Annotated in this window: 42 protein-coding genes, 1 pseudogene, 2 riboswitches and 1 other annotated feature; of the genes and pseudogenes, 35 read left to right on the forward strand and 8 right to left on the reverse strand. The window is 44.5% G+C overall.

The genetic code is table 11. The features are described 5' to 3' along the window. The first annotated feature begins 193 nt into the window (after positions 1-193). The 19 genes from GPK58_RS11275 (at position 194) to putP (ending at position 19,709) form a co-directional block, all read left to right on the forward strand. Positions 194-1,006 carry a GTP pyrophosphokinase gene (locus GPK58_RS11275; RefSeq protein WP_015524915.1) on the forward strand — a complete coding sequence of 271 codons (813 nt, stop codon included), beginning with the start codon at positions 194-196 and terminating at the stop codon, positions 1,004-1,006. Between the two features lie 46 nt (positions 1,007-1,052). Continuing rightward, positions 1,053-2,927: a YgiQ family radical SAM protein gene (locus tag GPK58_RS11280; RefSeq protein ID WP_215638663.1), complete on the forward strand. Its 1,875-nt coding sequence runs from the start codon at positions 1,053-1,055 to the stop codon at positions 2,925-2,927. Beyond that, entirely contained in the window at positions 2,890-3,510 is a 621-nt protein-coding gene (locus tag GPK58_RS11285) for a hypothetical protein (protein ID WP_021651487.1), read from the forward strand. Before GPK58_RS11280 ends, GPK58_RS11285 begins: the two co-directional genes overlap by 38 nt. Positions 3,511-3,522: 12 nt before the next feature. Then, complete coding sequence (locus tag GPK58_RS11290) at positions 3,523-4,491, forward strand: RluA family pseudouridine synthase (RefSeq protein ID WP_215638664.1); 969 nt, start codon at positions 3,523-3,525, stop codon at positions 4,489-4,491. Beyond that, the gene (lepB, locus tag GPK58_RS11295; protein ID WP_022426337.1) at positions 4,475-5,032 is read left to right on the forward strand and encodes a signal peptidase I; all 558 of its coding nucleotides are present in this window, start codon (positions 4,475-4,477) and stop codon (positions 5,030-5,032) included. Before GPK58_RS11290 ends, lepB begins: the two co-directional genes overlap by 17 nt. Before the next feature lie 12 nt (positions 5,033-5,044). Continuing rightward, a complete protein-coding gene (locus GPK58_RS11300; RefSeq protein ID WP_015524919.1) occupies positions 5,045-5,578 on the forward strand; it encodes a Holliday junction resolvase RecU in 534 nt (177 codons plus the stop codon). Between the two features lie 110 nt (positions 5,579-5,688). Further along, a complete protein-coding gene (gene hisZ / locus GPK58_RS11305) occupies positions 5,689-6,810 on the forward strand; it encodes an ATP phosphoribosyltransferase regulatory subunit (protein WP_215638665.1) in 1,122 nt (373 codons plus the stop codon). Beyond that, positions 6,810-7,448: an ATP phosphoribosyltransferase gene (hisG, locus tag GPK58_RS11310; protein ID WP_059085710.1), complete on the forward strand. Its 639-nt coding sequence runs from the start codon at positions 6,810-6,812 to the stop codon at positions 7,446-7,448. Before hisZ ends, hisG begins: the two co-directional genes overlap by 1 nt. 50 nt (positions 7,449-7,498) lie before the next feature. Next, entirely contained in the window at positions 7,499-8,809 is a 1,311-nt protein-coding gene (hisD, locus tag GPK58_RS11315; protein WP_215638666.1) for a histidinol dehydrogenase, read from the forward strand. Beyond that, positions 8,809-9,396, forward strand: a complete 588-nt coding sequence (gene hisB, locus GPK58_RS11320) for an imidazoleglycerol-phosphate dehydratase HisB (protein ID WP_173746172.1) — start codon at positions 8,809-8,811, stop codon at positions 9,394-9,396. The genes hisD and hisB overlap by 1 nt, the downstream gene beginning before the upstream one ends. Positions 9,397-9,414: 18 nt before the next feature. Then, on the forward strand, positions 9,415-10,695 hold the full coding sequence (hisIE, locus tag GPK58_RS11325; protein WP_015524924.1) for a bifunctional phosphoribosyl-AMP cyclohydrolase/phosphoribosyl-ATP diphosphatase HisIE: 1,281 nt from the start codon (positions 9,415-9,417) through the stop codon (positions 10,693-10,695). A gap of 171 nt (positions 10,696-10,866) precedes the next feature. Beyond that, entirely contained in the window at positions 10,867-11,826 is a 960-nt protein-coding gene (locus GPK58_RS11330; protein WP_059085712.1) for a M14 family metallopeptidase, read from the forward strand. A 285-nt stretch (positions 11,827-12,111) separates the two neighbouring features. After that, positions 12,112-12,300: riboswitch (cobalamin riboswitch) on the forward strand. A 184-nt stretch (positions 12,301-12,484) separates the two neighbouring features. After that, on the forward strand, positions 12,485-13,423 hold the full coding sequence (nikB, locus tag GPK58_RS11335; RefSeq protein ID WP_021651480.1) for a nickel ABC transporter permease: 939 nt from the start codon (positions 12,485-12,487) through the stop codon (positions 13,421-13,423). Then, on the forward strand, positions 13,424-14,254 hold the full coding sequence (nikC, locus tag GPK58_RS11340) for a nickel transporter permease (protein WP_215638667.1): 831 nt from the start codon (positions 13,424-13,426) through the stop codon (positions 14,252-14,254). 58 nt (positions 14,255-14,312) lie between these two features. Next, the gene (locus GPK58_RS11345; protein ID WP_215638668.1) at positions 14,313-15,881 is read left to right on the forward strand and encodes an ABC transporter substrate-binding protein; all 1,569 of its coding nucleotides are present in this window, start codon (positions 14,313-14,315) and stop codon (positions 15,879-15,881) included. A 14-nt stretch (positions 15,882-15,895) separates the two neighbouring features. Continuing rightward, positions 15,896-16,681, forward strand: coding sequence for an ABC transporter ATP-binding protein (locus GPK58_RS11350; RefSeq protein ID WP_059085714.1), 786 nt, complete (start codon positions 15,896-15,898; stop codon positions 16,679-16,681). Beyond that, positions 16,674-17,639: an ABC transporter ATP-binding protein gene (locus tag GPK58_RS11355; RefSeq protein WP_215638669.1), complete on the forward strand. Its 966-nt coding sequence runs from the start codon at positions 16,674-16,676 to the stop codon at positions 17,637-17,639. Before GPK58_RS11350 ends, GPK58_RS11355 begins: the two co-directional genes overlap by 8 nt. A gap of 119 nt (positions 17,640-17,758) precedes the next feature. Further along, positions 17,759-17,944, forward strand: a complete 186-nt coding sequence (locus tag GPK58_RS11360; protein WP_215638670.1) for a hypothetical protein — start codon at positions 17,759-17,761, stop codon at positions 17,942-17,944. Positions 17,945-18,176: 232 nt separating this feature from the next. Then, positions 18,177-19,709: a sodium/proline symporter PutP gene (gene putP, locus GPK58_RS11365; RefSeq protein ID WP_110103526.1), complete on the forward strand. Its 1,533-nt coding sequence runs from the start codon at positions 18,177-18,179 to the stop codon at positions 19,707-19,709. Between the two features lie 114 nt (positions 19,710-19,823). Here the strand turns inward: putP and folK are convergent, their stop codons facing one another. The 6 genes from folK to GPK58_RS11395 all read right to left on the reverse strand — a co-directional run bounded on the left by folK (position 19,824) and on the right by GPK58_RS11395 (position 23,604). Further along, the gene (gene folK / locus GPK58_RS11370; RefSeq protein WP_092070551.1) at positions 19,824-20,654 is read right to left on the reverse strand and encodes a 2-amino-4-hydroxy-6-hydroxymethyldihydropteridine diphosphokinase; all 831 of its coding nucleotides are present in this window, start codon (positions 20,652-20,654) and stop codon (positions 19,824-19,826) included. 9 nt (positions 20,655-20,663) lie between these two features. Then, positions 20,664-21,470, reverse strand: a complete 807-nt coding sequence (folP, locus tag GPK58_RS11375; RefSeq protein WP_092070547.1) for a dihydropteroate synthase — start codon at positions 21,468-21,470, stop codon at positions 20,664-20,666. An 11-nt stretch (positions 21,471-21,481) separates the two neighbouring features. Then, the gene (locus tag GPK58_RS11380; RefSeq protein WP_021651470.1) at positions 21,482-21,958 is read right to left on the reverse strand and encodes an HD domain-containing protein; all 477 of its coding nucleotides are present in this window, start codon (positions 21,956-21,958) and stop codon (positions 21,482-21,484) included. Then, complete coding sequence (gene folE, locus GPK58_RS11385) at positions 21,958-22,515, reverse strand: GTP cyclohydrolase I FolE (RefSeq protein WP_015524935.1); 558 nt, start codon at positions 22,513-22,515, stop codon at positions 21,958-21,960. Before folE ends, GPK58_RS11380 begins: the two co-directional genes overlap by 1 nt. 144 nt (positions 22,516-22,659) lie before the next feature. Continuing rightward, a riboswitch (THF riboswitch) is annotated at positions 22,660-22,756 on the reverse strand. A 219-nt stretch (positions 22,757-22,975) separates the two neighbouring features. Beyond that, on the reverse strand, positions 22,976-23,251 hold the full coding sequence (locus tag GPK58_RS11390) for a hypothetical protein (protein WP_215638671.1): 276 nt from the start codon (positions 23,249-23,251) through the stop codon (positions 22,976-22,978). After that, a complete protein-coding gene (locus tag GPK58_RS11395) occupies positions 23,248-23,604 on the reverse strand; it encodes a hypothetical protein (RefSeq protein ID WP_215638672.1) in 357 nt (118 codons plus the stop codon). Before GPK58_RS11395 ends, GPK58_RS11390 begins: the two co-directional genes overlap by 4 nt. Before the next feature lie 106 nt (positions 23,605-23,710). Here GPK58_RS11395 and GPK58_RS13185 point away from each other — a divergent pair, with 106 nt between their 5' ends. After that, positions 23,711-23,845, forward strand: coding sequence for a hypothetical protein (locus GPK58_RS13185; RefSeq protein WP_021651468.1), 135 nt, complete (start codon positions 23,711-23,713; stop codon positions 23,843-23,845). A gap of 19 nt (positions 23,846-23,864) precedes the next feature. Here GPK58_RS13185 and GPK58_RS11400 read toward each other — a convergent pair whose 3' ends face one another. Continuing rightward, positions 23,865-24,164, reverse strand: coding sequence for a hypothetical protein (locus GPK58_RS11400; RefSeq protein ID WP_092070538.1), 300 nt, complete (start codon positions 24,162-24,164; stop codon positions 23,865-23,867). A gap of 174 nt (positions 24,165-24,338) precedes the next feature. Between GPK58_RS11400 and GPK58_RS11405 the strand changes: the two genes are divergently transcribed. The 15 genes from GPK58_RS11405 to GPK58_RS11475 all read left to right on the forward strand — a co-directional run bounded on the left by GPK58_RS11405 (position 24,339) and on the right by GPK58_RS11475 (position 44,292). Beyond that, the gene (locus GPK58_RS11405) at positions 24,339-25,607 is read left to right on the forward strand and encodes a cell wall hydrolase (RefSeq protein WP_195274599.1); all 1,269 of its coding nucleotides are present in this window, start codon (positions 24,339-24,341) and stop codon (positions 25,605-25,607) included. 77 nt (positions 25,608-25,684) lie between these two features. Beyond that, the gene (gene rnhA, locus GPK58_RS11410; protein WP_022426546.1) at positions 25,685-26,173 is read left to right on the forward strand and encodes a ribonuclease HI; all 489 of its coding nucleotides are present in this window, start codon (positions 25,685-25,687) and stop codon (positions 26,171-26,173) included. Positions 26,174-26,367: 194 nt separating this feature from the next. Then, positions 26,368-26,673: a binding site (T-box leader), on the forward strand. 48 nt (positions 26,674-26,721) lie between these two features. Then, a complete protein-coding gene (gene tyrS, locus GPK58_RS11415) occupies positions 26,722-27,948 on the forward strand; it encodes a tyrosine--tRNA ligase (RefSeq protein WP_015524942.1) in 1,227 nt (408 codons plus the stop codon). 86 nt (positions 27,949-28,034) lie between these two features. Beyond that, positions 28,035-30,677 carry an alanine--tRNA ligase gene (gene alaS, locus GPK58_RS11420; protein WP_215638673.1) on the forward strand — a complete coding sequence of 881 codons (2,643 nt, stop codon included), beginning with the start codon at positions 28,035-28,037 and terminating at the stop codon, positions 30,675-30,677. 165 nt (positions 30,678-30,842) lie between these two features. Continuing rightward, positions 30,843-31,019, forward strand: coding sequence for a 30S ribosomal protein S21 (rpsU, locus tag GPK58_RS11425; RefSeq protein ID WP_004222305.1), 177 nt, complete (start codon positions 30,843-30,845; stop codon positions 31,017-31,019). Positions 31,020-31,099: 80 nt separating this feature from the next. Continuing rightward, positions 31,100-32,674, forward strand: a complete 1,575-nt coding sequence (cls, locus tag GPK58_RS11430; protein ID WP_021976940.1) for a cardiolipin synthase — start codon at positions 31,100-31,102, stop codon at positions 32,672-32,674. Between the two features lie 101 nt (positions 32,675-32,775). After that, the gene (miaB, locus tag GPK58_RS11435; protein ID WP_021651459.1) at positions 32,776-34,203 is read left to right on the forward strand and encodes a tRNA (N6-isopentenyl adenosine(37)-C2)-methylthiotransferase MiaB; all 1,428 of its coding nucleotides are present in this window, start codon (positions 32,776-32,778) and stop codon (positions 34,201-34,203) included. A gap of 232 nt (positions 34,204-34,435) precedes the next feature. Then, entirely contained in the window at positions 34,436-34,747 is a 312-nt protein-coding gene (locus GPK58_RS11440; protein ID WP_022427232.1) for a metal-sensing transcriptional repressor, read from the forward strand. Between the two features lie 36 nt (positions 34,748-34,783). Then, on the forward strand, positions 34,784-37,345 hold the full coding sequence (locus GPK58_RS11445; RefSeq protein WP_215638674.1) for a heavy metal translocating P-type ATPase: 2,562 nt from the start codon (positions 34,784-34,786) through the stop codon (positions 37,343-37,345). A gap of 342 nt (positions 37,346-37,687) precedes the next feature. Next, positions 37,688-39,100 (forward strand): amidophosphoribosyltransferase, encoded by a 1,413-nt coding sequence (locus GPK58_RS11450; RefSeq protein ID WP_114002522.1) that lies wholly within the window; start codon positions 37,688-37,690, stop codon positions 39,098-39,100. Between the two features lie 205 nt (positions 39,101-39,305). Then, on the forward strand, positions 39,306-39,986 hold the full coding sequence (locus GPK58_RS11455; RefSeq protein WP_173758320.1) for an HAD family hydrolase: 681 nt from the start codon (positions 39,306-39,308) through the stop codon (positions 39,984-39,986). After that, positions 39,983-40,786, forward strand: a complete 804-nt coding sequence (thiD, locus tag GPK58_RS11460; protein WP_195274594.1) for a bifunctional hydroxymethylpyrimidine kinase/phosphomethylpyrimidine kinase — start codon at positions 39,983-39,985, stop codon at positions 40,784-40,786. Before GPK58_RS11455 ends, thiD begins: the two co-directional genes overlap by 4 nt. Positions 40,787-40,790: 4 nt before the next feature. After that, positions 40,791-42,581: an aminopeptidase P family protein gene (locus tag GPK58_RS11465; protein WP_215638675.1), complete on the forward strand. Its 1,791-nt coding sequence runs from the start codon at positions 40,791-40,793 to the stop codon at positions 42,579-42,581. Positions 42,582-42,682: 101 nt separating this feature from the next. After that, complete coding sequence (gene add / locus GPK58_RS11470) at positions 42,683-43,681, forward strand: adenosine deaminase (RefSeq protein ID WP_215638676.1); 999 nt, start codon at positions 42,683-42,685, stop codon at positions 43,679-43,681. 212 nt (positions 43,682-43,893) lie between these two features. After that, the gene (locus GPK58_RS11475) at positions 43,894-44,292 is read left to right on the forward strand and encodes an IS5 family transposase (RefSeq protein WP_237972393.1); all 399 of its coding nucleotides are present in this window, start codon (positions 43,894-43,896) and stop codon (positions 44,290-44,292) included. A gap of 273 nt (positions 44,293-44,565) precedes the next feature. Here GPK58_RS11475 and GPK58_RS11480 read toward each other — a convergent pair. After that, positions 44,566-44,749: pseudogene (locus GPK58_RS11480) on the reverse strand (hypothetical protein); the annotation flags it as partial.

A 44,749-nucleotide genomic window follows, 5' to 3' on the forward strand; every position in this document is an offset into this window, starting at 1 on the left:
TTAAAATACAGAATTATACATATATATAGATTTGTGGATGCATCACACAAAAAGGAAAATAATTCTATATTTTTTTAATAAAAAATTGATAAACAATCCCTTTTTTTTCAAAACATATGTTATAATAAAAAATGTATGCCGCTGTCACCAAAACCAAAAAGAGACTGGCGGCAGATGATAAGGAGCGAGCAACATGGAAATACAGTTATGGCGAAGTATTTTGTGCCCTTACGAGCTGGCTGTCAAAGAACTGACAGTCAAGTTTAAACATATGATAGAAGAGTATCACGAAAATGATCGTTATTCTCCCATTGAACAAGTCAGTGGAAGAGTAAAAAGCGTTTCCAGTATCCTGGAGAAAATGCAGCGTAAAGATATCCCGATCGAACAGCTGGAAACAGAAATGGAAGATCTGGCGGGAGTACGGATCATATGTCAGTTTGAAGAAGATATCGATACCGTTGCTGCGATCATCCGAAAAAGAACAGATATGGAAGTCAAAAGTGAAAAGAACTATCTGACGCATATCAAGCAGAGCGGTTACCGGAGTTATCACATGATCCTTTATTATACAGTGGAGACTATTCATGGGCCGAAACGGCTTCAGGTAGAAATACAGATCCGTACCATGGCAATGAATTTCTGGGCAACGATCGAACATTCCCTTCAGTATAAATACAAAGGTGATATGCCTCCTCATGTAGCAGAACGTCTTAGTAAAGCATCCGATGCGATCATTTCGCTGGATCATGAAATGTCTTCTGTGCGCAATGAGATCATGGATGCCCAGAATTCATCTCAGATGCAGTCCAATCTTGTAAAGGATATTTTGAATAATATTGAAAATCTCTACCGTGTTTCCAGTGAACGGGAAGTCAGCAAAATACAGGATGAGTTCCTGCGGGTATTCAAAACCAAGGATCTGCGTCAGCTGGAACGCTTCCACAGGCAGCTGGATATCATTGCAGAGGGTTATCGTGCCCAGGCAGTCCATCACAGCATATGAACACAGGGCAGACAGTACTAATACACATACATACGAGGAATTATAAATGCAGGATTTTTTACCAGTTACAAGAGAAGATATGAAGTCAAGAGGCTGGGATGAGTTGGATTTTGTCTACGTGACAGGAGATGCCTATGTGGATCATCCGTCTTTTGGATCTGCGATCATTGGACGTCTTCTGGAAAGCAGAGGATATCGTGTAGGCATGATCCCTCAGCCTGACTGGCGAAAGAAGGAGAGCATCCAGGTGTTCGGGGAACCGCGCCTGGGTTTTCTCGTTACAGCAGGAAACATGGATTCCATGGTGAATCATTATACGGTTTCCAAAAAGCACCGAAGCACAGATGCCTATTCTCCGGGAGGAAAAATGGGATTAAGACCGGACAGGGCTTCTGTTGTATACAGCAATCTGATCCGGCAGACCTATAAACATACGCCTATCATTCTTGGCGGGATCGAAGCCAGCCTTCGAAGAATGGCACATTACGATTATTGGGAAAATAAGGTCAAGCACAGTATTCTGATCGATTCCGGTGCGGATCTGATTTCTTATGGAATGGGGGAACATTCCATCCTGGAGATCGCAGAAGCCCTGCAAAGCGGGATTCCGGTCCAGGAGATCACATATGTGGCAGGGACGGTTTTTAAAAGCCACGATATCAGCAGGGTTTACGATCCGGTGGTCCTTCCGTCATTTGAACAGGTACAGACCGATAAAAAAGCTTATGCGGACAGCTTTGCCATTCAGTACCGAAACACGGATCCATTTACAGCAAAGCCTCTGGCAGAATCTTATGGGAACCGTGGATATGTAATACAGAATCCACCATCTCAGCCTCTGACGCAGATGGAAATGGACGATGTTTACGATCTGCCTTATACAGGACGATATCATCCCATGTACCAGAAAGAAGGCGGGATTCCGGCACTGAAAGAGATCAAATTCAGTCTGACCAGCAACAGAGGATGCTTTGGAAGCTGTAATTTCTGTGCGCTGACCTTTCATCAGGGCCGTATCCTTCAGACAAGAAGTCACGATTCCATTCTGAAAGAAGCTGAAAAGATGACGGAGGATCCGGATTTTAAAGGCTATATCCATGATGTAGGAGGCCCTACGGCTGATTTTCGTTATCCTTCCTGCAAAAAGCAGCTGACAAAAGGAGTCTGCAAGGAGCGGCAGTGCCTGTTTCCTTCTCCGTGTAAGAATCTGACGGTAGACCACAAGGATTATCTTCAGCTTCTCAGAAAGGTCAGGAATATCCCCAAAGTTAAAAAAGTTTTTGTCCGTTCCGGCATTCGGTTTGATTATCTGATGGCAGACCCGGATAAAACTTTTCTTAATGAGCTTGTGAAATATCACATCAGCGGTCAGCTGCGAGTAGCACCGGAGCATGTTTCTGATGAAGTCCTGAAGTTTATGGGCAAACCCAGGCACGAGGTTTATGAGGGCTTTCTGAAGGAATATGAAAAAGCAAATGCGCGGACTGGTAAGCAGCAATATGCCGTTCCGTATTTCATGTCGTCCCATCCCGGGTGTACAATGAAGGAAGCCGTGAAGCTTGCGGAATACGTCCGTGATCTTGGATTTACGCCGGAGCAGGTTCAGGATTTTTATCCAACGCCATCAACACTTTCTACCTGTATGTATTACACAGGAATCCATCCGCTGACAGGCGAAAAGGTATATGTGCCGAAAAATCCACACGAAAAAGCAATACAGCGAGCACTGATGCAGTATAAAAATCCGGAAAATCGCGAACTGGTCCTGGAAGGACTTAAGATGACCGGACGTATGGATCTGGTCGGCTTTGGACCGAAATGTCTGATCCGTCCCAGAGAGCTTCATAAAAAAGCCAAAAAAACACAGACAAGGAGTTTGGCACATGAAAGATACCAGAAAAAGAAAAACAAAAAAAGGTGATTTCGGTTATTTTAACAGCGAAAAAAAACGAAGACTCCTGATCACCGCAGGATTATTTTCGCTTCCACTGCTCATTTTCTTTGTGGCGTGGGCCGTCAACGGAACAAGAATGACAGTCTGGACGGTTCTGACCGTAGTAGGCTGTCTGCCAGGATGTAAATCCATGGTAAGCCTGATCATGATCCTGTTACGTCATCCTATGGATGAAAAGCTCTATAAAGAGATCCGCAAGCATGCCGGTGACTTGGTCATGTCCTATGAAATGTACATGACTTTTTATGAGAAAAGCGGTTATCTGGACGCTGTTGCCGTGTGCGGAAATACAGTAGTGGGTTATACCAGTGATCCAAAAGCAGATATCGCCTACCTTGCAGAGCAGTCACAGAAAATCATCCGTAAAAACGGATATAAAGTAGATGTAAAGATCCTGAGGGACCTGAAACCCTATCTGGAACGTCTGGATTCCATGAATGAGCACAAAGAATCTTTAAGAAACGGGATTAAATTCACGCCGGATGAGCGATACCCGGATCTTTCCAGGGAAGAACTGATCAAACATACGATCCTGGCAATCTGTCTGTAGGAGCATTATATAATGAAAGAATTTATCATTAACGAAAACGAGGCCGGACAGCGTTTTGACAAATATCTGGCCAAGCTTCTCCGTGAAGCTCCAAAGAGCTTTTTCTACAAAATGATGAGGAAAAAAAATATCACGCTCAATGGAAAAAAAGCCACCGGGAATGAAAAGCTGTTTTCAGGAGATCATGTAAAACTGTTTTTAAGTGATGAAACATTTGAAAAATTCAGCGGAAATGATTCTGCTCCACGGGCACATTATGCTCTGGATATCATTTACGAGGATGAAAATATCCTGTTGATCAACAAACCGGCAGGAATGCTTTCTCAGCCTGCTGATGACGGAACCCCTTCACTGGTAGAATATCTGACTGGCTATCTTCTGAAAAATGGCTCTCTTACAGAGAATGATCTGAGAACCTTTCGTCCTTCCGTATGCAACCGCCTTGACCGCAATACCAGTGGACTTATAGCGGCAGGCAAAAGCCTTTCCGGTCTGCAGGAACTTTCAGGGATGTTCAAGTCCAGGGAACTTCATAAATATTACCTCTGTCTTGTGGAGGGAGTTTTAAAAGTAGAAAGATATATCAAAGGTTATCTGGCAAAAGATAAAAAAAGCAATAAAGTAACCATCTATAAACAAGAGAAAGAAAATGCCCTTCCAGTGGAAACAAAGTATTATCCGTTGGGTACCAATGGAACCCGTACCCTTCTTAAGGTTGAACTGATCACAGGACGTGCACATCAGATCCGAGCTCACCTTGCTTCGGAGGGACATTCGATTGTTGGTGATCCCAAATATGGAAAAGCCGATAAAAAACTGAAAGGACAGCTGCTTCATTCTTTTCGAATGGAGTTTCCATCTATGAAAGGAAGCCTGTCATATTTATCCGGGAAGGTCTTTACGGCACCGCTTCCGGAAATCTTTCTCAGAACACTAAAAGAGGAAAAGTTGGAGGAGAGTTATTATGAAAATCTGGAATGAAATATGGGATTACGTCAAGATGATCATCATCGTGGTAGTTGTAGTCCTAGTTATCAACAATGTAGTACTGATCAATGCAAAGATTCCGTCAGAATCTATGGAAAATACCATTATGACCGGGGATCGTATCTTTGGCTATCGTCTGGCCTATGGTCTGAATATGGATGTATTTGGTCACGAGATCTCAAAAAAATGGAAAGATCCGGAACGCTTTGATATTGTAATCTTCAAATATCCGGATGATGAGTCCCAGCTGTTCATCAAACGTATCATCGGTCTTCCTGGAGATAAAGTAGAGATCAAAGATGGTAAAGTTTATATCAATGATTCAGAGACACCTCTGGATGATTCCTTTGTGTCGGAAACTCCTCTTGGAAGCTTCGGACCATACGAAGTACCGGAAAACTGTTACTTTATGATGGGAGACAACCGTAACAATTCCAAGGATTCCCGATACTGGCAGAATACATATGTACAGTTTGATCAGATCGTCGGAAAAGCGGAGATCCGTTATTTCCCATCCATCAAACTTCTAAATTAAAGGACAGACTTTATGGCAACATGGAACAGCAGAGGACTTCGTGGTTCTACTCTGGAGGAACTTATCAATCGTACCAATGAGCAGTACAGGGAAAAGGGACTGGCCCTCATCCAGAAAATTCCGACACCTATCACTCCGGTTAAAATGGATAAAACCTCCCGGCATATCACGCTGGCATATTTTGAACAGAAAAGTACCGTAGATTATATCGGAGCAGTACAGGGAATCCCTGTCTGCTTCGATGCAAAAGAATGCTGTGTAAAAACTTTTCCCCTTGCGAACATTCATCCTCATCAGGTAGCATTTATGGATGAGTTTGAAAAGCAGAAGGGGATTGCTTTTTTTCTGATCTATTTCAGCGCAGATAATGTTTTTTATTATCTTACCCTTCGTAAGCTGAAGGAATTCTGGAAAAGGATGGAAGACGGCGGACGAAAAAGTTTTCGTCGGGAAGAGCTGGACGAGGAATTTTATCTTTCCGGAAAAAATGGATTTCTGGTTCCTTATCTGGAAGGGATCCAGAAAGATCTGCAATTACGGGATTGACTTTTGGAAAGGTTTCCTATATAATCAAATTTAAGTTTTTCTGTGGTAGCATGGTAGCGAATTAAAGTGGAACACAGAAAATCTCAAAACGTGTTACGGAGGAAATGAACATGCAGCGTATTTTTCATACACCTGAAGGTGTGCGGGACATTTATGGAGAGGAATGCAGCCGCAAAAAACGGCTCCAGAGGGAGCTCCACCAGGTGTTTTCAAGATATGGATATGAAGATATAGAAACACCGGGATTTGAGTATTTTGAAGTGTTCAGCAATGAAGTAGGAACGATCCCATCCAAGGATTTATATAAATTTTTTGACAGAGAGGGAAACACACTTGTCCTCAGACCTGACTTTACACCGTCTGTTTCCAGAGCATGTGCAACTTATTTTGATCCGGAAAAAGGACCTGTAAGACTTTGTTATACCGGAAATACATTTATCAACAATTCCAGTTACAGAGGTCAGATGAAGGAAAATACTCAGATGGGTGTTGAGCATATGGGAGATGATTCTGCAGCAGCAGATGCTGAGATCCTTGCTATGACCGTGGAGTGTCTGAAGGCAGCAGGACTTACCGAATTCCAGGTTAGCGTAGGCCAGGTAGATTATTATAAATCCCTGCTTGCAGAGGCAGATCTGGAGCCGGAGATAGAAGAGCATCTTCGTGAGCTGATCTCTCAGAAGAATTATTTTGGTGTGGAAGAGCTTCTTAAGGGACAGAATTTAGGCAATAACCTTTCCAAGGCTTTTGCTGAACTGCCTCAGATGTTCGGTTCAGCAGAAGTGCTGGAAAAAGCAAAAAAACTCACCTCCAATCCGGAAGCACTTTCTGCAGTAAAACGACTGGAAGAAATTTATGAGATCCTGAAAGTATACGGCTGTGAGAAATACATTGCTTTTGATTTTGGAATGCTCAGTAAGTTCCGTTATTATACAGGGATCATTTTCCAGGCTTATACATATGGAACCGGTGAACCCCTGATCAAGGGCGGACGCTACAACGAATTGATGAAGCATTTCGGAAAACCGGCTTCTTCCATTGGATTTGCCATTGTGGTCGATAACCTGATGCTCGCGCTTTCCAGACAGAAGCTGGCTGTTCCGTCCGGTGATAAGACCATTGTGATCACCTATGATCCGGGAAATCTGAAAAAAGCGATCCAGGAAGCAATGGAGCTTCGAAATAAAGGTAAAAAAGTGGCATTGTGCCCGGCAAAGGAGGAGCAGGACTGATGAGATATCTTACATTTGCCCTCACAAAAGGGCGTCTGGCCAACAAAACACTGGATATGTTTGAGAAGATCGGTATTACATGTGAGGAGATGCGTGACAAAGATTCCCGAAAGCTGATCTTTACCAATGAGGAACTGAAGCTGAAGTTTTTCCTTGCAAAAGGTCCGGATGTGCCGACTTATGTAGAGTATGGTGCAGCAGATATCGGTATCGTAGGTAAAGATACCATTCTGGAAGAAGGAAGAAAGCTATATGAGGTTATGGATCTTGGATTTGGAGCATGCCGCATGTGCGTATGCGGCCCTGAAAGCGCCAGAGAAGTCCTGAATAACAATCAGCTGATCCGTGTAGCTACAAAATATCCAAATATTGCAAAGGATTACTTCTATAACAAAAAGCATCAGACTGTGGAGATCATTAAGCTGAACGGTTCCATCGAGCTTGCACCGATCGTAGGACTTTCCGAGGTTATCGTGGATATCGTGGAAACCGGAAGCACTCTTCGCGAGAATGGCCTGAAGGTGCTGGAAGAAGTCTGCCCTCTGTCTGCACGTATGGTAGTCAATCAGGTCAGCATGAAAATGGAAGATGAACGGATCCGCAAACTGATCACAGAACTTCGAGGTGTGATCAAATAAACTGAATAACAGATGAACCTCCAAAATACAGAAAGAAGGCAGAATTTATTATGCGTAAGGTAAAACTCACCAAAGAATCTACAAAAGATATTCTGGAAACTCTCTTAAAAAGAAGCCCTAATAATTACGGAAAATACGAGGATGCAGTAGCAAATATCCTTGCCAAAGTAAAAGCAGAGGGAGATACCGCGTTATTTGCATTTACCAGAGAATTTGATAAAGTCGAAGTGACAAAGGATACGATCCGTGTAACTCCTGAGGAAATCGAGGAAGCATACAAGCTGGTAGATCCTTCCCTGATCGATGTGATCAAAAAAGCATTGGTGAATATCCGCAGCTATCACGAAAAGCAGCTTCAGAACAGCTGGTTCACAAGCACAACAGACGGAACTATGCTTGGTCAGAAGGTAACCGCTCTGAACTGTGTAGGTGTTTACGTTCCCGGTGGAAAGGCTGTATATCCGTCTTCCGTGCTGATGAATATCGTTCCTGCAAAAGTTGCCGGTGTTGACCGTATTGTAATGACAACACCTCCTGGAAAAGACGGAAAAGTAAATCCAAGCACACTTGTTGCTGCCAACGAAGCCGGAGCAGATGAAATCTATAAAGTGGGTGGTGCACAGGCCATCGGAGCACTTGCATATGGAACCGAGAGTATTCCAAAGGTTGACAAGATCGTAGGACCCGGAAATATTTTTGTTGCGCTTGCAAAAAAGGCAGTTTATGGATACGTAAGCATTGATTCTATTGCCGGCCCAAGCGAGATCCTCGTTCTTGCAGATGAGACTGCAAATCCTCGTTATATTGCAGCAGATCTTCTTTCTCAGGCAGAACATGATGAGATGGCATCTGCGATCCTGATCACAACAAATGAGAAATTTGCAGATCAGGTAGATGAAGAAGTCAGAGGTTTTGTTGAGGTACTTTCCAGAAAAGCCATTATTGAGAAATCCCTGGAGAACTTTGGTTATATCCTGATCGCAGAAGATATGGACGAGGCCATTGAGGCTGCCAATGAAATTGCTTCTGAACATATGGAGATCGTCACAAAGAATCCTTTTGAAGATATGATGAAGGTACGAAATGCAGGTGCGATCTTTATCGGAGAGCACAGCTCTGAACCCCTTGGAGATTATTTTGCAGGACCAAACCATGTACTTCCTACCAATGGAACTGCCAAATTTTTCTCCGCACTTTCTGTAGATGATTTTATCAAAAAATCCAGTATTGTATATTATTCCAGGGAAGCACTCCGAAAGATCCACAAGGACATCATCCAGTTTGCCACATCGGAACAGCTGACTGCACACGCAAATTCCATTGCAGTCCGTTTTGAGGAAGAGGACAAGGAGAACGAATAATGGCAAGAGAAGCACTGATCGAAAGAAACACAAAAGAAACGCAGATACGTCTGCAGCTGAATATTGATGGAACAGGAAGTTCCGATATTGATACAGGCATTGGCTTTTTTGACCATATGCTGGACGGTTTTACGCGCCATGGACTGTATGATCTTACGCTGAGAGTCCACGGTGATCTGAATGTAGATGATCATCACACCATTGAAGATACGGGGATCGTCCTTGGAAACGCTATCCGCGAGGCAGTTGGCGACAAAAAAGGGATCAAACGTTACGGCAGCTGTATCCTTCCTATGGATGAAGTGCTTGTGCTCTGCGCAGTAGATCTTTCCGGAAGACCTTATCTCGGATGGGATGCAGAGTTTTCTACGGAAAAAATAGGAGATATGGCTACAGAGATGGTAAAGGAATTCTTTTATGCAATATCCTATTCCGCGGCAATGAATCTTCACATCAAGGTTCTTTCCGGAGGAAACAGCCATCATGTGGCAGAGGCCATGTTTAAAAGCTTTGCGAAAGCCCTTGATGCAGCAACACAGTACGATTCCCGGATTACAGACGTGCTTTCTACCAAGGGAAGCCTCTGATACAGAAGGAGACCACTTATGAACAAACAGTTGATCCCATGCCTTTATCTTCATTCAGAAAAGGCGGTAACAGGATTTGGACAGAGAAATCTTTTCGGAGACGGAAATGTAGAAACACTTGCAAAATTTTACGGTGACAATGGGGCAGATGAGCTTCTGGTATTTGACTTTTCTTCCGCAGATGCAGAGCATGACCGTGCGATCGGAAAAATCCGTGATATCTGTCAGGTATCTGAGATCCCGGTGATCGCAGCGGGAAATATCAAACGTATGGAAGATGTAAAAAAGCTGATCTATGCGGGATGTGCCAAAGTTGTACTGAATTTTTCGAAAGAGAATAATATCAAGCTTCTGGAAGAAGTATCCCGGCGCTTTGGAAAAGAGCGTATGATGATCAGCATCTCTGATCTGAGAGAATTCACAGAAAATCAGGATCTGATCGAAACATATGCAGACACTGTTCTGGCTTTGGACACTGTCGAAAATGAAATTGCAGAGATTTCTCAGATTTCCATTGTTCTTCATACCGATGAAAACAGATCTGAGAACGTTCTGGAGCTTTTAGGAGAACCAGCTGTGTCCGGACTTTGCGGTGCTTATGTAAGCAGTCTTGAAAATGATCTGCATACATTTAAGGAGACCTGCGAAGAAGCCGGAATTCCGGTAAACACATATAAAAGTAATATTGCATGGTCGGACTTTAAATTAAACAGTGACGGAATGGTTCCGGTTATTGTCCAGGATTACCGGACGGATGAAGTACTGATGCTGGCCTATATGAATGAGCTTGCTTTTAACACAACATTGAAGCTTGGAAAAATGACATACTGGAGCCGCAGCCGGAATGAGCTCTGGACCAAAGGTCTGACATCCGGACACGTACAGTATGTAAAGTCTCTTACTATTGACTGTGATAATGATACGATCCTTGCCAAAGTGGAGCAGGTTGGCGCAGCCTGCCATACAGGAAACCGTACCTGTTTCTTCAAACCGCTGATGAAAAAAGAGTACGATGATACCAACCCACTTCACGTGTTCCAGAATGTGTATGATGTGATCACTGACCGAAAAGAACATCCAAAGGAAGGTTCCTATACCAATTATCTTTTTGATAAAGGAATCGACAAGATTTTGAAAAAAGTCGGTGAAGAATGCACAGAGATCGTCATTGCAGCCAAAAATCCGGATAAAGAAGAGATTAAATACGAAATTTCAGATTTTCTTTATCATATGATGGTACTCATGGTGGAAAAAGGAGTCAGCTGGGAAGAAATCACCAAAGAATTGGTAAAAAGATAAATTATATATCATTCAGGAAAAAAGTTTTTGTACGTCGGATCAGAATGAACGGTTACGAAAGCTTTTTTCTGTTTTCCCGGAATCTTAAAAGAATATGTACAATTTCGGTTAGGCATGATATACTTATCGTCAAAAGTGCGGAAATATAAAAAAGGAAAAGGGAAACAACCAATGATCAAAATTGATGACTGGGTGATTGAAAAAGGAGAGAAAGCACAGGGAAAAATTAAGATCACAGGATACGGCATAGCAATGCCGGCAACTGTGATATGCGGAGTGAAAGACGGACCGACGATACTGATCACAGCAGGAATACACAGTGCGGAGTATGTAGGAATCCAGGCGGCAATGGAACTTGCAAAAGAATTTCAACCGGAAGAACTGAAGGGAAATGTGATCATCGTTCCACTGGTCAATGTCAGCGGCTTTGAGCATCGCACCATGAGTCTGGTCTATGAGGATGGCAAGAACCTGAACCGCGTTTTTCCCGGAGATCCTGAGGGAACAGCTGCAGATCGTATTGCCTATACTATAGTGACGAAACTTTTTTCTATAGCAGATTATTATATCGACCTACATAGTGGAGATGGGTTTGAACAGCTTCATCCCTATGTTTATTATGTAGGGGTTGTAGATGAAAAGACAGCAGAGAAGTCATTACATATGGCACGGCATATCGGCGTAAAATATGTAGTCCGTTCCACAACTGCCACAGGTGGCGCCTACAATTATGCTTCTTCTCTTGGAATTCCAAGTATTCTTATCGAAAGAGGCGGACACAGCTACTGGACCTGGGAGGAAGTAGAACAGGATAAAAGAGACGTCCGTCACCTTGTTTTTCATCTCCAGGGAAAGGCGTGTCATGGTCTGAAGCATTACCGTCAGATGCTTCTTGAAAATGTAGTCTATGAATATGCGCCGTATACAGGATGCTGGTATCCATCCAAGAAGCCTGGAGAGTACTTCTTTAAGGGAGAAGAATTAGGTGAACTGAGAGATTACTATGGAAATTTACTTTACACATCTATTGCAACTGAAAACGGAGTCGTACTTTATCAAACAGCCAGTCTGAACATTATTGAAGACGGACCAATGATCGCATATGCAGCGATCACGGAGACTCTGACCTGATAGTAAACAACCTTTTCAGAACGCTTCTGTCTGAAATCATATTGAAACAGTAAGAAAACCGGGTTTTACCATTTGCTATTCTATTTGTAAAAACAGCGAGGTAAAATCCGTGTTTTTTTTAGCAGATCAGATAAATCCAATTGTCATATCCCCCATGGGGGATATATACAATTCAAGCATCTTTAACAAAATTTATGAGTTTTCTAAAAATATAACATTTTTCCATAGACATAAACTATAGTTTTATCATATAATGTTGCAGTAATTTAACAGCATTTGCTGATTTTCACATCAGCCGTTGTAAGTTCTGAGAGGATTAATAGGGAAACCGGTGTAAATCCGGTACGATCCCGTCACTGTAAGGGGGAATCCTCAGACAAAGTACCACTGGTCGAGTACGTGAGAAATAGACCGGGAAGGTGTCTGAGGGTAAGGATCCTAAGTCAGGAGACCTGCTTGCAATTGTTTTAAAATGATTCTTACGGAAGATAGGAAGCATATTTATTTTGTGTGCCCGTATTTCGTCACGGGCTTTTTTCGTGCAAATTTTCTAAAATTCCATGCATGTTCTGCATATTAAGAATCCAATAGTTTCTTTTATCTAACTAAATTAAAACGGCAATGTTAAAATCGCATCAAATGAGGAAAGGAGTAAAACGTGACAAAGAAACAAGTAGGAAAAAGATTTCTCCAGATCATCATTGTATTATTTGGAATCAGCTTTTTCACATTTGGACTGACCTACCTGTCACCTGGTGATCCTGCGGAGATCATGCTGACAGAGTGTGGTAATCTTCCTACACCAGAGCTTCTGGAACAGACAAGACATGAGCTTGGCCTTGATCAGCCATTTCTCGTGCAGTATGGTTCCTGGCTGAAGGGTGTTGTTACAGGAGATATGGGACAGTCCTATTCTTTCAAAATGCCGGTAACAGATAAACTGGTATCCTGTTTCTGGCCGACGCTGAGGATGTCGTTGCTGGCACTTCTGATGATGGTCATTATTTCCATACCGCTTGGAATCCTGGCCGCTGTATATCAGAACAAATTCCCGGATTATTTTGTGAGAGGAATTACCTTTGTGGGAGTATCTGTTCCAAGCTTCTGGCTAGGCCTGATCCTTCTCAGCATCTTTGGTGTTCAGCTTCGCTGGATCAATGTTGCAGGAGGCAGTACGGATTTTAAATCCATGATCCTCCCGGCGCTGACTCTTGCACTTGCCATGTCTGCAAAATATACCAGACAGGTAAGAAGTGCAGTACTGGAGGAACTTCACCAGGATTATGTCACAGGTGCAAGAATGCGTGGAATCAAGGAAAGCGTTATCCTCTGGAAACACGTCCTTCCTAACGTAATGCTTCCTCTGGTAACATTGCTGGGACTTTCCCTTGGAAGTCTTCTGGGAGGTACTGCAGTTGTAGAGATCATTTACAACTGGCCTGGAATGGGAAATATGGCAGTAAAAGCAATTTCCTGTCGTGACTATCCTCTTGTACAGGGCTATGTACTCTGGATCGCAATCCTGTACATGTGCATCAACCTGCTTGTGGATCTGTCCTATACTTATCTCGATCCAAGACTTAAGGAGGATAGATAATTGAAAAAGGTATTACGAACATTCAAAGAAAATAAACAGTTCACTCTTTTCTTCATTCTGGGTCTCGTGGTGATCGGAATTGCGATCTTTGCGCCGCAGCTCTCACCATATGATCCACTGAATGCAGTTATGACCGAATCACTGCAGGAGCCAAGCTCCGCTCATCCGTTCGGAACGGATAAGCTTGGACGAGATCTTCTTTCCCGTGTTATCTTCGGAACAAGAACCTCTCTGATCATGACCTTATGTCTGGTTGCGGTGATCTTTGTCATCGGTACATTTTTAGGAGTTATTGCCGGATATTTCGGCGGCGTTGTGGATGCAGTGATCATGCGTATCGCAGATATGATGATCTCCTTCCCTGGGCTTGTACTGGCCATTGCCATTGCCGGTATGCTTGGACCAAACCTGGTCAATGCCGTTATTTCCATTGCGGCTGTAAGCTGGACAAAATATGCCCGTCTTGCACGAAGTATGGTCTTGAAAGTCAAGAAGAGTCTTTACATAGAGGCAGCTATAGTAAACGGAACAAAGACCTGGAAAATTCTTCTTGTACACATTCTTCCCAACATGGTAACCCAGATGGTGGTAACTGCGGCAGCAGATATCGGAACTATGATGCTGGAGCTGGCTTCCCTTTCATTCCTGGGATTTGGTGCAACTGCGCCGATACCGGAGTGGGGACTGATGCTGAATGAAGGAAGAACCTACATGGCAAAGGCGCCATGGCTTATGATCTACCCTGGTATCGCTATCGTGATCTGTGTTGTTGTTTTCAACATGCTTGGAGACAGCATCCGTGATGTACTGGATCCGCGCCAGGATCAATAAAACAACTCTGTAACAAACCAACACCATATAATCAGTATATTATCTTTAGGAGGATGAAATGAGAAATAATGTAGTTAAAAAAGTGCTGGCTGCTACACTTGCATGTATGATGACCCTTTCAATGGCAACAGTGGCTCAGGCAAAAGGTGACAAAAAAAGTGATAAGGAGATCACCATCGGAGTAACAAGCTTTGCAGATACACTGGAGCCGACAGAGCAGTATTTCAGCTGGGTTGTATCCCGTTATGCGATCGGTGAGTGCCTTACAAAATTCGATGAGAACGGTGAGATCGTTCCATGTCTTGCGGAAAAGTGGGAAAACAGTGACGATGGAAAAACATGGACCTTCAAGATCCGTGAGGGCGTAAAATTCTCCAACGGTGACGATATGACACCGGAGATGGTAAAAGCCTCCATCGAACGTACCGCTGAAAAAAGTGACCGTGTTCCGGAATTCTTTGATCTCGACAGCCTCGAAGTTGACGGACAGAACCTGATCTTCCATCTGAACAGAGCAAATGCAAACATGGCCGGATGCCTTGCAGACCCGCTGTTTCTGATCGTAGATACAAATGTAGATGATTCTACATTTGCCATGGAAGGACCGATCTGTACAGGACCTTACGCAGTAGAGTCCTTCAGCCCGACGGATTCCTGTATCGTAGTAAAAAATGAGAACTACTGGGATGGAGAAGTTCCCCTTGATAAAGTTACACTGAAATGTGTGGATGACCAGACAACACGTTCCATGGCTCTTCAGACAGGTGAGATCGATATCGCTTACAACCTGAAAACAGAGAACCTGGTTGAGTTTGAGGGAAATGACAATTACGACATCCAGGAGCTTCAGTCTCTTCGTTCCACCTATGCATTCATGAACCAGAATGAGGATCATGCACTCAGCGATAAGGCTCTTCGCCAGGCACTTCTTCGTGGCCTTGACAAGGAAACATACTGCAACACTCTTCTTGAGGGGGGTGCAACAGCTGGTAAAGCACCGGTTCCTCCAACACTTGACTTTGGATTCGATGATCTGAAGGATGAGAATTCCTATGATCCGGACAGCGCAAAGAAGATCCTTGATGAGGCCGGATACAAAGATGTTGACGGTGACGGATTTGTAGAAACTCCTGACGGAGATCCTCTTGTTCTTGATTTTGTTATCTACACAAGCCGTGCCGAGCTTGGTGTATACGCACAGGCAGCACAGGCCAGTCTGAAGGAGATCGGTATCAACGTAAACCTGAACACAGTAAGTTATGAGACACTTCTTGACATGAGAGATTCCGGTCAGTATGACCTTCTGATCTGGAACGTGCTGGTAGCAAACACTGGGGACCCTGAGAACTACTTAAGAGAGAACTGGTACAGCTCCTCTGCAAACAATACTACAGGATACAATAACCCGGAGGTTGACAAGCTTCTTGACGAGCTTGCGCAGACATTTGATGAGGACAAGAGAAAAGATCTCATCATCGATATTCAGCAGGATATCATGGATGATGCTGCAACTGTATTCTTTGGTTATGAGACAACCTATCTCTTCTCCAACAAAAAGGTAACCGGTGTTAAGATGTATCCAATGGATTACTACTGGCTGACAAAGGATATCACTCTTGCCGAGTAAAGGAGCGTTTATTTATGCTTGAGATCAAGGATCTTTCCGTTCAATACGGAAAACAGGCACCTACCATTGAACATTTCAACCTTTCCATGAAGAAGGGTGAGATCATCAGTGTGGTAGGCGAGAGTGGAAGTGGAAAAACAACCGTGATCCGTGCTGTCCTCGGCGCACTTGCCGGAGGTGGCCGGGTCAGCACCGGAGATATTCAGTTTCACGGACATTCTCTGCTTTCCAATACAAAGGATGAATGGAGAAATTTAAGGGGTACCCGCATTTCCATGATCTTCCAGGACTGCGGCGGAACCCTGAACCCTATCCGTAAGATCGGAAGTCAGTATGTGGAATATATCTGTACACATACGGATATATCCAAAGCAGAAGCATGGAAGAAAGGCTGTTCCATGCTTCAGAAAATGCGTCTTCCGGACGCGGAAAATATCATGAAAAGTTATCCACACCAGCTTTCCGGTGGCATGCGCCAGCGAGTTGGTATTGCCATGGCCATGACTTTTAACCCGGAGCTGCTTCTTGCAGATGAGCCGACCAGTGCGCTGGACGTTACTACACAGGCACAGATCGTACGCCAGATGATGGAGCTTCGTGATGATTTCGGAACCGGTATCATCATTGTTACCCATAACATTGGTGTAGCAGCCTATATGGCTGATCAGCTTGTTGTTATGCAGAACGGAAAAGTTGTGGATCAGGGAACACGAGATGAAGTCATGGAGCATCCGACCAGTGACTATACAAAGAAACTGCTGGCTGCAGTGCCGGAAATGGAGGGACAGCGTTATGTTTAAGGAATCCGATATCGTACTCAGTGCAAAACATATCGTAAAACAGTTCCCGGCTTCCGGCGGCAGAAATTTAACAGCCTGCAACGATGTGAACCTGAACGTTTATAAAGGAAAAACTCTGGGAATCGTCGGAGAAAGTGGCTGCGGTAAATCAACCTTTGTCCGCATGGTCATTTCTCTTGACAAGCCGACCAGCGGAGAGATCCTTTACCATGGAAAAAACCTCTCTGATCTTTCCAAAAAAGAAACCTGGCTGAACCGTCAGAACATGCAGATGGTCTTCCAGGATCCGTTGGCGTCCTTTGACCCGAAAATGAAGATCGTGGATATTCTCACAGAACCCCTGATCAATTACGGAAAGCTGAAAAGAAGCGAAAAGGAATCCAAGGCCAGAGAACTCCTGAAAATGGTAGAGCTTCCTGAAGATTTTATAGACCGCTATCCCCATAATATGAGTGGTGGTCAGCGTCAGCGTATCAGTATTGCCCGGGCACTTTCCCTGGAACCGGAGATTCTGGTGTGCGATGAGGCTACCTCTGCACTTGACGTTTCCGTACAGGAATCCGTGATCCGGCTTCTGGTACGTCTCCAGAAGGAGAAAAACATCAGCATGCTTTTTATCTGCCATGACCTAGCTCTGATCCGTTCCTTTGCTCATCAGATTGCTGTCATGTACCTCGGGAATATCGTGGAGGTAATTCCGGGAGAGGATGTTACGGAAAAGTCTCTTCATCCATATACACAGGCTCTTCTTGGGGCACAGTTTTCCATTCATATGGATCAGAACAAAAAGATCGAGAGCATCGAAAGTGAGGCCCCCAGCCCTCTGGATGTTCCCCATGGCTGTCCATTCCAGAATCGTTGCGAACACTGCATGGAGAAATGCAGGACGATCCGTCCTGTGCTCACAGAAGTAGAGTCCGGACATGAAGTAGCCTGCCATTGTGTAACGGAAAAATAAGAAAAGGCACAAAACAGTATGATTTTTAAAAACTTTCTGCTGCTGTCGAAGACGGAGATATCCAATATACAATAGGTGTTGTAGTATATAATCAAGACAGCCCGGAAATGAACATGTTCATGAATTATTACAGAGAATACATCGCGCTGACAGGTGGTTCCTCCGCAGGAAACTACATGCATCTTCAGAAAACGATCGGTGTTCTGAAAGCTCTGGCTGAGAAGGAGGGGCTGACTTATTCCGAGGATGTTGAGAAGCTTGCATATACAGTGGAAGATGTGCAGAAGCGTATGGAAGAAAAATAAACAGAGATTTTGAAAAAGAGCTGGGCCGCCTTATATGGTTCAGCCCTTTTTCTTCATATAAAATACTTTTTTATGTAAAAAAACGAAAAATCCTCTTTACTTTCTAAAGTTAATATAATAAAATTTATAAATATGTGTAAAACTGGTTTAAAAGCAGAAAGCATGGGGATGCATAAGCAAAATCCCTCATGTTTTGTGATTTTAAAGCAGAAACATGGAAGGGAGAGAAACAATGACAACAGCACATATTTGTATAATGGCAGCCATTATCGTCTATCTGGGTGCAATGATCTTTGTAGGTTATCTTTGCTCCAAGAACAATAATGACAGTTCTGATTTCTATCTTGGAGGACGAAAGCTTGGCCCACTTGTCACAGCTATGAGTGCAGAGGCTTCTGACATGAGCAGCTGGCTTCTGATGGGCCTGCCGGGACTTGCTTATCTTACCGGTATTGCAGATGCAGGCTGGACAGCCATTGGCCTTGCGATCGGAACTTACGTAAACTGGAGGATCGTGGCAAAAAGAATCCGCCGCTACACACATGTGGCAGGAAATTCTATTACATTGCCATCCTTTTTCAGTAATCGTTACAGAGATGAAAAAAAGATCCTGCAGTCTATCGGAGCGATTTTTATCGTGATCTTTTTTATTCCGTATACAGCTTCCGGATTTGCAGCCTGTGGTAAACTTTTTGCAAGTCTCTTCGGTGTAAAATATCTGCCAGCTATGATCATCAGTGCACTGGTCATCGTTGGATACACCACACTGGGAGGATTCCTGGCAGCATCTACCACGGACTTTATCCAGAGTATCATCATGTCCATCGCTCTTGTGATCGTATTTGTATTCGGGATCAGCACAGCAGGTGGTATTGAAGCAGTTGCAGACCATGCAAGATCACTGCCCGGATATCTGACTATGTTTACTACATATGATCCAACAACCGGAACAGAACAGGCATATCCACTGCTTAATATTATTTCCATGCTTGCATGGGGACTTGGATATTTCGGAATGCCGCATATTCTTCTTCGTTTCATGGCGATCGAAGACGAAGAGAAGCTTACACTTTCCAGAAGAGTAGCAACTACATGGGTAGTGATCTCACTGGCAGTAGCAGTACTGATCGGTGTGGTAGGACTTGGAATGACAGCAGCAGGAGAGTTTGACCTTCTGGAAGGCTCCGCATCTGAGACAATTATCGTTCAGATCGCAGATCTTCTCAGTAAACATGGTGTAATTGCAGCAATCCTTGCAGGACTCATCCTTGCAGGAATCCTGGCATCCACCATGTCAACTGCAGATTCTCAGCTCCTGGCAGCATCCTCAGCAGTTTCTTCCGACCTTCTCGGAAGTATCCTGAAGGATAAAGAAACAAAAAAAGAAAGCATGGTAGCCGATAAGATCACGCTTCTTCTCATCGCAGTAGTAGCTATGTTTATTGCCCGCGACCCGAACAGTTCTGTGTTTACTATCGTATCCTTTGCCTGGGCAGGCTTCGGAGCCGTATTCGGCCCGGTGGTACTTCTGGCATTATTCTGGAGACGTTCCAACTGGCAGGGAGCCCTGGCAGGAATGATCTGTGGAGGTTCCATGGTATTTATCTGGAAATACGGAATCAGCACGCTCGGCGGCGCCTGGGGAATCTATGAACTTCTTCCCGCATTCTTGGTGGCCATCGCAGCAAACATCATCGTCAGCCTCATTACCAAGGCACCATCCAAAGAGATCACTGACGAATTTGATCTGGTAAACCAGAAATAAAATATTTTTCGATAATAGTCAATAATTCACACTGATACAAAACAAGCCCGATACAGATTGTAGTAAAGATATCTGTATCGGGCTTGTTATCTTTTTATTATTTAATAAATAAAGTCACACCGCCAAAGTTTTTCCCTCAAGCTTTTTTAACAACTGCTCCATTGTTAAATTCAACACCGGATGCCGAAGATACGGTGCGATCTCCACCATAGGCTTCAAAACAAAATCCCTGTTTTCCATATCAATATGAGGCACATGTAGTTCCACTGTATCAATGATCTCATTATCGTAAAACAGAATATCCAGATCCAGTGTCCTTGGTCCCCAGTGAATGATCCTTTTCCGGTCCGCAGCCTGTTCCAGCACATGCAGCCTGTCAAGAAGCTCCTCCGGAGAAAGCAGCGTCCGGACTCTTAAGGCTCCGTTGAGAAACTCATCCTGCTCCACATCTCCGTAAGGCTCCGTTACAAGATACTCGGAAACCTTTTCAACAACAATCTCTTTCATATCCCGAAGACCCTGGATCGCATTGTCCAGGTATTTCTTCTTATCCCCCATATTGGAACCAAAAGCAATATAAGCCGTATGCCAGCCTCGGGTAATTTCCACAGCAACGGTTTTCAGCGGAAGGCCTACCGGAGCCCAGGGCTTTTCAATACGGAGGGTGATCTTTTTAAGAAGAGGGAGAGAAAGCAGCAGCGTCTCTGCCAGATTCTCCACAGCAGCCTCCAGAAGTTTATAAGTATTTTTCTGAAGAAAATCGGTGATCATATGACTGACTTCTCCATAATTGATGGAAGCAGAAAGATCATCTGTCAGCCCTGCCGGACGTGTTTCTGTATACATAACAGCAGAAACAACAAATTTCTGTCCGAGAGCTGTTTCTTCCGGAAACACACCATGGTTTGCAAAAATCTCAAGATCTCTGATTTCGATTTTATCCATCAGTTCCTCCTAACGTCCCAGAATAGCTTCTGTCATCTGGATGACGCGTTTATTTTCTTTGATGTCATGAACACGGACAAATGCACAACCCTTCATAACACCGATCACCGATGTGGCAAGAGTTCCCTCTACACGCTGATCTACAGGAAGATCAAGGGCAAGTCCGATCATGGATTTTCTGGAGGTACCAAGAAGTACCGGATATCCCAGCTTCCGGAAAAGCTCCAGATTATCCATGGTCATCAGGTTCATCTCATAGGTTTTACCAAATCCGACACCAGGATCAAGGATGATCTTATCATCGGCAATACCGGCACGTTTGGCAATATTGACACATTCCTGGGTTTCTGCCAGCATATCCACAATAAAATTATTGTATTCAGTATTATCTTTGTTATGCATCAGACAGCAGGGAGCCTGATATCTGGCAATAACAGGAGCCATTTCAGGATCATATTTCAGTCCCCAGATGTCATTGATAAGATCTGCTCCGTGTTTCAGGGCTTCTTCCGCAACACATCCCTTATAGGTATCTACAGAGATGGGGATATCAAAACGCCCTTTTACTGCTTCGATAACAGGAAGAATACGCTCGATTTCCTCCTGTGCGCCAACCGGTGTATGCCCCGGACGTGTGGATTCTCCACCGATATCAAGAATATCAGCACCTTCGGCGATCATAGCTTCTGTATGTTTCAGGGCATGATCCATATCGTTCCATTTTCCGCCATCTGAGAAAGAATCCGGTGTAACATTTAGGATACCCATAATATATGTTTTGTTTTTTACATCAAACTCACGATTTCCGATTTTCATGGAAAAACCTCCTAATATTGGATCGTCATATTTTTTTTAGCAGGAGACCAGTAACATTCCGGCTCTGCTTTACAGGAAAAACAGTTTCTGGAGCTTTTGTCCGCAGTATAGAGCAGTTTTCCAAGAACTGTCGGATCCGTCTGAGCTCTGTGACCACGTATTGCCGCAATGATCGCTTCCATTTCTTCCATAGAAAATCCAAGCTCGTTTAAGATCTGTCCTGCGATAGCAGCACCGGCCTCATCATGAGGAGTGCCATCTTCATACTGTCTGGCCCGTCCGATATCGTGAAGAAGGGCAGTACAGTAGATCAGTTCCTTTGAAACAGGAGCATTTTCCTCAAGTGCCCGGATATAGGCAAGGCGTGCCACATCCAAAAAATGCTCCGGTGTATGTCTGCAGAATTCACGGTCAGTCTCCAGAAGCTGAAGCTTATTAAGCTCATTCTGATAGAGCGGATGATTCCAGATCTGATTCACTCTGTCCATCAGTCCTTGACCATAGCAAGGAACTGTTTCTGAAGCTCCATATTTTCTTTAAATTCACCTCTGGTAACAGTCGTAACCGTTTTGCTTCCCGGCTTTTTGATCCCACGCATGGTCATGCAGGTATGCTCCGCTTCCAGCATAACCATGATTCCCTTAGGAGCGAGAACACGTTCCAGCGCATCTGCGATCTGCACAGTCAGACGTTCCTGGATCTGCGGTCTTCTTGCATACACATCAACGGTACGGGCCAGCTTGCTTAAGCCGGTAACCTTGCCATTTGGGATATATGCGATATGAGCTTTACCGTAAAAAGGCATAAGATGATGTTCGCACATGGAATAAAAGGTAATATCCTTTTCCAGAACCATTTCATTGTTCTCTACATGAAACTGTTTCTGAAGATGTTCATCCGCTTCATTATCAAGTCCGCCATAAATTTCCTCGCACATGCGGGCGATACGTTCCGGAGTTCCCTGCAGTCCCTCTCTGTTTACATCCTCGCCGATTCCCTCGAGAAGAAGCTTGATCGCCTCTTCAACTTTTGCTTTGTCTACCATAAATAACAACCTCCATTTGTTAAAAAAATCACGTTTTTCGGAGACTGTCTCTTTTATTTTTGCGCATAAAAAAAGATATCTCCAATTGTAATAGAACGTATGTCGAAAAAGCCCTACACAATATGAGATATTCTCTTATATTGCTGCAACGGGTGCGGATTTCATACCGTAAGACGTACTTTTCGTTCTGGCGACAACTCCCCATTCGCCAAACACTTGACGCATAAAATCCTATTTTGCATATCATTCATTTCACGGACAAGTATACCATATACTGATATAAGAAGAAAGGGAAAATGATAAAAAAATATCACAAAAATAGGGAATATGTTCTATGAATTATGCGATAGAATCTATGGATATGTCAGATTTTTGCAGATTATATTCCGACAAATATAAAAAGAATTACAAAGTAGAAAATCCCGGAACAGAAAACTGCTGTTCCGGGATCACAAAGCTGTTAATGACGTATCATTTTCATCAGATTCACAATTCTGTCAAGCTTAGCTGTCTCTGCCGGACTTTTCCCCATTTTCAGAACTTCTATGATAGTGGAGATCTCATCAGAGCTGAAATTTAAGCCCGCATTTTTTCCTTTAGAAGCTGCGCCCATGATAAAAGGCAGAAGTTCGGACGGATTTTTCCCCAATCCCTGATCTGCCAGTCCCTGAAGCATGGAAAGCTTCTGAGGGTCCATTCCGGAAAGCCGGGGATTATTTTTCCAGTCATCACTCATGGATTCTCACCTCCTGACGAATCTTCATTCATGATCTGAAGCATCTGGATCGTAGCTATAAGACTGGTGATATGATCGATCTGACGGCGATTTTCTCCGCCACAGCACTTACGGATATCCTGCAGCATTTCCAGAGGATCGGTGCCGGAAAAACCGGTAGCCTGCAGATCGGCTGTTCTACGGCTGCTTTGAAAAAGCGACATGGTATTCCGAAGTTCCCGGACTTTCGTATACACAGATAAAAACCGCTGCCCGGAAGAAGGAAGGTACGGGATCATAGCCTTCAGCATCTGATCCTGGTCACTTTCCACCATTTCATCCAGAGCAGTACGTGCGATAGGCTCCTGTTCCATAAAAAAATCCTTTTTCCTGAAATCTATGAATTTGCAGAAAGAAATATGACAGAAACCTTCTCTGGTCATATTATATATAGAAGAAATTTTTCAAAGGAATGTGATTATGGAATCTGAAAAAAAACAGGAACTTGTCATTGATGGAAATTCTTTTTATGAAATAGATCTGAAATGTCTGAAAGAGAAAAAACAGAAACAGGAGGAAGCAGAAAAACGGCAGCAGAAAAGGCAGAGGAAATAACCTCTGCCTTTTCAAAAGATCAGCAGCAATTGTTGCAGCCGCATCCATTTCCGCACAAAAGCAGAAGAAGGATGATGATCCAACAGCTGTCGTTGCAGCCGTTGTTATTACAGCCACAGCCACTGTTGTTTCCACAGCAACACATCAGACAGATGATCCAAAGGATACAGGAGCAGCTGTTTCCACCGTTTCCAAACAGGGAAGTTCCGCAGCCATTATTACAGCCACAGTTATTGTTACATCCACATCCTGTGCTGCATCCGGAATCACAACCACATCCGCAATCACATCCACAATTGGTAGCCGCTAAGTCACTCATCGATAAGTCCTCCAGCAAATTTTATTTACACTTCATCATATGGCAGGAGTCCGTCCACAGTTACAAAAAAGTTGACAGTGTTTATTCATTACGATATAATAAACGAAATGTAACATTTTTGTAATTTTTGAGACAAACTAGCTTTTATATCTAAAACAGGAAATGGGGAAAATTATGAAGAGTTTCAGAACAAAAAAATGGCTGAAGGGTTTGATGCTTGCCATGTTGCTGATCGTGGGAAGCACAGTCTTTTCTGCTTCTGCAAAAGAGGTACAGGCTGCCACTGCAGGCTTTAAAACTATCGATGGAAAAACATACTACATAAAAAGTGATGGGAGCAAGCAGAAAGGCTGGCTGACCCTGGGCGGATACAAGTACTACTTTAACACAAAGACCGGAGTACAGGTAAAGGGCTGGATGAAGGTCAATGGCAAATATACCTACTATTTTACAAAAGGCAAGGGTGTTATGGCAACCGGCTGGATGACAGATTCCAAAGGCCATAAGCGCTATTTCAACCCCAAAACAGGTAAGCTTACCACAGGCTGGGTAAACTGCAGCAAGGGAAGGAAACGTTATTTCACAAAAGGCGGAGGCATTATGGCAACCGGCTGGCTCACCAACAGCAAAGGGCAGAAACGTTATTTTTACAAAACTTCCGGTTATATGGCAACCAAATGGGTAAAAAACAAATCCAAAAATATCAGCTACTATTTTGCCACCAGTACTGGTTATATGTATACTGGTCTGAAGACGATCGATCAGAAGAACTATTATTTTAAATCCAACGGTGTCATGGCAGTAAGTACCTCCGTGACAGTGAATGGAATTACATACTCCATCGCAGCAAACGGAGTGGCCACTGCGAAGACTACCAAACCTAATGTAAATGTCGGAAACGGAAATGTTAAAATTTATGATACCAGAAACAGCAGATATTACACCATGGTCAAGGAATATAAGAGTCATCCCGGAATTGCAAACGGAAAGACCTCAGATGAAGCACTTCTGGCTGCGCTTTGCGAATCAGAAGCAGGCGATCAGGGCAAGATCGGAATGGAAGCAGTAGCACTTTGTGTTCTGAATCGTACGATCAAATCAGACAAGGAATTTCCATCTACGATACGAGGTGTGATCTATGAGAATATCGGAAGCAGCACAACCCCACAGTATTCTGTAGTGCGGAACGGGGCCCTTCTCAAACGTCTCAATGGTCAGTTTGAAAACCGTACTCTTGCTTATCAGGCTGCAAGAGAAGCAATGACTATTTTCAATAAACATGTCACTTCCGGCAAAGCCAGAACACTCAGAGGATTTAAACAGAAAGATTTTAATTATATGTATTTCATGATGACCAGCTATTTCTGGAACCAGAATCTGAATTTCAGCAAAGTGAAATATGAAACTTATAAAGGCCATACATTTTTTGTAGACTGGGTATAAGCAACATAGTCTCCGACAGTAAACTTTGAACAAACAGGCGTATGGACATAAAATTGAAAATTTAAGGAGAAGCAAATATGCAGGTAAAAATCTATACGGATGGTGCAGCCCGGGGAAATCCGGATGGACCGGGAGGCTACGGAGCAGTTCTTCAGTACATCGATACCAAAGGCCAGTTACATGAACGTGAACTGTCCAGAGGCTACAAAAAAACCACAAACAACCGGATGGAACTGATGGCAGCCATCGTAGCACTGGAAACACTGAACCGCCCCTGCCAGGTGGATCTGTATTCCGATTCCAAATATCTGGTAGATGCTTTTAATCAGCACTGGATCGATTCCTGGCTAAAGAAAAACTGGAAACGTGGAAAAAACGAAGATGTGAAGAACGTAGATCTCTGGAAACGCCTTTTAAAGGCCAAGGAGCAGCATCAGGTAAGCTTCCACTGGGTTAAGGGACATGCAGATAATCCGTTAAATGAACGGTGTGATCAGCTTGCCACATCAGCGGCAGACGGCAATGACCTTTACGTAGATGAAGGAATAAATGGCTTACAGAAATAAAAGTTCCACTTATCACTCACAGAAAACCCGAAACATACCGCGCGAATTTATGCGATCAGCGTAAATTCTGTGCATCGCGAAGCGTGTTACTGAGAACAGAGTAAAAAGTAATATTCTGCCACTTTAAGTTGTCAAAACAATATTAAAATTTCTTGACAAACAAAAAAGCAGTTTGTATACTTCATATAGTATAGTAAAAGGCTTGGAAGGGAAAAAGTAGCTTGAGGAAAACCCCACAGAGAGTAGCCGGCAGGTGAGAGGCGCAGGGTAGAACTTTTGTGAATACATCCCGGAGCTGCGCACCGAATCGGGACTTGATACTGTAAAATAATAACGTATTATAGATAGGCTGCGACGGAATGGCACCCGTTATTGTGCTGAAGTGTTTTATATCTTGATATATATGGATATAACGGGATGTAGATTCACTTTATGAGGCAGGAAATGCGAGTTTTCTGTAAATTTAGGTGGTAACGCGGGACCCGGTTCTCGTCCTAAACGGACAGGAACCGGGCATTTTTTATATGACTATACAGGAGGAAAGAACAATGACAGTTTGGGAAGAACTGAAAGCACGTGGCCTGATCGCACAGGTTACAGACGAAGACGAGATCAAAGAGATGGTAAATAACGGGAAAGCCACATTCTATATTGGCTTTGACCCTACAGCAGACAGCCTTCATGTAGGTCACTTCATGGCTCTTTGCCTGATGAAGAGACTGCAGATGGCAGGAAACCGTCCGATCGCCCTTCTCGGCGGCGGAACAGGAATGATCGGTGACCCGTCCGGAAGGACCGATATGCGTCAGATGCTGACAAAAGAAACCATCCAGCACAATATTGACTGCTTCAAGCAGCAGATGAGCCGTTTCATCGATTTCTCTGATGGAAAAGCTCTTATGGTAAACAATGCTGACTGGCTTATGAACCTTAACTATGTAGAGCTTCTCCGTGAGGTAGGTGCTCACTTTTCCGTAAACCGTATGCTGACAGCAGAGTGCTACAAACAGCGTATGGAGCGAGGCTTAAGCTTCCTGGAATTTAACTACATGATCATGCAGAGCTACGACTTCTACATGCTGTACCAGAAATACGGCTGCAACATGCAGTTCGGTGGCGATGACCAGTGGAGCAACATGCTTGGCGGTACCGAGCTGATCCGCCGTAAGCTTGGCAAGGATGCCTATGCCATGACCATCACACTGCTTCTCAATTCTGAGGGCAAAAAGATGGGAAAAACACAGTCCGGAGCTGTATGGCTTGATCCGAATAAGACATCCCCGTTCGATTTCTACCAGTACTGGAGAAATGTAGACGATGCTGACGTTATCAAATGTATGCGTCTTCTTACTTTCCTTCCTCTTGAGGAGATCGACGAGATGGCCAAATGGGAAGGCAGCGAGCTGAACAAAGCCAAGGAGATCCTTGCATACCAGCTGACAGAGCTTGTACACGGTGAGGAGGAAGCCAAGAAAGCACAGGAGGGTGCCCGCGCACTGTTCTCAGGTGCAGATACTTCTCATATGCCTACAACAGAGCTTTCAGAGGAAGATTTTGACGAGGAAGGAAAAATCGACCTGATCACACTTCTTGTAAAAGCAGAGCTAGTACCAAGCCGTTCCGAGGGTCGCCGTGCGATCCAGCAGGGTGGTGTATCCATCGATGGTGAGAAGCTCACCGATATTTACCATACGGTTGAGAAGGATGCTTTTGCAGGGGACGGGATCGTTCTGAAACGAGGCAAGAAAAAATTCAAAAAGATCTGTGTAAAATAATTTCCCATATCTGTGACATTTCCGGGATAAAGCTACGGCATTCCGGAAATGCTGACAGGTAGGGTTGACACAAGGAGGATAACAACATGAAAAAGTACGGAGTGAACGAACTTCGTAAGATGTTCCTTGACTTTATGGAGAGCAAGGGCCATCTTGTAATGAAAAGCTTTTCCCTGGTTCCTCAGGGAGATAAGAGTCTTCTGCTAATCAATGCAGGTATGGCTCCGCTGAAACCATATTTTACAGGTGCTGAGAAGCCGCCAAGAACAAGAGTGACAACCTGCCAGAAATGTATCCGTACCGGAGATATCGAAAATGTAGGTAAAACCGCACGTCACGGTACTTTCTTTGAAATGCTTGGTAACTTCTCTTTTGGTGATTACTTCAAGAAAGAAGCCATCCACTGGTCCTGGGAGTTTCTTACTGAGGTTGTAGGGCTTGATGCAGACCGTCTCTACCCATCCATTTACCTGGATGATGATGAAGCCTTCAATATCTGGAACAAAGAAGTAGGGATTCCGTCTGAACGTATTTTCCGTTTCGGAAAAGAGGATAACTTCTGGGAGCATGGCGCAGGTCCATGCGGTCCATGCTCTGAGATCTACTATGACCGTGGCGAAAAATACGGCTGTGGCAAACCTGGATGTACGGTAGGCTGCGACTGCGACCGTTACATGGAAGTATGGAACAACGTTTTCACACAGTTCGAGAACGATGGAAACGGAAACTACACAACCCTGAAACAGAAAAACATCGATACCGGTATGGGACTTGAGCGTCTTGCTGTAGTTGTTCAGGATGTTGATTCTATTTTTGATGTAGATACAATTTGTGCACTTCGTAATCTTGTATGCGAGATCGCACATAAAGAATATGAGAAAAACTATGCAGATGACGTTTCCATCCGTCTGATCACGGACCATATCCGTTCCGCAACATTTATGATCTCCGATGGAATCATGCCAACCAATGAGGGACGTGGATATGTTCTCCGCCGTCTGATCCGCCGTGCAGCACGTCACGGACGTCTTCTTGGCATCGAGGGAACTTTCCTTGCAAAATTAAGTGCACAGGTGATCGAGAGCTCCAAAGCCGGATATCCGGAGCTTGAGGAGAAGAAAGAGTTCATCTTCCGTGTACTGACAAATGAGGAGAATCAGTTCAACAAAACTATCGATCAGGGACTTCGCATCCTTTCCGACATGGAAGAGGATATGAAAAAAGCAGATGAAAAGACTCTTTCCGGTGACAACGCATTCAAGCTTTATGATACGTACGGATTCCCTCTTGACCTTACAAAAGAGATCCTTGAGGAAAAAGGCTACGGCATTGACGAGGAAGGTTTCCAGAAAGCAATGGAGGAGCAGAGAGTCAAGGCACGTACTGCCCGTGAAGTAACCAACTATATGGGTGCAGACGCAACCGTATACGATGATATTGATGTAAACGTAACAACAGAATTCGTCGGCTACGATCATCTTACCTTTGATTCCAAGGTTACTGTCCTTACCACAGAAACAGAAATCGTAGATTCTCTCACAGAGGGACAGAAGGGTACCGTATTTGTAGAGCAGACTCCTTTCTATGCAACAATGGGTGGACAGGAAGGTGATACCGGTGTGATCGAGACTGCAAACGGTAAATTTGTTGTTGAGGACACCATCAAACTCCGCGGTGGCAAATTCGGTCACGTAGGACATATGGAATCCGGTATGATTTCCTCAGGTGAGACAGTATCCCTGAAGGTAAACGAAGAAGCAAGAAAAGATACCGAGAAAAACCACAGTGCAACACATCTTCTTCAGAAAGCACTGAAAACCGTTCTTGGTTCCCACGTAGAGCAGAAGGGTTCTCTGGTAACTCCGGACAGACTTCGTTTTGACTTTGCTCATTTTCAGGCTATGACAGCAGAAGAACTCCAGGCAACAGAAGAGCTTGTAAACAAAGAGATCCAGGCAGGGCTTGATGTTCATACAGATGTCATGGATGTGGAAGAAGCCAAGAAATCCGGAGCAATGGCTCTCTTTGGTGAGAAATATGACCAGAAGGTACGTGTAGTATCCATGGGAGACTTTTCCAAAGAGCTCTGTGGTGGTACTCATGTAAAGAATACAAGCTCCATCATGCTCTTTAAGATCGTGTCCGAATCCGGTATCGCAGCTGGTGTACGCCGTATTGAGGCACTTACTGGCAAAGCAGTTATCGAATACTACAGAAAGCAGGAAGAGCTTCTCCATGAGGCTGCAAAAGCATTAAAGGCCAATACAGCCGAGGTTGTAGAAAAGATCAGTCACCTGCAGGCTGAGGTAAAGGCTCTTCAGAGCGAAAATGAATCCCTCAAGAGCAAAGCTGCCCAGAGTGCACTTGGCGATGTCATGGATAAAGTCGTTGAAGTAAACGGCGTAAAACTCCTTGCAGCCAAAGTTGAGGGCGTTGACATGAACGGTCTCAGAGACCTGGGTGATAAACTGAAAGAGCAGCTTGGCGAAGGTGTTGTCCTTCTTGCAGCAGTAAACGACGGCAAGGTTAATCTTCTTGCAATGGCAACGGATGCAGCTCAGAAAGCAGGCGCTCATGCAGGAAACCTGATCAAAGCTGTGGCAGCGATCGTTGGCGGTGGCGGCGGCGGACGTCCGAACATGGCACAGGCCGGCGGAAAGAATCCGGAAAAGGCTCAGGAAGCTATGGACGCAGCAGCAGGAATCCTTGAAAAACAGCTCACAAAATAACAAAGTTGTGCGTGATTTACAATTTTGACATTTTTTTCATAAAAATCGAAAAAGATGTTGACGAAACCACATGTTATGCTATATAATAACACTCGTGCAAGAAAAATACCCAGACAGTTGTATTTTAGCACAATCTACAACTGGAGGGAGGTTAGGTGTGAGTCTATGTCAAACGTTATCGTAAAAGAGAACGAGACTTTAGATAGCGCTCTTCGCAGATTCAAGAGAAGCTGTGCTAAGGCGGGAATCCAGCAGGAAATCCGTAAGAGAGAGCATTACGAGAAGCCAAGCGTTCGTCGTAAGAAAAAATCTGAAGCCGCAAGAAAACGTAAATATAATTAATTGTGCGCAAAAATCCCTGGCTGTATGGTCAGGGATTTTTAATTAAATAGAAACAGGAACGTTTGACGAAGGAAAGAAATATGAATTTGTTTATTAAACTGATTATCAAACCATTGCGATCGCTCCTTAAATTATTATTTAATCGAATTTTTTATGTAGCTCTGGCTCTTGTTGTGCAGCTGGCATGGCTGCTGATCGCCCTTTTCCGGCTTATGGAATACTCCAGATGGGTGACGATCGGAATGCAAGCCATAGGTTTTCTGGTTGTTCTGTGGATCGTAAATAAAAAGATCAATCCATCTTATAAGCTCGCCTGGACGATGCTGATCCTTATTTTTCCGGTATTTGGTGTTTCCCTGTACCTTCTTTTCGGTAAGTCGCGGATCGGCGCTGTAATGGAACAGCATTATCAGAATCTTATTGATGAAACAGCAGAATACCTGGAAGGCTCAGAGCTTACAAGAAAACGTTTAAACGAAGACGACCGTTCCATGAGAATCCAGTCGGATTACATCTGGCAGTATTCAAGATATCCGGTTCACGAGAATACCACAGCAGAGTATTTTCAGGTAGGAGATGATATGTTTCCGGTTCTGGTGCATGAGCTGGAGCAGGCAAAGCATTTTATTTTTATCGAATATTTCATCATAAATGACGGGGTAATGTGGCAGACGATCCTTAATATCCTTGAAAAAAAGGCTAAAGAAGGAGTGGATGTCCGACTGATCTATGATGGCTTCGGCTGCCTTACCACATTGCCATACAAGTATGATCAGGAGATGCGCCGGCGAGGAATCAAATGCGAAGTATTCAACCGGTTCCGTCCGATCCTTAATATTATCCAGAATAACCGTGACCACCGTAAGATCTGTGTGATCGATGGCTGGACCGGTTTTACCGGCGGCATCAACCTGGCTGACGAATATATCAATCAGCGAAAACGGTTTGGCCACTGGAAGGATACAGCCGTTATGCTGAAAGGAGAAGGCGTCTGGAATATGACAGCTATGTTCCTATATATGTGGGGAATCGTTACCAGAACAGATACTTCTCTTGATTTCGGAAATTATGTTCCGCACAGGTGGCACCCCAACGAATTTCCGGGAAACGGTTATGTCCAGCCATTCTGCGATTCCCCCCTGGACGATGAGATCGTAGGAGAGAACGTTTATCTTAATATTATCAATCGCGCCAAAAACTATGTTTATATCTGCACACCATATCTGATCATAGATAATGAGATGATGACCGCCCTGTGCCTCGCTGCAAAAAGCGGTGTGGATGTCCGAATCATGACACCAGGTATCCCGGACAAAAAAATGGTCTTCCTGCTGACACAGTCTTATTATAAGCAGCTTCTGGAAGCAGGTGTAAAGATCTACGAATACCAGCCGGGATTTTTACATGCAAAATCTTTTGTCTGTGATGACAAAGTAGGCGTCGTAGGAACCATAAATCTGGATTACCGAAGCCTTTATCTGCATTTTGAAGATGGTGTCTGGATGTATAAGAATGATGTGATTCTGGACATCCGGGATGATTTTACAGAAACCCTGGAGTACTGTGATCCCATTGATCTGGCATTCTGCCAGAAGAGAAATATTGTGGTACGTGCCATTCAGAACGTACTGAGAGTTTTTGCACCGCTATTATAAAAACTCTTTGACAGACAACTGTAAATTCTGTATGATATATCAGACGGGAGTTCAAGGCTCCCGTCTGATGTTGTCTAAAGAAAAATAATTTATAGATACATATGAAATTTTTAGTTATTGGAGGAATTGATTTGAGCCAGAACAAAGAAACAGAGATCCAGCTTCAGTACATTGAAAAATGTAAAGAGCTTCTTGCCAAAAGCAGTACGAAACATCCCACCTTCCACATCCAGAACGAAGGATGCCAGATGAACTCCATCCAGACAGAGTCTATTGCGGCCATCATGGAAAAAATGGGATATGAAATGGTAGATACCGAGGATGCTGATGCAGTTGTATTTAACACCTGCACAGTCCGGGAAAATGCCAATCAGAAGATCTATGGACATCTTGGACATTTAAAGAGCATCAAACGGGAGCACCCGGATATGAAGATCGTACTGTTCGGATGTATGATGCAGGAGCATCACGTAGTAGAAAAGATCCGCAAGGATTATAAATATGTAAATCTTGTATTCGGAACCCATAATATCCACAAATTCCCGGAGCTTTTTTACCGGACGCTGCAGACCGACGACCAGATCATTGATATCTGGAAGGAATCCGATGAGATCGTAGAGGGCATGCCAACTTCCCGCAAATACTCCTTCAAAACAGGAGTCAGCGTAATGTTTGGCTGCAATAACTTCTGCAGCTACTGCATCGTTCCTTATGTCCGCGGCCGCGAAAAGAGCCGCGAGCCACAGGCCATCATCCGCGAGATCGAGGAACTGGTCGCAGATGGCGTTACTGAAATCATGCTTCTTGGCCAGAATGTAAACTCCTACGGTAAAACTCTGGAAACACCGGTGACCTTTGCAGAACTTCTGAAAGAAGTGGAAAAGATCGAAGGACTGAAGCGTATCCGTTTTATGACTTCCCATCCGAAGGACCTGTCCGATGAGCTGATCCAGACCATGGCAGAGAGCCAGAAGATCTGTCACCATCTGCATCTTCCGCTGCAGTCCGGAAGCAGCAGAGTCTTAAAGGAAATGAACCGCCGTTACGACAAGGAGAAATATCTGGAGCTGGTAGATAAGATCCGTAAGGCAATCCCGGATATTTCGCTGACAACAGATATCATGGTCGGATTTCCGGGAGAAACAGAAGAAGATTTCCAGGAAACACTGGATGTTGTAAGAAAAGCAAATTATGATACTGCCTTCACATTTATTTATTCCAAACGAAGCGGAACCCCTGCAGCCGGCATGGAAAATCAGGTGCCGGAGGATGTGGTAAAAGACCGTTTTAGCCGTCTTCTTACCCTGGTGCAGGAAAAGGGCCGGGAAAATTCCTCCCGTTTCCAGGGAACCATTCAGGAAATCCTGGTAGAAGACGAAAACCGGGAGAAGGGTACTCTTACAGGTCGTACCCAGCATAATCTCTTGGTTCATTTCCCAGGAGAAAAAGATCTCATCGGCAAATATGTAAAAGTAAGCCTGGATACCTGCAAGGGATTCTATTATTTCGGACATATCGTGGAAGAGTAGAATTATCGACAAGTCCCCACCCACTGCTTATTGTTTTTCGCAACCCCGTTGGGGACTTACCTGATTCGGCTAATTATAAGTTTATATTACCCGCTCATTGCCATTATCGGATGAGCGGGCTTTTTTATTATAAAAATACTGTTTCTATTGACAAATACCCCATGAGGGTATATATTATTCCATATATAGAGGATACCCCATGAGGGTATTTATGAGAAAGGAGAGACAGCCTATGTCTGAAAAGAAAGCCTGTCCCTGCTGTTGTGAAAAACACACTGCACGTTCAGAAGAGGAGAAAAAAAAGCTGATCAACCGTCTGAAACGTATTGAAGGCCAGATCAGAGGCATTATAGGAATGATGGAGAATGATGCCTACTGTAATGATATCCTGATTCAGTCCGCTGCAGTCAATGCTGCAGTGAATGCGTTTAATAAAGAGCTGCTTGCCAGCCACATCCGCACCTGCGTTGCCCGGGATATCCGGGAAGGTAAGGATGAGACCATTGATGAGCTGGTAGCAACCCTCCAGAAGCTGATGAAATAAAGGGACAAACTGGATTTTAGGAGGTACTGAAAGAAAATGGAACAATATAATGTAACTGGTATGAGCTGCGCCGCCTGCTCTGCCCGTGTGGAAAAAGCCGTATCAAAAGTTCCGGGGGTGAATAGCTGTTCCGTCAGTCTTCTGACCAACTCCATGGGAGTTGAAGGAACCGCTTCATCCGGCGAGATCATTGCCGCAGTGGAAGCCGCCGGATATGGTGCATCCTTAAAGGGCGGAGCTGCCGGAGCGAAGATTTCCATGTCTGCGGCAGAAGAAGCACTGGAAGATCATGAAACTCCGATCCTAAAGAGACGTCTTATCACATCCGTAGGATTTTTGCTGGTGCTGATGTATTTCTCCATGGGGCACATGATGTGGGGATGGCCACTGCCGAAATGGTTTGACGGCAATCACGTAGCCATGGGACTGGTACAGCTGCTCCTGGCTGGTATCATCATGGTGATCAACCAGAAATTTTTCATCAATGGATTTAAGAGTCTGTGGCGCCGTTCCCCAAATATGGATACTCTGGTAGCTCTTGGCTCCATGGCATCCTTCCTGTGGAGCGTCTATGCACTGTTTGCCATGACAAGAGCACAGGCAGACGGAGATTCTGCTGCAGTTATGAATTACATGATGGATTTTTATTTTGAATCTGCAGCCATGATCCTGACACTGATCACCGTAGGAAAAATGCTGGAGGCCCGTTCTAAAGGAAAGACAACGGATGCGCTTAAAAGCCTTATGAAGCTTGCACCCAAAACTGCTGTCGTGGTACGAAAGGGACAGGAACTTACCGTTCCTATTGAGCAGGTTCAGAAAGGAGAAACCTTTGTCGTCCGCCCGGGAGAGAATATTCCGGTGGACGGAGTGATCCTGGAAGGAACCACCGCAGTCAATGAATCCGCACTGACCGGCGAGAGTATCCCGGTTGATAAAGAAACCGGAGATATGGTTTCTGCGGCAACTGTGAATCAGTCCGGATTTATCAAATGCGAAGCGACCAGAGTCGGAGAGGATACCACCCTTTCCCAGATCATCAAAATGGTCAGTGATGCGGCAGCCACCAAGGCACCGATCGCAAAGATCGCAGACCGTGTTTCCGGTGTGTTTGTACCGGCAGTGATCACAATCGCAGTGATCACAACGATCATCTGGATTCTTGCAGGACAGACTTTCGGTTATGCTCTGGCAAGGGGGATTTCCGTTCTAGTCATCAGCTGCCCCTGCGCACTTGGCCTTGCAACACCGGTTGCCATTATGGTCGGCAACGGTATGGGTGCCAAAAACGGAATCCTTTTCAAAACAGCCGTTTCTCTTGAGGAAGCAGGAAAAGTCCAGATCGTCGCACTGGATAAAACCGGAACCATTACAAGCGGTCAGCCGGAGGTAACAGATATTCTCCCGGCAGAGGGAATCACAGAAACAGAGCTTCTCACGCTAGCCTGTGCACTGGAGAAAAAAAGTGAACATCCACTGGCAAAGGCAGTTCTCAAAAAAGCCGAGGAAGAGAACCTTGCCACAGGTGAAGTAACCGGATTCCAGGCACTTCCGGGAAACGGACTTTCCGCTATACTTGGAAGTGACAAACTGACAGGCGGAAGCCTGAAATTTATCAGCAGCCAGACAAAGGTTTCCGCAGACCTTAACAGGAGAGCCGAGCAGCTTGCAGAGCAGGGAAAAACGCCCCTTCTTTTCACACGAAACGGTAAACTTCTGGGAATCATCGCAGTTGCGGATGTGATCAAGGAAGACAGTCCCCGTGCAGTAAAAGAGCTTCAGAACATGGGAATCCGTGTAGTTATGCTTACCGGTGACAATGAGCGTACCGCAAAAGCCATCGGAGCTCAGGCAGGAGTTGACGATGTGATCGCAGGAGTTCTTCCGGATGGAAAAGAAAGTGTGATCCGCGCTCTGAAGGAGCAGGGAAAGGTTGCCATGGTCGGTGACGGTATCAACGACGCGCCGGCACTTACAAGAGCCGATATCGGAATTGCCATCGGTGCAGGAACAGATATTGCTATTGATGCGGCAGATATCGTTCTGATGAAGAGCCAGTTAAGCGATGTTCCAGCGGCAGTACGTTTAAGCCGCGCCACACTTCGGAATATCCATGAGAATCTTTTCTGGGCATTTTTCTACAATATAATCGGCATTCCCCTTGCAGCAGGTGTCTGGATCCCGCTTTTCGGATGGACCTTGAATCCAATGTTCGGAGCTGCGGCCATGAGTCTTTCCAGCTTCTGTGTTGTAACAAATGCACTGCGTCTGAATCTGTTTCAGATCCACAATGCAGCAAAAGACAAAGAAACCAAAAATCCGGTAACATTACACATCAGTCATGATGAAAATATAAAAGAAGAAAAGGAGAACAAAACAATGGTAAAGGTAACGGTCAATGTAGAAGGAATGATGTGCGGACACTGTGAGGCACACGTAAACAAAGCCATCCAGGCAGCTTTCGGAGCAGAAGACGTAGTTTCTTCCCACGAGAACGGAACAACTGTATTCTCTGTACCTGAGAAGGTTGACGAGGCAAAGGTTGAAGAAGTGATCAAGGAAGCCGGTTACGAGTTTAAGGGAATCACCCAGGAATAATCCGGACTTGTCAAGCGGATATTCGCAACCCGCTTCGCTACGTAGCTCTACACCGAATAACTGCCCCGCAGGGGACTTACTTGATTCGGTTAAATTGCATATTTGCCAAATGGCCAAAAGAAACAGTTCTGTAAAAGCGGAGCTGTTTCTTTTGTCTCATACAGAAAAATTTTTCCACTTCTATAAATCCGGCTAATATCTTTATAGTTTATTCTGAAAAAGCAGGATTATCCGCCAAATTGGTTTTTATTTTCAATTCTCTTATGCTATACTGATAGCGATTATGGATATAGGAACGATAACAGAAATCGTTAACATCATAGTAGTAGAGAGGAGCGCATTATGAGCGGATTTTTTGGAGTAGCATCGAAAGATGACTGTGTACTGGAGCTTTTTTACGGAGTGGATTACCATTCTCATCTGGGAACACGCCGCGGAGGTATGGCTGTTTACGGAGAACATGGATTTGACCGTGCCATCCACAACATTGAGAACACGCCTTTCCGTACAAAATTTGACGGAGATGTGGGTTCCATGAAGGGAAATATGGGAATCGGATGTATTTCTGATTATGAGCCTCAGCCCCTTCTGTTCAGTTCCAGGATCGGCAGCTTTGCCCTCACTTTTGTGGGAAAGATCAATAATTATGATGAACTTCTGCAGCAGCTGTATGATACGACCAAGGTACATTTTCAGGAGATGACCAACGGAACAGTCAATGTGACCGAACTGATCGCTGCACTGATCTGTGAAAAGGACAATTTTGTGGAAGGTATCCAGTACGTACAGGGACTGATCGACGGCTCCATGACTCTGCTTCTTATGACAAAAGACGGAATTTATGCAGCCCGTGACAAGATGGGCAGAACTCCTGTGGAAATTGGCCGCAAAGAGGGGTCATACTGTATTTCCTTTGAAAGTCATGCCTATATCAACCTTGGATACGAAGATTATAAAGAACTTGGCCCCGGAGAGATCGTATTCGTAACAGCAGACGAAGTCAAAACTCTGGTTGAGCCCGGAAAGAAAATGAAGATCTGTTCCTTCCTCTGGGTTTACTACGGATATCCGACAGCCTCTTATGAAGGTGTAAATGTAGAGGAGATGCGCTACCGCTGTGGAAGCATGCTTGCAAAAAGAGACGGCGATTCCGTGCACCCGGACATTGTAGCCGGTGTTCCGGATTCCGGCATTGCCCATGCCATCGGATACGCCAATGAATCCGGCATTCCTTACGCAAGACCATTCATTAAATATACACCAACCTGGCCCAGATCTTTTATGCCGACCAATCAGAACCAGCGTAACCTTATTGCCAAAATGAAACTGATCCCGGTACGTGCGCTGATCAAGGATAAAAAACTTCTTCTCATAGACGATTCCATCGTACGTGGCACCCAGCTTCGCGAGACAACCGAATTTCTGTACCGCAGCGGAGCCAAAGAGGTTCATGTCCGTCCTGCCTGCCCGCCAATCATGTACGGCTGCAAATATTTAAACTTCTCACGTTCCAAATCTGAGATGGAGCTGATCACCCGTCAGGTGATTGAGAAGAGAGAAGGCCCCAACTGTCCGCAGGAAGTTCTGGATGAATATGCAGATCCGCATACAGAGAAATACGAGCAGATGGTACAGGATATCTGCAAGATGCAGAATTTTACAACTCTCCGTTATCACAGACTGGATGATCTTCTGGAATCCATTGGGATCGATCCTTGTAATGTATGCACATATTGTTTTAACGGTAAAGAATAAAAAATGTTTTGAAAATAGAGCTGCTGTTTCAGATGAGCCTCCTTAACTCCCGGTTGCATTTTGGATATCTGCGGCTTATAATAAATGCGGATATATCTTTTGTGATATATCCGCGTTTTTTATATCAGTTTTTTATGTCATGGGAAATTATTTCGTAATGTTCCAATGACAGAGTATCACAAAAAAATTTTTCAGGAGTATAAACATGATTTTTCCTATAAAAGCCGTGATATTTGATGCAGACGGCGTCCTTCTGGATTCGCTCTCTGTTTGGAAGGAGCTTGGAAAACGATATATTACAGATCTGGGATATCAGCCGGTTGCGGAAATGGACGAAATCCTTTTTCCCATGAGTATGGAGCAGGGAGCGGACTGGCTGAAAAACAGGTTTACTCTTGCGTATTCCGAAGAAAAGATCGTGATGGATCTGAAATCCCGGATCCGTAAATACTATTTTGAAGAGGTCCCGGCAAAATCAGGTGCCAGAGAACTTCTTCAATGCCTTGCAGAACAGAAAATCCCGGCTGCGGTGGCAACCTCAAGCCCCAGGGAACATATCTGCCGGGCGCTGGAAAGAAACGGACTTCTTTCCTTTTTTGATAAAATCTATACCACCAGTGAGATCGGAGAAAGCAAACATTCTCCGAAGGTCTATCTTACAGCTGCAGAAGCACTGGGAACGGAGCCATCCCGGACGCTGGTTGTGGAGGATTCACTCTACGCGTTGCAGACTGCCGGAAATGCAGGATTTCTGACTGCCGGTATTTATGACGCATTGGGAGAACCGGATCAGGAACAGCTGAAAAAGGATGCCTATATCTACTGTCGGGATCTGACAGAGTTACAGAACCATATATTCACAGAAAACGGAGGAAACCAAAGATGAAAACAGCATTAACCATCGCAGGCAGCGATTCCAGCGGAGGAGCCGGGATCCAGGCCGATATTAAAACCATGATGGCAAACGGAGTATACGCCATGAGTGCCATCACCGCGCTGACTGCCCAGAACACCACCGGTGTCACAGCCATCCAGAATGCAACCGCAGAGTTCCTGGGTCAGGAGCTGGACTGTATTTTTACGGATATCTTTCCGGATGCAGTAAAGATCGGAATGGTTTCCGAAAGTGATCTGATCCATATGATCGCAGGAAAGCTCCGACAGTATCGGGCAAAAAATATCGTGGTGGACCCGGTTATGGTTGCCACAAGCGGTGCAAGACTGATCAGTGAGGAAGCGGTGGATGTTCTGAAGGAAGAACTGTTCCCTCTTGCAGATCTTCTCACCCCCAATATCCCGGAAACCGAGGTGCTTACCGGACGGAAGATCAAAAGCGCCGATGATATGATCGAAGCTGCAAAACAGGTTTCCGAGCAGTATCACTGTGCAGTTCTCTGCAAGGGCGGACATAAGCTCAATGATGCCAATGATCTTCTCTATGTGAATGGAACATATCAGTGGTTTGAGGGAAAAAGGATCGACAATCCCAACACCCACGGAACAGGATGTACTCTTTCCTCGGCCATCACTTCCAACCTTGCAAAGGGATTTTCCATGGTGGAATCTGTAAACCGTGCCAAGGACTATATTTCCGGAGCCCTTGCTGCCATGCTGGATCTGGGAAAGGGAAACGGCCCTATGGATCATGGCTTTGCGATAAAGAACAGTTATACAGAGGAGGCATAAGATTATGACAGTTACAGAACGGATCACAGCTCTTCGAAAACAAATGAAGGAAAAGGGAATCGATGCTTATCTGGTTCCGACCGATGATTTTCATGGTTCTGAGTATGTTGGGGATTATTTTAAATGCAGAAAATACATCACCGGATTTACCGGTTCTGCCGGAACTGCCGTGATCATGCAGGACATGGCCGGACTCTGGACAGACGGAAGATATTTTATCCAGGCTGCACAGCAGTTAGAGGGAACTCCGGTTACTCTGTTTAAGATGGGAGAACCGGACGTACCAACGATCCACAAATTCCTGGAAGAAAATCTGAAAGAGGGAATGTGTCTCGGCTTCGATGGCCGTACCGTAAGCGCAGAAGAAGCAGAGACGCTAGAAAAAATCCTTCAAAAAAAACAGGTACATTTTTCTGTAAATGAGGATCTCATCGGAAATATCTGGGATGATCGTCCAGCACTTTCCTGTGAACCGGTAATGGAATTATCCGAAAAATGGGCCGGAAGATCCAGAGCAGACAAGATCCGTGAGATCCGCAGCAAACTGAAAGAGAAGGGCGCAGACCTCTTTATCCTCACTTCCCTTGATGACATTGCATGGCTTTTAAATATCCGCGGAAATGATATCCACTGCTGCCCGGTAGTTCTTTCCTATCTTGTGCTGGATGACAGTGAGCTCCGTCTTTTTGTCAATGAAAAAGCCTTTTCGGATTCTGTTAAGGAAGCACTTTCCAAAGACGGTATTGCCATTTATCCATATGATGATATTTACACCTATGTACAGACAATCCCCGAAGAGAAAAAGGTATTTCTTTCCAGAAACAATGTAAACAGCCGGCTGGTCAGCAGTATTCCAAAGACGGTAACGATCCTGGACGGTGAAAATCTGACCCTTCTCCCAAAAGCCATCAAAAATGAAACCGAAGTCCGGAATGAAAAGACAGCCCATATTAAAGATGGCGTTGCAATGGTGAAGTTTATCCACTGGCTGAAGAAGAATGTGGGAATGAAGGAGATCACCGAGCTTTCCGCTGCTGATAAGCTCTATGAATTCCGTTCCGTACAGGAGAATTTTCAGGGAAACAGCTTTGATCCCATCATTGCCTACGGTGCACATGGAGCCATTGTCCATTACAGTGCAACAGAAGAAACCAATATTCCACTGGAGCCAAAAGGGCTGGTTCTGATGGATACAGGCGGACATTATCTGGAGGGCACTACTGATATCACCCGCACCGTTGTACTTGGCCCGGTTACTGAAAAAGAAAAAAAATATTTCACAGCAGTACTCCGTGGACACCTGAACCTAGCAGCAGCAAAATTCCGTTACGGCTGTACCGGCCTGAATCTGGATGCCCTGGCTAGAGGACCTCTCTGGGCTATGGGAGAGGATTACAACCACGGAACCGGCCATGGCGTAGGTTATCTTCTCAATGTACACGAAGGACCGCAGAGCTTCCGCTGGAAAAGCCCTGCCGAGCTTCCGGCTCCTGTTCTGGAAGAAGGGATGATCACCTCCGATGAACCAGGATATTATGCGGAAAATGAATTCGGCATCCGTCACGAAAATCTTGTAGTTTGCAAAAAAGCCGAAAAAACATCTTACGGCCAGTTTATGAAATTTGAGCCACTGACTCTGGTCCCATTTGATCTGGAAGGTATCGATCCGGAACAGATGGAAGCAGGAGAGCGCAAATTGCTCAATCAGTATCATGCCCTTGTATACGAAAAGATTTCTCCGTATCTGAATGAAGAAGAGCAATCCTGGTTAAAAAAAGCCACACAGGAAATATAACCCGGAATTCACCTTAATATTTCCTTCCGACAGATACCATAAGAAACGCAAAACCATTTCAGGGATAAGAATAAATCCAACCAGGGAGGTACTTAGCGCCTATGAAAACAGAAAATAGAATTGATCACTACATCGATCTCCACGCACATCTGGACGGCTGCATTACCACAGAGATAGCCAGAAAACTTGCCGCATTGCAGCAGATCACGCTTCCGGCTGCCACAGATGAAGAGCTTCTTTCTCTCCTTTCTGTGCCGGATACCTGCGAAAATCTCAATGATTTTCTGAAATGCTTTGACCTGCCTCTTTCTCTTCTTCAGACAGAAGAGGCATTGGAAGAGGCTGTTTATCTTATCCTTTCTGAAATGAAAGAAGACGGTGTGATCTACGCAGAACTTCGTTTTGCCCCACAGCTCCATACACAGAAGGAAATGACTCAGGAAACAGCGATCCATGCTGCATTACGTGGTCTGAAAAGAGCTCCCATCCCCGGTAATCTGATCTTATGCTGTATGCGCGGTGATCTTAACCAGAAAGAAAATCTGGAAACTCTGGAGCTGGCAAAAAAATATCTTGTTGAAGATGGCGGCGTGGTTGCTATCGATCTTGCAGGAGCCGAGGCACTCTTTCCAACAGAAAATTACGAGGCGCTTTTTGCAAAAGCAAGAGAATATCAGGTTCCATTTACCATCCATGCAGGCGAGGCCGGTGATGCCGGCGATGTAAGAACGGCCATTCATATGGGTGCGGCCAGGATTGGCCACGGCGTGCGGATCACAGGTAATGAAGAAGTGATACAGCTTGTAAAAGATACGGGCGTTTTTCTGGAAATGTGTCCTACAAGCAACCGCCAGACAAAAGCTGTGGAAGAAATGTCTGCTTATCCGCTGAAAGCATTTCTCGAAATGGGACTTAAGGTAACCTTAAATACCGACGATCCGGCGATTGAAAGAACAACCCTTTCCCGGGAATTCCGATATATGGAATCTCTGTTAAATCTTACCCAGGAGCAGAAAAGGCTGCTGCTTCTGAATTCTGTGGAGGCAGCCTTTACTTCCAGGAACAGAAAATGGAAACTGAAAGAACAGCTTCTTTTCTGAACTGTATGAAAACTATCAGGCGAAAGGATAGCCCTGGACACCAATTTTGAACTGGAGCATGAAGATATAAGCCGTTTTATTATTTCCGGAAAGGGCACTGCACTGTCGCATGTATTGGAATGATCATAAAGAATAAACAGGACATCCGAATAGAAAATTTCTCATTACCCCATCTTGAACCCAAAATCCTTTTATGATAGAATTGAAAAATTATGTTGAGACGATACGAATTAACCGATGAAGAATGGATCCGTATAGCTTCATTACTGCCGCCTGAAAATTCTGGAAAACAGGGATGCCCACAAAAATGCAGCCGGACAATTCTGAATGGAATTGTTTGGATTGCTCGTAGCGGAGCTCCATGGCGAGACCTTCCAGAACGTTATGGCTCCTGGCAAACGGTTTATTCCCGTTTCCGTAAATGGATTGAAGACGGCACCCTTGATAATATTTTTCGTGTTTTGAGCTTAGAAGCCGAATTAACAGAACTGTCAATGGACGTTTCTATCGTCAAAGCTCATCAGCATAATGCTGGAGCAAAAAAAGGGGGCCTCCAAACGAAATCGGACACAGCCGTGGTGGAGCCAGCACAAAAATCCATGCAGTTGTAGATGCATACGGTTATCCGGTTTATTTTATGATCCGTGAAGGGCAGCGTAACGATATCAATTACGCAATCCCTTTGCTGGATCATGTCAATCTAGGAAATGAGAGTACAGCTAATTGAATGAATCGAAAGGCTGTACTTTTATTTTAACTATAAAAGTTCTGGACAGCTACACTATCTGTAAATTATAACATATTATGCATCAGCTGCGATACAGGTATTTCCACAACAGTTACAAAAAGATGGTGAACCGGACTGAATCCACCATCTTTTTTCTTTATCTTCTGTTATTAATAACCTCTCTCGCCATATCTGCAAGTTCTCCGGCAGATAATTTTCCATCTATTTGCAGCAAATCATACTGGATGCCATCCTTATTCCAGTTAACGCTTTGAACCTGACTGACTTCAATCTGAGAAGCACTGTCATCGTAACTGAATACAACTTTTCCACTGGACTGG

The sequence above is a fragment of the Blautia sp. MCC270 genome, from assembly GCF_018785605.1.
GTDB classification, from domain to species: Bacteria; Bacillota; Clostridia; order Lachnospirales; family Lachnospiraceae; genus Blautia_A; species Blautia_A fusiformis.

Coding starts and splice junctions, on each gene's coding strand:
- GPK58_RS13185 (WP_021651468.1), top strand. CDS start 23,711: ATGGAATCTGAAAAAAAACAGGAACTTGTCATTGATGGAAATTCTTTT.
- cls (WP_021976940.1), top strand. CDS start 31,100: ATGAATTTGTTTATTAAACTGATTATCAAACCATTGCGATCGCTCCTT.
- lepB (WP_022426337.1), top strand. CDS start 4,475: ATGAAAATCTGGAATGAAATATGGGATTACGTCAAGATGATCATCATC.
- folE (WP_015524935.1), bottom strand. CDS start 22,515: ATGGTAGACAAAGCAAAAGTTGAAGAGGCGATCAAGCTTCTTCTCGAG.
- GPK58_RS11330 (WP_059085712.1), top strand. CDS start 10,867: ATGATCAAAATTGATGACTGGGTGATTGAAAAAGGAGAGAAAGCACAG.
- GPK58_RS11300 (WP_015524919.1), top strand. CDS start 5,045: ATGGCAACATGGAACAGCAGAGGACTTCGTGGTTCTACTCTGGAGGAA.
- miaB (WP_021651459.1), top strand. CDS start 32,776: ATGAAATTTTTAGTTATTGGAGGAATTGATTTGAGCCAGAACAAAGAA.
- GPK58_RS11445 (WP_215638674.1), top strand. CDS start 34,784: ATGGAACAATATAATGTAACTGGTATGAGCTGCGCCGCCTGCTCTGCC.
- GPK58_RS11350 (WP_059085714.1), top strand. CDS start 15,896: ATGCTTGAGATCAAGGATCTTTCCGTTCAATACGGAAAACAGGCACCT.
- hisG (WP_059085710.1), top strand. CDS start 6,810: ATGAGATATCTTACATTTGCCCTCACAAAAGGGCGTCTGGCCAACAAA.
- GPK58_RS11285 (WP_021651487.1), top strand. CDS start 2,890: ATGAAAGATACCAGAAAAAGAAAAACAAAAAAAGGTGATTTCGGTTAT.
- hisIE (WP_015524924.1), top strand. CDS start 9,415: ATGAACAAACAGTTGATCCCATGCCTTTATCTTCATTCAGAAAAGGCG.
- GPK58_RS11455 (WP_173758320.1), top strand. CDS start 39,306: ATGATTTTTCCTATAAAAGCCGTGATATTTGATGCAGACGGCGTCCTT.
- hisZ (WP_215638665.1), top strand. CDS start 5,689: ATGCAGCGTATTTTTCATACACCTGAAGGTGTGCGGGACATTTATGGA.
- rnhA (WP_022426546.1), top strand. CDS start 25,685: ATGCAGGTAAAAATCTATACGGATGGTGCAGCCCGGGGAAATCCGGAT.
- GPK58_RS11395 (WP_215638672.1), bottom strand. CDS start 23,604: ATGGAACAGGAGCCTATCGCACGTACTGCTCTGGATGAAATGGTGGAA.
- hisB (WP_173746172.1), top strand. CDS start 8,809: ATGGCAAGAGAAGCACTGATCGAAAGAAACACAAAAGAAACGCAGATA.
- GPK58_RS11280 (WP_215638663.1), top strand. CDS start 1,053: ATGCAGGATTTTTTACCAGTTACAAGAGAAGATATGAAGTCAAGAGGC.
- folK (WP_092070551.1), bottom strand. CDS start 20,654: ATGGATAAAATCGAAATCAGAGATCTTGAGATTTTTGCAAACCATGGT.
- GPK58_RS11390 (WP_215638671.1), bottom strand. CDS start 23,251: ATGAGTGATGACTGGAAAAATAATCCCCGGCTTTCCGGAATGGACCCT.
- GPK58_RS11275 (WP_015524915.1), top strand. CDS start 194: ATGGAAATACAGTTATGGCGAAGTATTTTGTGCCCTTACGAGCTGGCT.
- GPK58_RS11440 (WP_022427232.1), top strand. CDS start 34,436: ATGTCTGAAAAGAAAGCCTGTCCCTGCTGTTGTGAAAAACACACTGCA.
- add (WP_215638676.1), top strand. CDS start 42,683: ATGAAAACAGAAAATAGAATTGATCACTACATCGATCTCCACGCACAT.
- tyrS (WP_015524942.1), top strand. CDS start 26,722: ATGACAGTTTGGGAAGAACTGAAAGCACGTGGCCTGATCGCACAGGTT.
- GPK58_RS11400 (WP_092070538.1), bottom strand. CDS start 24,164: ATGAGTGACTTAGCGGCTACCAATTGTGGATGTGATTGCGGATGTGGT.
- rpsU (WP_004222305.1), top strand. CDS start 30,843: ATGTCAAACGTTATCGTAAAAGAGAACGAGACTTTAGATAGCGCTCTT.
- folP (WP_092070547.1), bottom strand. CDS start 21,470: ATGAAAATCGGAAATCGTGAGTTTGATGTAAAAAACAAAACATATATT.
- GPK58_RS11355 (WP_215638669.1), top strand. CDS start 16,674: ATGTTTAAGGAATCCGATATCGTACTCAGTGCAAAACATATCGTAAAA.
- thiD (WP_195274594.1), top strand. CDS start 39,983: ATGAAAACAGCATTAACCATCGCAGGCAGCGATTCCAGCGGAGGAGCC.
- alaS (WP_215638673.1), top strand. CDS start 28,035: ATGAAAAAGTACGGAGTGAACGAACTTCGTAAGATGTTCCTTGACTTT.
- hisD (WP_215638666.1), top strand. CDS start 7,499: ATGCGTAAGGTAAAACTCACCAAAGAATCTACAAAAGATATTCTGGAA.
- GPK58_RS11450 (WP_114002522.1), top strand. CDS start 37,688: ATGAGCGGATTTTTTGGAGTAGCATCGAAAGATGACTGTGTACTGGAG.
- GPK58_RS11405 (WP_195274599.1), top strand. CDS start 24,339: ATGAAGAGTTTCAGAACAAAAAAATGGCTGAAGGGTTTGATGCTTGCC.
- GPK58_RS11345 (WP_215638668.1), top strand. CDS start 14,313: ATGAGAAATAATGTAGTTAAAAAAGTGCTGGCTGCTACACTTGCATGT.
- GPK58_RS11475 (WP_237972393.1), top strand. CDS start 43,894: ATGTTGAGACGATACGAATTAACCGATGAAGAATGGATCCGTATAGCT.
- GPK58_RS11465 (WP_215638675.1), top strand. CDS start 40,791: ATGACAGTTACAGAACGGATCACAGCTCTTCGAAAACAAATGAAGGAA.
- GPK58_RS11360 (WP_215638670.1), top strand. CDS start 17,759: ATGAATTATTACAGAGAATACATCGCGCTGACAGGTGGTTCCTCCGCA.
- GPK58_RS11380 (WP_021651470.1), bottom strand. CDS start 21,958: ATGGACAGAGTGAATCAGATCTGGAATCATCCGCTCTATCAGAATGAG.
- putP (WP_110103526.1), top strand. CDS start 18,177: ATGACAACAGCACATATTTGTATAATGGCAGCCATTATCGTCTATCTG.
- GPK58_RS11290 (WP_215638664.1), top strand. CDS start 3,523: ATGAAAGAATTTATCATTAACGAAAACGAGGCCGGACAGCGTTTTGAC.